36 protein-coding genes (2 of these 36 only partly in view) are annotated in these 57,671 nt (G+C 36.0%); 2 read left to right on the top strand and 34 right to left on the bottom strand.

From position 1 onward, the window contains the following. The 13 genes from KF816_03480 to KF816_03420 all read right to left on the bottom strand — a co-directional run. On the bottom strand, positions 1-3,306 hold the 5' portion of the coding sequence (locus tag KF816_03480; GenBank protein MBX3007070.1) for a PAS domain S-box protein. 2,319 nt of this gene lie to the left of the window's left edge; only the first 3,306 of its 5,625 coding nucleotides appear in the window; it begins with the start codon at positions 3,304-3,306; the stop codon falls past the left edge of the window. A gap of 492 nt (positions 3,307-3,798) precedes the next feature. Beyond that, positions 3,799-4,026 carry a hypothetical protein gene (locus KF816_03475; protein MBX3007069.1) on the bottom strand — a complete coding sequence of 76 codons (228 nt, stop codon included), beginning with the start codon at positions 4,024-4,026 and terminating at the stop codon, positions 3,799-3,801. A gap of 583 nt (positions 4,027-4,609) precedes the next feature. Beyond that, positions 4,610-5,839 (bottom strand): hypothetical protein, encoded by a 1,230-nt coding sequence (locus tag KF816_03470; GenBank protein MBX3007068.1) that lies wholly within the window; start codon positions 5,837-5,839, stop codon positions 4,610-4,612. A 57-nt stretch (positions 5,840-5,896) separates the two neighbouring features. Beyond that, complete coding sequence (locus tag KF816_03465; GenBank protein MBX3007067.1) at positions 5,897-8,626, bottom strand: beta galactosidase jelly roll domain-containing protein; 2,730 nt, start codon at positions 8,624-8,626, stop codon at positions 5,897-5,899. Positions 8,627-8,670: 44 nt separating this feature from the next. Next, on the bottom strand, positions 8,671-10,692 hold the full coding sequence (locus tag KF816_03460; GenBank protein MBX3007066.1) for an alpha-L-fucosidase: 2,022 nt from the start codon (positions 10,690-10,692) through the stop codon (positions 8,671-8,673). Between the two features lie 112 nt (positions 10,693-10,804). Further along, on the bottom strand, positions 10,805-12,862 hold the full coding sequence (locus tag KF816_03455; GenBank protein ID MBX3007065.1) for an alpha-galactosidase: 2,058 nt from the start codon (positions 12,860-12,862) through the stop codon (positions 10,805-10,807). A gap of 34 nt (positions 12,863-12,896) precedes the next feature. After that, complete coding sequence (locus tag KF816_03450) at positions 12,897-15,026, bottom strand: right-handed parallel beta-helix repeat-containing protein (protein MBX3007064.1); 2,130 nt, start codon at positions 15,024-15,026, stop codon at positions 12,897-12,899. Next, positions 15,023-17,293, bottom strand: a complete 2,271-nt coding sequence (locus KF816_03445) for a GH92 family glycosyl hydrolase (protein ID MBX3007063.1) — start codon at positions 17,291-17,293, stop codon at positions 15,023-15,025. The genes KF816_03450 and KF816_03445 overlap by 4 nt, the downstream gene beginning before the upstream one ends. 33 nt (positions 17,294-17,326) lie before the next feature. Beyond that, positions 17,327-18,934, bottom strand: a complete 1,608-nt coding sequence (locus KF816_03440) for a DUF4038 domain-containing protein (protein ID MBX3007062.1) — start codon at positions 18,932-18,934, stop codon at positions 17,327-17,329. A 7-nt stretch (positions 18,935-18,941) separates the two neighbouring features. Beyond that, the gene (locus tag KF816_03435; protein MBX3007061.1) at positions 18,942-19,853 is read right to left on the bottom strand and encodes a hypothetical protein; all 912 of its coding nucleotides are present in this window, start codon (positions 19,851-19,853) and stop codon (positions 18,942-18,944) included. 31 nt (positions 19,854-19,884) lie between these two features. Beyond that, positions 19,885-21,189 (bottom strand): hypothetical protein, encoded by a 1,305-nt coding sequence (locus KF816_03430; protein MBX3007060.1) that lies wholly within the window; start codon positions 21,187-21,189, stop codon positions 19,885-19,887. Between the two features lie 38 nt (positions 21,190-21,227). Then, positions 21,228-21,545, bottom strand: a complete 318-nt coding sequence (locus KF816_03425; GenBank protein ID MBX3007059.1) for a hypothetical protein — start codon at positions 21,543-21,545, stop codon at positions 21,228-21,230. After that, entirely contained in the window at positions 21,546-22,973 is a 1,428-nt protein-coding gene (locus KF816_03420) for a hypothetical protein (protein MBX3007058.1), read from the bottom strand. A gap of 297 nt (positions 22,974-23,270) precedes the next feature. Here KF816_03420 and KF816_03415 point away from each other — a divergent pair, with 297 nt between their 5' ends. Continuing rightward, positions 23,271-24,293 (top strand): metallophosphoesterase, encoded by a 1,023-nt coding sequence (locus KF816_03415; protein ID MBX3007057.1) that lies wholly within the window; start codon positions 23,271-23,273, stop codon positions 24,291-24,293. Between the two features lie 38 nt (positions 24,294-24,331). On the opposite strand, the gene KF816_03410 is transcribed toward KF816_03415, so the two are convergent. Genes KF816_03410 through KF816_03390 form a run of 5 tightly spaced genes read right to left on the bottom strand, consistent with a single transcriptional unit; the run spans position 24,332 to position 34,058 of the window. Continuing rightward, positions 24,332-26,038, bottom strand: coding sequence for a hypothetical protein (locus KF816_03410; GenBank protein ID MBX3007056.1), 1,707 nt, complete (start codon positions 26,036-26,038; stop codon positions 24,332-24,334). 30 nt (positions 26,039-26,068) lie between these two features. Beyond that, a complete protein-coding gene (locus KF816_03405) occupies positions 26,069-26,260 on the bottom strand; it encodes a hypothetical protein (protein MBX3007055.1) in 192 nt (63 codons plus the stop codon). Between the two features lie 37 nt (positions 26,261-26,297). Continuing rightward, complete coding sequence (locus KF816_03400; protein MBX3007054.1) at positions 26,298-29,408, bottom strand: hypothetical protein; 3,111 nt, start codon at positions 29,406-29,408, stop codon at positions 26,298-26,300. 58 nt (positions 29,409-29,466) lie between these two features. Beyond that, positions 29,467-31,704 (bottom strand): GH92 family glycosyl hydrolase, encoded by a 2,238-nt coding sequence (locus KF816_03395; protein ID MBX3007053.1) that lies wholly within the window; start codon positions 31,702-31,704, stop codon positions 29,467-29,469. Positions 31,705-31,760: 56 nt separating this feature from the next. Continuing rightward, positions 31,761-34,058 (bottom strand): GH92 family glycosyl hydrolase, encoded by a 2,298-nt coding sequence (locus tag KF816_03390; protein ID MBX3007052.1) that lies wholly within the window; start codon positions 34,056-34,058, stop codon positions 31,761-31,763. Positions 34,059-34,288: 230 nt separating this feature from the next. Here KF816_03390 and KF816_03385 point away from each other — a divergent pair, with 230 nt between their 5' ends. Beyond that, positions 34,289-37,039 (top strand): glycoside hydrolase family 78 protein, encoded by a 2,751-nt coding sequence (locus KF816_03385; GenBank protein MBX3007051.1) that lies wholly within the window; start codon positions 34,289-34,291, stop codon positions 37,037-37,039. Positions 37,040-37,320: 281 nt separating this feature from the next. On the opposite strand, the gene KF816_03380 is transcribed toward KF816_03385, so the two are convergent. The 16 genes from KF816_03380 to KF816_03305 all read right to left on the bottom strand — a co-directional run. Beyond that, positions 37,321-38,589: an L-rhamnose isomerase gene (locus KF816_03380; protein ID MBX3007050.1), complete on the bottom strand. Its 1,269-nt coding sequence runs from the start codon at positions 38,587-38,589 to the stop codon at positions 37,321-37,323. Positions 38,590-38,606: 17 nt separating this feature from the next. Then, complete coding sequence (locus KF816_03375) at positions 38,607-39,647, bottom strand: L-rhamnose/proton symporter RhaT (GenBank protein ID MBX3007049.1); 1,041 nt, start codon at positions 39,645-39,647, stop codon at positions 38,607-38,609. Beyond that, complete coding sequence (locus tag KF816_03370) at positions 39,644-41,143, bottom strand: rhamnulokinase (protein MBX3007048.1); 1,500 nt, start codon at positions 41,141-41,143, stop codon at positions 39,644-39,646. Before KF816_03370 ends, KF816_03375 begins: the two co-directional genes overlap by 4 nt. Positions 41,144-41,182: 39 nt before the next feature. Then, on the bottom strand, positions 41,183-41,980 hold the full coding sequence (locus KF816_03365; protein MBX3007047.1) for a class II aldolase/adducin family protein: 798 nt from the start codon (positions 41,978-41,980) through the stop codon (positions 41,183-41,185). A gap of 242 nt (positions 41,981-42,222) precedes the next feature. Continuing rightward, on the bottom strand, positions 42,223-42,465 hold the full coding sequence (locus KF816_03360) for a hypothetical protein (protein MBX3007046.1): 243 nt from the start codon (positions 42,463-42,465) through the stop codon (positions 42,223-42,225). A gap of 1 nt (position 42,466) precedes the next feature. Beyond that, positions 42,467-43,747, bottom strand: a complete 1,281-nt coding sequence (locus KF816_03355; protein MBX3007045.1) for a Gfo/Idh/MocA family oxidoreductase — start codon at positions 43,745-43,747, stop codon at positions 42,467-42,469. Position 43,748: 1 nt separating this feature from the next. After that, positions 43,749-44,039, bottom strand: coding sequence for an FAD:protein FMN transferase (locus tag KF816_03350; protein ID MBX3007044.1), 291 nt, complete (start codon positions 44,037-44,039; stop codon positions 43,749-43,751). 2 nt (positions 44,040-44,041) lie between these two features. After that, positions 44,042-44,383 carry an FAD:protein FMN transferase gene (locus KF816_03345; GenBank protein MBX3007043.1) on the bottom strand — a complete coding sequence of 114 codons (342 nt, stop codon included), beginning with the start codon at positions 44,381-44,383 and terminating at the stop codon, positions 44,042-44,044. Next, a complete protein-coding gene (locus KF816_03340; GenBank protein ID MBX3007042.1) occupies positions 44,323-44,631 on the bottom strand; it encodes a hypothetical protein in 309 nt (102 codons plus the stop codon). Before KF816_03340 ends, KF816_03345 begins: the two co-directional genes overlap by 61 nt. 44 nt (positions 44,632-44,675) lie before the next feature. Further along, the gene (locus tag KF816_03335) at positions 44,676-46,670 is read right to left on the bottom strand and encodes an acetylxylan esterase (GenBank protein MBX3007041.1); all 1,995 of its coding nucleotides are present in this window, start codon (positions 46,668-46,670) and stop codon (positions 44,676-44,678) included. A 27-nt stretch (positions 46,671-46,697) separates the two neighbouring features. After that, complete coding sequence (locus KF816_03330) at positions 46,698-49,463, bottom strand: hypothetical protein (protein ID MBX3007040.1); 2,766 nt, start codon at positions 49,461-49,463, stop codon at positions 46,698-46,700. Continuing rightward, complete coding sequence (locus KF816_03325) at positions 49,460-50,698, bottom strand: hypothetical protein (protein ID MBX3007039.1); 1,239 nt, start codon at positions 50,696-50,698, stop codon at positions 49,460-49,462. The genes KF816_03330 and KF816_03325 overlap by 4 nt, the downstream gene beginning before the upstream one ends. Positions 50,699-51,158: 460 nt before the next feature. Beyond that, positions 51,159-53,954 carry a hypothetical protein gene (locus tag KF816_03320; GenBank protein MBX3007038.1) on the bottom strand — a complete coding sequence of 932 codons (2,796 nt, stop codon included), beginning with the start codon at positions 53,952-53,954 and terminating at the stop codon, positions 51,159-51,161. Between the two features lie 49 nt (positions 53,955-54,003). Next, the gene (locus KF816_03315; GenBank protein ID MBX3007037.1) at positions 54,004-55,257 is read right to left on the bottom strand and encodes a sugar MFS transporter; all 1,254 of its coding nucleotides are present in this window, start codon (positions 55,255-55,257) and stop codon (positions 54,004-54,006) included. Positions 55,258-55,482: 225 nt separating this feature from the next. Beyond that, the gene (locus tag KF816_03310; GenBank protein MBX3007036.1) at positions 55,483-57,495 is read right to left on the bottom strand and encodes a glycosyl hydrolase family 2; all 2,013 of its coding nucleotides are present in this window, start codon (positions 57,493-57,495) and stop codon (positions 55,483-55,485) included. Positions 57,496-57,506: 11 nt separating this feature from the next. Beyond that, on the bottom strand, positions 57,507-57,671 hold the 3' portion of the coding sequence (locus KF816_03305; protein MBX3007035.1) for a response regulator. The gene runs 4,005 nt beyond the window's last position; the window shows 165 of its 4,170 coding nt (coding positions 4,006-4,170); its start codon lies off the right edge, out of view; it ends in the stop codon at positions 57,507-57,509.

Raw genomic sequence — 57,671 nt, 5'->3', positions numbered from 1 at the left:
GCTAAAACGTTCTTCACTCTTTTTAAGATTTTCTTCGGCTAATTTCCTTTCAGAAATATCAGTAGTAATACTAAGAATGGCGGGTTTACTAGCCCAATCAATCTTTTTGGCATAAACTTGAACAGGGTAAATTGAACCATCTTTTCTGCGGTGTCCCCCTTCAAAGTTTATTTCCCCATTTAATTCTAACTCTGTCATCCGAGTCCGAATTAAGTCGGCAGTTTCGGGTACGTCAATATCAAGTAGAGATAAATTTATAAATTCTTCATTTGTGCAGCCATGCATCTGGGCGGCTCGGTCATTTGCATATAAAATTTGCCCTTCGAAATCATGAATAATGATTCCCCCCGGTGCAATATTAACCATTTGAGCTAGCAGCTTAACTCTCTCTTCAACTTTTCTACGCTCAGTAATAACTTCTATATAGATTATTACTCCACCAATTGTTGCATCGGCTTTATACCAGGGCATGCAAGTCCAATTAGCCCAATCCATGGAACCATCTTTATGCATTAGAATATCATTTTCACCACTTAGAGTCTCTCCATTAAGAGCGCGTTTGTGTACATCGCGTAATTGTTGTGGGAGATCGGGGAAAATATCATAGTGATTACGCCCTATTATATTTTTATCGGTGAGATGAAAATCATCAAAATACCGATCGCTAACGTAGATATAATTCATTTCAGTATTAAATACAGATACTGAGCTTTTTGTATTGGATATAACAAACTTCATCAGCTCATTAAAATGAGCTTTTTCTCTCTCAGCATTAATTCGATCGGTTATATCATTGGATAGTATTAATTCGGATTTTCTTCCCTCGAACTCAAGAACGTAAGAAGTAATTTCAACAAATATTATGCTACCATCTTTTTTACAATGTCTCCACACACCAGAATTATAAATACCTGAAGTAACTGAACTGACATTATTAAGGAGTCTTGAGATATCTTCAGACGGACGGATATCCTTAATAGTCATTTGTAGAAATTCATCTCTAGAATAACCGTATTTAAAAACAGCGGCATCATTTACAGCAAGGAAAGAAAGTGTTTCCAAATCGTAAACCCACATTGGTTGAGGGTTATTTTCAAATAAAAGCCGGTATTTCCTTTCACTTTCTTTTATTATTTTTTCATTTTTTTTCCGCTCGGAAATATCGTGAATTGAGCCCACCAAATATTTATTACCTGATTCGTCAATGAAACGGACTTTGCTAGTAATAATTGTTTTTGTTTCATTGTTAATGGTTAATTCTTCTTCACGTACATCGGGAATTCCAGTATCAAGAACCTGTCGGTCTATGTTTAAAAAACTATCCATTTCTTCTTCAGGAATGTCGTCAGCAAGAGTCCTCCCTATAACATTTAGTTTATTCAGTCCAGTCATTTCATAGAATGCTCTATTTGCTAACGTAAATTGATGATTGTTATCTTTAACAAAAATTGGATCACCAACCAGATCAAGTATAGTTCCTATTCTTTCTTTCTCATTCTTTATTTCTATTTCAAACATCTTGCGCTCAGTAATATCCTGAATCATACCACTGAGGCCAATTAAATTACTATCCTTATATATAGGATTTCCAACAACTCTTACCCAAATATTATTTTTCTTCGCAGTAATCAATCTCGCTTCAAAATCAAAATTTGTTCCCTTTTCAGTTGCGTGTTGTATTTTCTCGGAAACTAATAGTTGATCGTCCGGGTGATAGAATTGTTTAGCCTCAGCTAAAGTAGGAACCTGTTTTGTTTCCAATTCATGAATTTTGAATGTCTCCTCCGCCCAATTCAGAGATTCATTTTGAAGATCAATCTCCCATCCTCCAACTTTAGCGAGTTGTGCAGTAAGCCTTAATCTTTCTTCGCTGACTTGAATCGCTTTTCGAGAATTATAGGCTTCGGTTACGTCGGAAAAGACTAATACGACTCCATGAATATTGTTATCTTTATCAAGAATCGGCGCAGCACTGTCGGAAATATTTCGCTCTTTACCCTCCTTAGAAATAAGTAAAGTATGATTTGAAAGCTCTACTACTTTGCCTGTTTTAATTACTTTTTCTACTGGGTTACTCAGTTTAACTTTTGAAGAAGCTTCGACAATAACAAAAACTTGATCTAGCGGTTTACCAACTGCATCCTCAAGTTTCCAGCCGCACAGTGTTTCGGCAACGGGATTCATATTTGTTATGCACCCAACTTTATCAGTTGAGATAACGCCATCACCAATTGAATTTAAGGTTATCGCTAAATATTCTTGGCTTTCCTTCAATGTTTGTTCCCTCTGGATTCTCTCAGTAATCTCGAGAAAACGAGCAACCATTTGATTTTCGGAAATTCGAAATGCAAAAACTTCAAAGGCTCCAATCACTTTATCATCTTTATAGTTTATCTGTTCTGTTTTCCAAACAGAATTGCTCTTAATTACTTCTTTATACTTAGATGGGACTTCAGTTTCAACTAAAGATGGAAACGCTTCCTCAATTGTTAAACCTATTTTTGACTTATGCTCAAACCCTAGAATTTTATCTGCGGCTGGATTAGCACCTATAAATAAAAGCTTATCATCCGCTTGTAATTCATAGATATGCATTCCATATGGGGAGTTTTCTACGATATTTCTATACCTCCCTTCAATTTCCAACAACTTTTCCTCGGTTTCTTTTGTTACAAGTGCATTTGCTGCAATTCCAGCAAATGCCAGTATGATTTCTTTCTCTGGATAGCTCTGAGTCTTATCTCCAGCAAGAATTATTGTTCCGGCTAGTTTCTCATTATGAACTAAAGCAAGGGCGGCAAACCAATCTATACCAAAAAGTTTTTCAACTGATTTGCCAATTATATCGGGAATTGCTCCAAAAGTTAGATCATTTATAGATGCTATCTTTTCATAAATATTACTTAAAATTCTTTCATGTTCTTTTTTACTAACATGTATGCGCTTATTTAATAATTTTCCGCCGAGCAGTTTTGTTAGATTGCTATTTTCTTCATCTGATAAGGTTGTGTATTGTAAAATGAGTTCTGATGTGGCTTCATCGTAAGTATTGATTAATGCCGCTTTAACATCAAAAATCGATTTAATTTGTGAAGCAATGAAAGGGAATAATTCATTGTGGGGCAGGTTTGCAAGTTTGAGTGAGAAATCATTAATCTGCAGGAGAGTCGCTCTCTCCTTTGTTATAGTTTCATCAGTTCTTTCATATCTTACATTTTGAGATTGAAGCAAAGACTTTAATTCAGAATTCTCTTTTTTCAAGTTCTCCAGTTCAATCAAACGCTCGTCAACTTTTCTTTTAGCCATATTGCACTCAAATTTGCGTAAAGTTATTACTTAATTATCGAATTTTTTCACCTACTTTTTACCTTTATAAATTTCTATATCTAAACTACTTTTTTTTCCAAAAAATACAAGTGTTATTATTATTTGCAGCCAACTTAATTCTATCAATATAGCTAAGGTAAATGAATTGCTTTTTCGGGCGAATGATTGACTGGATTATATTTTGGTTGGTGATAGTCTATTTGCAGAATTTAAGAGGCAATGTCTGGTATCAAACTTTTATTTAATTTTTAAATAAAGTTTTACTATTCATTAGGTTATTTGAAAAGAATAAGAAAACCCCTCGCAAAACAAGAAACCCCGGAAACAGCATTCATTTGCTATAATCGAGGTTTTATTTTTATTGGCGGAGAGTCATCAATGTCCAAAATGTTAAGCTTTTATCTCAGACACGCAACTTTTCAAAATGTTGTGATTAAAAAGTGACCGAGACGCTTTTACATACAGCTAACTTTACCAACCGAAGAGTATCACTTCTCTCCTGCCAATGAATTTATTTGGCTGTTTGCAGATTACTTTTGATTCGATATGAGTTCCTATTGCATGGAGGGAATCCAAATATTGTCCTGATTTAGATGACGAAGGAGCGATTCCAAAAGTTTTTTCATACTGGCTCTGAGAGAAAGCAGCAAAATTAAGCATCAGAAGTACGAATGAACTCATTCTAAAATTCTTAATCATTGTAAAGACCCAATTATTTTCCAAAATATTTCAGTAATTAATTTTTCTTTTAGTTGGCGGTCTTGAAGGCAAATTCAGCTATGCCAAACCAATATCCCACTCTAATGAGTTATTATATCAATTGATTTTCAAAAGTCAGATCTACCATTATAAAATATTGCTAATCGTTTCCTGACCCGAACAACTGCTCTATCTTCCGGATTCCATTTATTAAATCTTTAGACCAGCACACTCAGACCGCATCTATATATTCCCTGTTGCCATTAATCCAACATGATTTGTAAAAAGGAAATAAGTTTTGATTTCGTTTGCAAAACAGATCGAAGAATTTTAAAATTTTCAAACGAGGATATCACGTGCGCACAGATAATTATAGCTATCCTGCCCACTTGTATGCATAAACACTATTCCAGCAACTTCAGCGTTCTACCTGAGTTATGCCGTTGGTCTGTTTCCAGAATATTTCGTTAGAATTTCCGCTAGAATTACTTTTGAACCATTTACCAGATTCTTTAAAGGGATTAATGAGTTAATTACACTTAATCATAAAAGTATTTTTGCATTATATCCTGATAGACTCATGTTAATTCATATTAAATGGATTCTCGTATTTGTCAATACAATCCGTTGCCTGAATAATCGCTTTTGGATTTTCAATCGTAAAGGGATTTTCAGATAAATAGGAATTCATTCGGCAGCCATATAACGATACTGTTAGCTTTTCATTTCCTTTTACTAACAAGAAATCCTGTGAATTTTTAAATGATGTTAAGGCGCCATTGCTGCCGGAAAACGCCTCAACATTAATAAGTGAAGTATGCCCTTTCCCTTCAATGATAATTGGATGTACATTTTTCTGTTCATCGCCTGTGTTCGCGATTATTGATCCCTGAGCTATCTGCCAATTACGGTTTTTCGAATTATTACCCAGCTTATGAATTCCAACTGTGACGCAGTCAAAATTGAAATTAGTCATTTGTCCGTAAGTTGCCTCACCAAGATAAATACCGCCGTATGCGCCGAAAGTAAATACATCCATCACCTGAGCATTATCGGTTCTCTCAATTGAGTATGTAAAAGTTTTCTTTGCAACAACCGCGTCAATTATTTTTTTTGAATATTGCCCTTCAATATATCTTCTATTTGCAGGGTTAACATGGCAGTGCAGAATCCGGGGAATATCATAACATAAATCAATCTTGATAAACTCGCCGCTTAGCGGATAACCGTAGCAATGCTCAAAAAGTATCTGTTCGCAGGCGTAATTTTTATTTGAAACAAAATCCATTGCGGTATACTCACCGTAAAAAGTGAGCGATGATAGTGTAACCCCATTCACATGTTTACTCTTTGATACCTGAATTGTAGGTGGATAATTAATAATTTTCTCCGGGTCAGATATTGTTTGGTTTGCGTACCAAAATTGAATTCCCTTAATCTGCGTTGAACCTTCAACAGTTATAAATACATTTTTTTCATCCACAATTTTAAAAACGCTTCCCACCGGCTGCACTTTTTGGGGATGCCTCGTTCCCCGCCCAACCGGGCCATGAACACCAATTAAGGAAACATTTTGTTTAAGAATTATTCCCCCATCAATATTATATGGTTCTTCCGATGGTTCAACAAATAATGCGGCACCTCGAAGAGCCGCCCAATCAATTGCCTTCTGCAAATTATCCTTATTAGTAGCAGCATTGTTTTCGGGGAGAACCCCAAACTCTTGAATGGATTTTATTAATATGTTTTCTTGGGATTGAGCAATGACAGTGAAAGTGAATAGAAGTAACAGCCAAATAATTTTTAATTTCATCGAGCGATTCCTTATTTATAAAATAGGTATTGCGATGCGGACATCGCTTGTTATTTTTTATTTATGAATAAAAATATTTTTTTGAATTTTACTAACATTCCAGCCGCTTAATGAAAGCAGAATTTCGTCTCCATTTAAGTAGTCTTTACTTACCTCGATAACAACTTGCTTTTTTTCATTAGGCAGCAGAGAAAAAAAGTTGTCTGAATAATAAACCGGTTTAATTGATTCACCTGTACTGTTTACAATATGCAATCGGGTAAAAAACACTAATGAACTCGAATTGTTAACAACTTCTGAATCTATAAAAATTTTGTCCGCCTCCCTTCTGATGGAAAAAATTAAATCAAGCTTAGCTTCCGGTAGTTTATTGATATCCTGGAAACCTGATACTGCCGGACCTGTCATAGTCCAGGCACCTTCATAAATATCCTTAGAACGCCAGTAGAATGCATCCGAAACAATTTTCCCTTTCGGATCTTTCAGATATAGCTTTATAAAGTGTACTTGTGTTATATCAGATGGAAATTCAATTTTCAACGCATCGTTAGCAACACCATCGGCAGGGATATCAACCATTGAGTCAATTGATGACACCAGTTTTGAATTTAGATCATACACCATGGCTGAAACAGAATAATTCTTAAATGAGACTCTATAATCATTATAAACTGATACTGTATTCTTCAGATAATCAAATTGGGGATGAAGAGGTGCCAATCCATTCTGAGAATAATATAATGCCGCTGTGGGCTCGAGTGAGTGATCGTACATTCGTGAAGCAACTTGAGGTAAAGGACTATTGTGATACCAGAACAAAAATCCGGAAGCGAACCGGTCTCCGTAATTAAATTTATTGTAATTCCATACTTCCCATATTACGCGGTAATTCATTGCGCCTACAAATTGTGCTTTCACTGCAAATTCTTCAATAGAAGATGATTCTCCGAATTGATTAACCGCATCCTTATATTTTGTTGTTACCTGATGAAAACCACCGCCGTCGAGATAATTCCATAAACTATCATTGATAGGCCACAAATCTTTTTCATCCATCATTTCTTTTAATGATTCATAAACAGGCAAAATTGGTGTTCCATATTCTGGATTGAATCCATCCACCCTGCTGCCCCTTCTTGATGCTGTATTTTCAAAGTACTGCATCGGGTTTTCATATTTATACGGACTCCCGTCATGAACTCCGCAGCATTCGGACTGCATCTGATATCCTCTTGTGCTGTCAAGTTGACGGAACACTTCCGGTGCCCCCGGCATTTCGGTAGATTCATTTGATGAAACATAATATGCTAATGATGGATGATTCCGGATTCTTTTAACGGTATTCTCAACATTTTTGAAATACAATAAAGTATCAACCGGATATTTTGTATCTCCGGTCATCCAGAATTCAGCCCACACAAGTATCCCATATTGATCGCACAATTCATAAAAATAATCCGATTCTGCGATTCCGCCTCCCCACAATCTTATCAAATTTAAACCCGATTGATTTGTGTATCTTAATTCCGAAAGTGTTCTTTCTTCTGAATTGCGCAGCATCGCCTCGGGAATCCAATTGGTACCTCTTATAAAAACGGGATGACCATTTACGATAAATCTTCTCGATTGATCCGGTGTATTTTGATCTGAGGATATTTCTCTAATCCCAAATCTTGTTGATACTCGATGACTTGTTTTTCCAGCCGAAGGGATAAATTCCATATTGAGTGTATAAAGATTTTGTTCCCCTTTATTTTTAGGCCACCACAATTTTGGATTCTTAAACAGAAGCTGTTTGTATTCAGCTGGAGAAAATATTATTTCCTTTCTCTCATTTGGAGAAAGAGTAATTTTCTTTTCGAACGTTATTTTATTTTCTTCTATGATTCCCTTTAGAATACCCGATTGTTCTTTGTCTGTACAATTAACTACTTCAACCGAAACTGTTTGAAGCGATGATGTTGTATCGGGCAAAGGAAGTTTTGTTTGAACGAACAGATTTTCCATTACCACATCGCCTGTAGCATACAACTCAACATCGCGCCAAATACCTGTATTCCTATCCCTAATCCCGTCTGTGGCGGTGAAATCCCACCCAACGCTCATTAACATTGTTACATCTTTTCCAATCATTCCGTCACCGCCATTATGATTTTCTCCAACAGCTCCCGGCCGTTTATCTTTTAACATTGTTGTTCCGGGGTTATCGACAGGCTGCATATTTACGGCAATAGCATTCTCATTATTTAAATCAGCAATTGAAGTAATATCAAACGATTGTGAGTTGAACATCCCCTCCATCTTTCCAAGAAATTTTCCATTCACCCAAATTTCACACCTATAGTTAATACCATGAAATTTCAGCCAGACGCGTTTTCCCTTAAATGATTGTGGAATTCTAAAATCGGTACGGAACCAATAATGATAGAACTCTCTACCAACGTCCGATATATCCGGTATTAACTTTTTACTTTTTCTATTGTTATCAGAATAATAGGGTTCGGGATATATTTTATTAGCAACGAGAGAGTTTAATACCGTTCCCGGAATAATTGCCGGAAGCCAAGAATCAGATTTGTAACCCGGTCGAGAAATAATGGAGCCATCCTCTTTGGTATCACTAAACTTTTTTATTGTCCATTCCGAATTGCCATTGTAATTCTTTTTTGATCGAAGAAATAATGATTGCTCACTTGATGGATTGTTTAAGTAACTAATCGATTGAGAGTAACTCGAATTCACTAATCCCAGAAACAAAAACTGCAGCAGAATATATCTCAGTCTCAAATTGGTTCTCCTTCTTTTTGCATCATTATTTAGTAAAGGCTCAACTATTCAACTACAATAATTGAATGAACATCAACACGTTCAACTCTTGTTTTTAATTCTCCATCCATAAACGAATAGTCCAAGGAAACATTTTCCGGTTGAAGCATAACTTTAACGGGTTTCTTAGGAACTCGAATTTTCACCTCTATCGGACCAATAGCCGGAATGCTGTCATATCTTGCTACCTTTGTATTAGCGTGAGGTCCAGACATATTTATCAAATTAACCAGCAGTCTATTATTAAGTGTGTTTACAGTAACTGTTAAATTTTCAGATCCATGCAGTTGAACTTTTGGATTTGCAAAAAGTTTTTTAACAATGCCATTAACAAAATTCCTATAAACAGGGTTATTCATTCTCAGGTAATATGTTCCTATGTCGAAATACACTCCGGCAATTTTACCTTTTCCATATGTTGTGATAGTGGCCGCTGGTGTTGATTGAAATCTAAAATCCGGTTCATCGAATAACCGCCCTATAATTTCTGTTGCACTATTTGGAGAGAAGGGTTGAAATAAGCCACGCACCCCAGCCATCTCACCATTCCATTCAATGTTTTTGTTAGTTAATAATGCTTTCTCATTCATCTCAACATTCAATTGATCCGCGAACATGGAGGTTGCTTCAGCACCGACTATCAATAAATTACCGCCATCTTTAACATATCTTAACAATATTTTCTTGAAATCTTCTGTCAAGTATTGTGTCTCCGGAATTACAATAAGCGGATACTCATTAATTCTTTTTTCGAGATGATGTTCCATTAATATTTCCACTGCGTTTTGACTATCAAGGAGTAAGTTTAAGATTCCCCTTAGCGGATCATGAATTTTCCCTGAACTTGAGTAGAGAGGTTCTGAATTCTTTTCAAAATTGGCCGTTGAATAAAGCAATGCAATTTGTGGAACCGGTTTTACATTTTGAGTAAATGGTTGTCTGTCGCGACAAAAATCAGATACACTTTTTAATGTACCGAAAAGCCATGGTTTAATTGAGGCATCGCGGTTTTGTGTTGAATATATTTGAAATCCGCCCCCCATCGAAATAACAGTTGCAGCAGCTTGTTGAAGTTGAACCGGAGATTTGTGAACATATGCTCCTTCATTATCATGCGCAAAACTCCAAACCATTAAATCCCACGGCTTGCCTTGCGGGGCAATACAGCGCGATTCAAACAATCCGCTATATAAACTGTTGTTCGGTTCAAAATCACCCGAAATAAAATCTACATTTATATCAACAGGACGAGGCATAAAAGAGGAGAATGCCCAATTGCTTGTTATTTGAAATGATGGACTATACTTATGAAGTTCGTCCACATAGTGCGCAATATATTTTCTGAAGGCGTTTCTATTAAATGTTCTGAATTCAGGCATATGCTTATCATTCATATAATATGGAACGCTTGTAATTCCGGTCTCCTTCTTAAACGCGTCAAGCATATTTTTGCTATAATCTAATTTCAACGCCCAACTTTCACCATCAACCCAAGCCCCATCAATCTGGTAATTATCAATTAGCTCCTTTATCTGAGGAATGAGAAGTTGATCAACATAAGGACCCATAACAGAATTATTAGTTACGCTGATTTTTCCATCCCTATCTACAGATGCCCATTCGGGATGTCTCTTAACAGCTTCATTATCAATTACACCGGAGTAGTGAACAAACAGTCCAACTCCATGTTTGGCAGTCACATCACGCCATATTTTATAAACATCCTTTTCAAAACCGGGGGCGGGGTTTCCAACTTTTGTGGGATAACTTGAAATTCCCGGATGCCCTTTGCAATCAACCTGAATGTAATCCGGTTTTATTAATGCCAGCATACTGTCGATTGTTGCGGCATTAAAAGTTTTTCCTATTTCTTTATCGTTGTTTGTTGCATGAAAATCAAAGTGAAGTCCAAAAAAACTCTCTGCCCTGCGCAAAGTATTCTTATTTGATTCAACAAAGTTTTGAGCATGAACTAAATTCAAAAATAAGCTAAGTATTATTAAAATGAATCCGGCTTTCTTTAACATAAATTTTCCCGTTAAAAGGTGATGGAATAAAATGTGAAGGCAATCTATAATTCAAGCAAATCGTAATCAGTTTTTATTTTGCATACTTTCGAAAAGAATCGTTACTAATAGATTATTTCACGATTTCTTTATAACTAATAAGTAACGATCCCGGTTTGTCCAATATTTTTATTTCAATTCCCTCTTTTAATTCTTTGCCCGATTTTATTGTTCGAGCTCCACTATCTTCATATAACAATTCATATTGAGCATCCGCAGCTAATCCACTCAATTTAATTATCATTGAATCATCGGTAAATCGGTCACGGCGAAACGCTAATACTATTCCATCCTTCTGTTCAGGCCTGTTTAACTGATAAGCTAACCAGGAATTGTTATTCATATAACGTTTATGGGCAACTGTTAAAGGATAGAAATCACCATAATAGTATGCTCTTAATCGTTTAAAATCAGATATATATTGTTGATAAGTCTGTATTGTTTCATTGTTGCTGCCGTCAACACTCCAGGTTATAACCGCTAAGCTGCCCAGGCTCGATCTGACATAATAATTTCCTGTTTTAAATAAAGCAGTACCATGAAGAGGCAAATATAAATTCAATCCGAATGTATGATTTTGATGACCGGTTGAATTATGTTCCAGATCAGTGCGCCAAAAAGGTGTGCTTCGTGAAGTGGTTTCTAAATCAATTCTTCTTCCGCCTGAAGCGCAATTATCAATTATCATATTTGGAAAGCGTACAAGCAAGCTATCCCAGAAAGCGTATAAACCTTCAATATATTTGGCTTCTGAAATACCGACTCTGTCCGGCGTATCATTTCTCTTCCAATAAGGCATAGGGTCAAAATTGAAATCCTGCCTGTAATAATCTATACCTTCCTTCTTAAAGAAATCCGTAAAATAATTCGTTAACCATAATCGGGCGTCGGGATTGCCAAGATCATACAAATAAGAATCGTTATTTGGTAAACTTTGCAGCCATTCCGGATGCTCATTGTAAATTTGTGTTCCTTTTTGAACGCGTTCCGGTTCAAACCACACCATTAATTTCGCACCAGCGGCATGAGCCGCTTCGGAAACCGGTTTAAATCCGTTTGGAAAACGTTCTTTATCAATTGTTAAATTACCAACATTCTGCGGCCACTCACCGTTTTCTTTATCCCATCCGCAGCCCGAATACCAGCCGGCATCAATCCAAAATAGTTCGGGAGTAAATTTGAATTGTTGATACCGTTTTATATGCGCCAGCGCTGATGCTTCTGTTATACAAGTATGAACTGTACAAGGAAAAGGCGCGCCATCCAATTCAAATGCTCCCGATAACGGCAATTGAGGTAATTCACCATTTATTTTTCTTGTATGATGTGCAAGGATAAATCTTCTGAATTGATTATGACCGGTCATTCTATCTTCGCCATCCCAAAAGAGAAGACAAATTTTCGGAGTGCGGATTTCTTCTTTCGGATACAAAGAGAGATGCATATTCTCCATTCCCGATTTCAGAGAAACGGATTTCTCATCCTTCTGAACAACATCAGCGAACCATTTCCCCGTCCAGCCTACTGCAACAACAATTCCCTGATTTGCAGGACCTTCAATGTTGAAGAAAGGAAACGCCGTGTTATCTGAAGAACGTCCGCCGGCCGGAGTCATATAAATATTTTTTCCTATTTGCATGACTGCATCAAACGGTTGGAAATCATTTACTACAGCATTGCTTCCTAACGAATGATGAAGCACAAAAATTCCTTCCTTGTTATATGAAAATTCATTGTCAACTACATTTGCTCTTTCAATAATTGGAGTGTTCATTGCAGAGGAGTTTATAAATTTTAGAACATACTCTACCGCGTTAAAATCAATAAATAATTTTACAGAGCACTTTACTGTCAATCCTGTTTGTCCATCGGAATAAGAAAAAACAAATTGTTCAACTCCCGCATCAGTGGATTTCAATTTTTCTGATTTATAATTCCAGTTGGCAATAAATGAATTCGAAGACTTTCCATCATATATAAATGAGAATGGGGGTACAATTCCTTTGGCAAATTTTTCATTTACCCATTCACTTGCCTTTATTTCATCTGCGAAACTTCTTCCGGTAACTATCAGACAAAAGATTAAACACAAAGCTAAACATGAACTATTAAGTCTTCTGAGATTTTTCATACATGATTCCTATAAATTAATTTTTTCATTGAGATTATTTTTGTCTTCCCATTTTTTCAAAAGGCACATTCTCAAAATCAGGCAGTGAACTAAATACTTTTGAGTCATTCCGTAGCTTGAAATTCATCTTGGCATAACTTTCAAAACCGGGATCTGTTTTAGTGAAACAATTCTTACCCAACTTTAACCATTCGAGTGAACCGTTTTGAAGCTGCCCTATATTCACAAATAAATTATTCTCGATTATGTTTCTCTTCGGCACTCCAAGATTATCATTCCAATAATTCGCGAGATTAGGATACTTTTTAGAGTAAGGGAGTTTATCTATTGCGACTTCACTTAGCCTTTTATTATACACACCATTATTTTTTATAAATTCTTCTCCACCCCAGTTTTGAAGACGATTATCAATATGGAAAGCGAGGGGTGTTTCAATAAAAATATTGTTTCGGTAAACAATATCGTTACCGCCTCCGATCATCACCGCAACATTACCCGGTTTATAAAAAACATTTCCATAAACTTGCATTCCGCAGGCGCCGTCATCGTGATAAACCGACATTATCACTCCATCTTTATTTCCATTGTGATGAAAATAATTATAACGCACAATGTTGCCCTGCTCGCTTGGATTTCTTCCATAATAAATCGCGCCCATGTCGTGACCATCTGTAACAGCGTCATGGATAATATTATATTCAATTAAATGCTCATTGCCATTTAAATGAATTGCCGTACCAGGGCAGTTAAATATTTCATTATGATCAATTACGTTTCCAACTCCGTCAACATTAATTCCTCCGCGGTATGTTTTTTCGTACCGATTGAAATCATGAATTGAACAGTTTGTAACCCGGTTGTTTCCTCTGGTAAGTGTTTTTCTATCGCCGCCGCCGAGAATGATACCTCCTGCGCCGGTATTAAAGATTTCGCAATTCTCAATTACATGATCGGTTCCGCAGTTTCTATCCCAAGTTTGGTTGACGTATAAATACTCTTTAAACTTCCCGAGTTTTCTCGAAGCAGGCACACCATTTTCATCAACTCCTTTTCCAATACAAACGGCTACGGTTCCAATATTTCTAAAAGTGCAGGAAGTAAAGCGGTTATCATTTCCTCCCTCAATATAAACTCCCATTCCGCGTGTGCATTCAAATATTATATTTTCAAAACAAACTTTGGCGGAGTTCTCAAGTGCAATCAACGGCTCATTGATTAAAGATAAAGTTAAGTCTGAAAAATCCTCGTTGTCATAAGGGTAGAAGTAAATTTTCTTATTTTTTTTATCAACGAAATATTCACCCGGGATATCAATATCTTCAAGAATATTGAATCCGTAAAACGCGTTAAAGGGTTCCCCGGCAGAAAACCCGTAATATGTTGGGTCAGATGTGATTTCTTTTTTTTCGGGATCAATTTTTCTGATGCGAACCGCATCATCAGCAAAGCCATAACGGAAATAACCGGCTATCCATGGTTCTTCCGAATTTTTCCACCTGCCTACCCTTTCCGCCTCATACTCAAATACGGCTAATTTTTCTGATGTATCCCCGTCGCTAATGCTCGATCCTTTTTCTATAATATTTTTAATTCGAGTATATCCCTTATTTGGCCATCTCGCTAAAAAATAGGCATTCTGCATTCCAAATAATTCCATCTGTGTGTTTGTATAAGGCCTTCCGAAACCATGCGGTTGAATTGTCCCTTCATCATCAATTAATCCGGAATAGTCGATCTGTAGAATATTATCAGTAACCCTTGTTATTAGTCTTCTGGAGATTGTAGAGTCGGCAATTTTACGAACTCTATTCTCGGGAATTTTTATTCCTCCCGAAATTCTAACTACTTCATTTTTATATGAACGAATAATTAATTGTTCATCATTTTTGTAGGTATCCCGTTGGTCAAACTCAATTGTTTTTGAAATTTGATAAGTACCTCCCCGAAGAAAAACTGTATATGATGTTTTGGGAAATTTTAATTTATCAGCTCTTACAGCATCACGTGCTCTTTCAATTGTTGCGAACGGAGCTTTGATGCTGCCGTTGTTTTTATCCGAACCAGAAGGGGAAATAAAATATTCTTTATGATTATCATTTCCGGCAAAAAGGTTAATTGAAAGAAATAAAAGGAAAAATAGTTTTACAGCTTGGTTACATTTCATTGTTTACTTCCCCATTGCTTATTTGGTTCTTTTCCCATAACAAAAACAAGTTCGCCCCCTTTTACAATCTCTTCATGTGAAATCCACGAGCGGTTTAATGGTAGTCCATTAAGTGAAGCCGATTGTATATAATAATTTTCGACGCTGAGATTATCTGTTCTGATTACAAACTTCTTTCCTGAATAAATATCCGGATCAAGTTGAATAGTAACTTTATTAAATATCGGCGAGGATAATTGATATACTGGATCGCCCGGGAAGACTTGATACAAACCCATAGCGCTCATAGCATACCACGCTGACATGCAGCCGTAATCATCATCCATCTCCTCAAGAAATCCATCGGGAGTGTTTTTATATATTCTTCCGAATATCGGTTTTTCGAAAAATCCGTGAGTTTTATATTTCTGAACAATTGGTTCAGTTAATATTTTCCTTGTCCATTTTTGAGTAAGCCATGCTGCATCAGCATAATTAAAAAGAAAAGGTGCGTGGAGATCTATCTGATTTCCGGCTGTGTAAAGATTGTTATCAAAGAAGTAGGTTAATTCTTTTAGAAATGACTCTCTCCCTCCTAAGAATTCAATTAAACCGGGAAGATCGTGCTTAATATTCCATCGCCAATGCCACTTGCTTCCTTCATAGGTATATTTTTCCCTGTTCTCAGCGGGGTCATCCGGAAAGTCAAGCCATGTTCCATCTTCGGCACGTGCCCGGAAATATTTAATGCTCGGGTCCCATGTATTTTTCCAAAAGTTCGAACGCATCATGAAATATTCATAATCCTTTTCATTGCCAATTGCCTTTGCAACTTGTGCAACGCACCAATTATCCCAGCAATATTCTCCTGTTTGATCCGGTCGGGCTGGTATGTATCCAATCTTGTCATATTTTTCTCCCATCTGTAGAAGAGCTTCACGTTTTAAATAAGGATATACATCCTTCACGTTAATATCGAAAAGACCTTTAAAGTATGCGTCTGTCACAACCATAAGCATATGTTCGTTGCGGCAATTAGCGAAAACCGAGAATCCGTTTTTCCCAGTGATATCAAATCCCGATCCTGGTCCGTGCGGTTTATGTGTTCCGTCCGGTTTATCCCAATCCCCCTGTTCATAAATATCGCGTAATGATTTTACAATATCGCGATACACAGAGGGTAAATACAAGCTGTACAAAGGATATTTTGTTCTGAAGGAATCCCAGAAAGCATAATTGCTGTAGTGAACGTATCCATTGGCATTGTGAATCTTTCCATCAAGTCCCGGATATTTCCCCGATACATCTGTTAATGATTGAGGCAAATGGCATGTTCTGTAGAGTGAAGTGTAAAATATAGATTTGTATTCTTCATTACCTTCAATTAATATATTTGAGAGAACATCATTCCATTTATCAAAAGCTTCTTTTTTAACCGCCGCGAAATTTTTCTTTCCAATTTCGGCGGCAAGATTATTTTTGGCTTCATCCACACTTGTTAAAGACACTCCGACTTTTATTTCCAGAGGATGATTTTTCAAGATGCCAAATTCGCAAATTAGTCCCCCGTCTATCGATTCAATAAGTTTATCATTTGATGAAATTTGTTTACCATCCCAGATCGAGGAAGATTTGATCGGATTGTTAAATTTTATAACAAAATGTATTCCGTTGTAAATTGCTTGGGTGCCTTCTATTGTGTATTCATCAACAATTCTGCATGATACGTTATTAGATCTTGCTCTGTTACCTTCGAACAGGAATATTTTTGCATTTTTATTTTTAGGGAATGAATAACTGTGATAACCGGAATGAGATGAGGCGGTTAATTCTACTATAATATTTTCTTTTGATAGTTTGACAGAGTAATAACCTGCTTTTGCCTTTTCGCTTTTTTTATCAAAATCTAAAATGGGATTTTTGAAGAATGAATCTGAAGGCATAACAGAAAATGGAATTATAGAAAGCAAACCGGCCCTATCAATTACTCTTGTTCCGCCGGAACTTCCTTTATGAAAATTACTGAAGCCGCGCAATTGATTGTCGGAATAATCATATCCGCCATGCGCAAAATCGCCGTCGGCAGTGAGACTTCCCGGATAAGTGTCCGGACACAGATTAATTAATCCGAATGGAACATTCGCGGCCGGAAGCCACTGGCCGTGATCTCCCTGCGTAGCCATAAATGGATTAACATAATCGGCCGGCAGTTTCTTTTTTTGATTGTTACCGCCATAAATATTAAACGCAAAAGCAAGAAGTAGAATGAATTTTGTCAAATTGCTCATAGTTTAATTTCCATTTTAAGAGTCATTGTTTATTTAGTTAATCGATGTAAGTATATATATGTAATCTTCCGCCGATGGTTTAACAGGGATATTATATGAAGAAGCCCCGGCCGCGGAAGATTGATCTATATTAATATAAACTCCTTTTCTCGGATCGAACCATTTTGCCTTATAGGTTTTCCTGGCATCAAGGTTCTTTATTGTCACCGGAATATCTTTTTCCGAATACAGATATATCACGTATTCATTATTGGAAATTGTAGAGAGTACAACCTTTTCTTTTTCCTTTTTATCTGATGCATTAATATCAATCCACACAGGATCCTCAAATCGCGGCTCAAGTTTTGTCCATTTAAGCGCATCAAAGAATTTTTTAAGATGACTCATCTGTTCTCCGCCTTTCGCGTTCAGTCCTTCGATCCAGGTCTTTATTCCCCAATCGGTGCAGCAGCCGCATTCATTAACCGTATAACAGTTTTGCCAAATTCCTTGAACACCGTAGCCAAAACCAAAACTTCCGCTGAGAAATGATTTATACGCGGCGTTTCTTATGTCGGTGTCAGAACACTGTTTGTCTTTTCCAAGTCCTTCATAATTCGCTTCCGATTCAAGCATTGGTTTAATAGGAATACTTTCATAATATTTTTTATAGAACTCTTTAGTTTGCGTTCCGCCTCCCCAAATTATATGACCGGCCTGAATCATATGGAAATTGTGCCAGTTATCGGAATTAAAAAACGCGGGGTTTGAGTTATCCCAGAGATGAGCTGAATGCGGATGCTGATAATCATCATACTTATCAATTGTTTTCGCGGCGGTTTTCCATATTTCCAGATACTTATTTTTATCGAGATCAACTTCCTGAGCTGTCATCCAAATTATTGGATAAGCCCCATATCTCGCCACCCAGTATTTGGCTAATCTTTCGGCGCCCGCTATGCCGAGACGAAGAGCGTAATTATGAGCTGATCCGATTGAGCTGTTTATAATAAAACCTTTCTCTATCAAGTAATTAAACTTTCTGTCGATATCCTGAAACGCTTCTACATCAACTGAAGTTACACTGTCTTCCACTAATCTGATTCCATTCGTTTGAATCTGGTAAACAGTAAACTGCTGTTCCGCTCTTTTATCAACCATAAATTTGAATTGAGAATCGCAGCCGGGTACGTTGCACTCATCCCATTTTTCCAACGGTAAAAACCAATGTGTGTCTGCCAGATAAAAAAAGGGCGCGCCGTTATTATAAGTGAGATAACGTCTATTCGGTGAGATTTTCAGAAACCCTTTTTTATATATAGAAAGATCACCCTGATAATTGAACGCTTCAACATAACCTTTTTTAGAGCCGTTGAAATTATTTATCCCTTCTCCGGAAAGCTTATAATTCCATTTTCCAATTTTTGTAGGTGCGAATCGGACTTTCCATATATTGCCTCCATCCCAAAACGCGGGGCGGGAAATAATGTCACCCTCCTCACTAATGAATGTAGCAAATAGATCAACATCAAGAAATGGATTATCATAACAAACGTCACTCTCAAAAACAAACTCAATCTGATTCCACACATCAATTTTATGTTGAGCTTTACTTTCTGAAAGAAATAGCACTAATAAAGTAATTAACAATTTTTTGCTCATATTCAGCCTAGGGATTATTTTTTAATTGATAAACTTTATATCGAATCTCTTCCACAGTACCGATAATTATATAATACTCATATTCATAGATTGAGTTTTTATATAGAGCCTCTTTTTTAATTGGGGCTATATAAGAAGTAGAACCATCTTTTGTTTCTCCGCCAGGTTTGCCCGCCATTCCCGCGAGAAAATCAGTACATTTTGAATTATAAACTCCCATTCCCCATTTGTTATCATCAACAAACGCCATCCAGTTTTCAGAAACCGCCTGATATCTGCCCCAGAAACCGCTTGCAAGAAAAACCACTGTAGGGTTCGAAAGAGTATCATTCGCAAAAGGTTTTTTGCCTAAATATGTATAAAGATTTTTTAAAGAGGAGATTGGATACACAGCGGGCAATTCCTGATCATTTAGAATTCCCTCTCCATAAATTGTATCAGTTCTATTGCACGTTAGCTTGTTATGTACCTTTAATGTGCTACCGGTTAATACTGTAGTTTGCTCAATTACCGCTTCGGCAGGAACATTATTCATATCCCACAGCATCGGGATACATTTTACATAGAGGGTATCGCCACTTTGTTTATAATCCATAATTTGCGCGCGGTTTTTAAATTCATCTCCTACTTGGATTGGATTCCAACTCCATGGCGACCATTTGGGAGATTGGCCTTCCGCTTTTCTATCAATACTTTTTCCGGCATAATATGACTGCTGAATATATCTTCCTTCATCATGAACATTAACAAGGTTTCTATCGCTGCCTGATATAGAAATGTAACTAATAGCTCCCCCGCGTGTTAAATCGAACTTTAATTTTATTACGCCATTATCCGCTTCCAATTCAAACGGCTGCGCTATAGTAATTGTAACAAACAGAAACATACTTGTCATTATTTTATAAAATAATTTCTTCAATCAGTTAGCTCTCCAAAAAGAATTTTTATAATTATTCTATATTTAGCCCAATTTGAATTTTCGCTGACGAAGGCGCGTTGTTTGTAATTTTTGTTCCCCCTTGAAAACGGTTGCCAATTATTACCGCGCCCACTGTACCAGAGCCGAGTTCAATCTGCCTCTTTCCTTCTTCACGAAATTCGCATGCGTTAATTATCATTGTCCCGCTTTTTAAATTTATACAAGGCGCGTCTTTTTCACTATCGTCCCATTCTGAAAAATGTACGGCATTAAATGTTACAGTGCCGGTGCCCTCAATTATTGCCTGACTGGTTGTAGATTTGATTGACCAAAAACCGCAATTAGTAAATTTGACCGGACCTTCATTTGTAGATTTAATAATTACTGTTGCCATGAACTGACAATTGACGAATTCCAAACCTGCCTTTTTTTGTGAAGCGTCAACCTGAACAGATATATCTGTCATATCCGCGCCGGACTGGGTGATTAAAACATTTCCTTTTCTTTTAGCGCCGGATATAAAATGAAATCCAATCTTTGGAAAGATTACAAAACAGTTGCTTACATATTGCCAATCGGTTCTAGCGAAAATAAATCCTTCCAGATTTTCCGTTAAGTATTTTATTAGTTTATCCCATTCGGGGCTTCCATCTTTTGGGGAATTGGAATAACCGCATCTGGTCCAAGCATTTGGATTGAAATGAACATTTTCTATTCTTCCAATATCTGTACAGTTATCAACAAAAATTCCAATCTTAAGGGGACAGCCATAGACATTACGGATAAAATGAAGTTCATTTGAATGGGTTCCGAAATCTATGCCTTTATACGGATTCGCGAGAGTGACATCAATTACACTGCAGTTAGTTCCCTTTCCCTGAATTGTCCAGGGATATGATTTCACGTTGTTTATATCTTGATCGGGATAAAAAATGGTTATGCCTTTAACGCAACTATTACTTGTCAGATTAATTAGAGGGGACCCGTTTTCATTTCCTGCTGAACCGGTTGCAAATAGTACGCTTCCTTTTCCAAGAGCAGTATTGTGAGGTGCCTGCCATTCACCCTGAAGAGTAACTCCCTCCGGAATTGTAATTGATCCGGCAATTAAATAAGTGCCTGAAGGAACAGATACAATTCCCCCTTTTATACTTGCCGCGTCGAGCGCTTTTTGGAAAACCGCGGTATCATCACTAATTCCATCAGCTTTCGCTCCATGATTAATTACACTGTTTTTCTCAGATTTAATTGTTGTAATTGTTTCAGCATTCAGTGTAACCACAGTAAGCAGCAACACTGAAACCAAAGCATGTAATATTTTTTTTACTACCGGCATATAAGTTCTCTTTTTTAATAAAACTATTTTGTACCAATTTATTTTTCTGAATAGATCCAGTTGAATCTGGCGCCGGGCGCGGCGTCTCCATTGAGATACCAGTCCAGCGGATCGCTTGAATCCTGCATATTATCCGACCACTTGAATTCAAAATTTAATTCCAGGGAGAAATCACTAATATGTTTTCTTGGAACAGTGATCATCATTCTGTTTTTATTCACTTCGTATTTAACGGAGCATAAGTCTTTCCACTCGCCTCCGGTATATTTTTGAAGTTTGTTTCCAGTGACAATTCTATAATCATAACCATTCCAGCCTGATGAGAATTTTCTATCACTATCAATATAAAGACGCATCTAGTTGCTGCCGGAGTTTCGAGTAATATTATTTACTGTCTCAGCATAGAAATAAACATACTTTGAATCTCTCGAAATTTTTAACTGATGAAAATCATTTCTGCCGGTATTGTTAGTATAAATAACTTTTGGACTTTTTTGCATACCGGAACAATTACGTTCGCCAGTATCGCCGATATAATCTATATAAACTGGCTCCACATTTTTCCAATCATCAAAACTTTTTGTTGATATACTTTTACCCACAGCCGCGCTCGCCTCAACTCCTTTATATCTTCTGATATTATTAACCAACTGCATATAATAGTTATCTTTTAATCCTGCTGTTCTTGTGGGTTCAATATCGCGGCTGTATTCCGGGCTCGCCTGATCGCAGAACCATGAATGCTCGGGATTGCTGTCTTTACTTGGAAATTTTCCGGCTATCCATTCATTCCATCCTGTTACATAAACAAATGGAGGATTTTCCTTAATCGCAAAATCCCATTGTTCCTGCATATTATAACCGTAACGGATATCAACTTCAGGATTTCCATTGTAACCATTTCTATGACTTCTTCCCCAGTTATCTCTGTTACCATAGAATGCAGAACCGCCCATCCCCGCTTTCGGATTGGGATGCTGAGCTACCGCCACATTCACAATTTCCTTTTCTCCTTTCGCGTTAAAATGAACTTGCTGCGGTCTGGTAAATGCTATCCAGGGCCAGCTGTTTGTTTTATATTTTTCGGTAGGCCATTGCGATTCTCTGTAAGTAAAGAAATTTTCATACTCCATTCCTTTTGCTTCAGAGGATATTCCAATAATTAAAGGTTTTCCTTCAAGGTAAAACCAGCATTCCGGATGATAATATTTCGCTCCCTGTTTATAAAAATTATCATAAGCCTGCTGCATTGTGAAACCGGATTCTGTATTAGTATAAAAAACAATTTTAGGGGGATTTTTTCCCTGAGCGCGGACCGCGTCCATCGCTTTCATTAATACATCCGCGTTCCTTCCATATGTTTCCTTATTCGTCGCGTCAATAACAAGAATATCAACGCCGGCATCGGTGAGCAATTGAACACTTCTCAAACTAACCCAATAATCTTCCGCTCTATAATAACCGTAGAGAGGCTGACCCCAATAGTAAGCTGTACCGGGCTGCTGAATACCCCAGTTCGGATTATCAAAATCGTTTAGTACTTCGGGGTGCTCGGCTACAATCTCGCTTAAATCCCATGCATCTCCGGCAATAAGTCCCTCATCATGCCACAAAAAATAAAATATGGCCACATTTTTACTTTTTTGAAGATTTCCTACGGAATCGTTCAGAAGAAGGGTTCTTCCCAATTCATCCGTTCCTGCTAAAGACTGGCCTGAAACAATACCGGTAAACAAAAGATTTATAAAAATCAGTCCGGCAACTACATTATTAGATTTTTTCACATTTTGCCTCAATAGAATTATATTATTCCGTTCACAGAAGAATGCTGAAACGTCATTGTAATGATAAATTTAGTTAAGATAATAGACTGGTTTATTAGTATAAATCTTAGGTTTGCCCGTATTGGTCGAAAATATTATACTAGGGCGCTCAAATAAGTTTATTATCTATTGTGATTTTCTAAATTCTGACTTTTTTCTTATTTGCAAAGAATAAATTTGGATTCGATCGAGTCTTTAATGGGAGCGGATTAAAGCAAAATATAAATATGAAGTTTCTAAAATAATCGGGAGTGTCAAATGAAGAGAAAAATTTTTTTCAGAAATATTGCAGTAGGAACCGCTTCAATTCTTTTACCATGGGAAAAACTTTCACTTGGCCATTCTTTTAATACAACACCTTTAAATTCTGATGAATGGTTAAGCGTTGATCATAATTTTGATAGTTATAATACCGTGATAAAGTGCAAAAGTATTAAAGAAAAGGTAAGTTTCATCCATATTAGTGATTCACATCTCTCAATTTTGAAAAATGGAAAATCGGAATATCCCGAGTTTACATCTAGAATGGATGTTGCATATAAAGACCCAAAGCACTATCTCACCGACATTGCCGGTACAAAGGAACAACATTTTGAAGGAATTCTCGAGGAGGCAAGAAAAAAAAATGTTGATTTAATTTTGCTGACCGGAGATATAATTAATAATCCAACTATAGACAACGTAGCTTATGTAAAAACCCGGCTTGATGAATGTGGGATTGAATATATATACACAGCGGGCAATCATGATTGGCATTTTGAAGGAATGCCTGGGAACTCACATGATCTAAGAGACAAATGGATTTCAGAACGGCTGAGTCCTTTATTTAATGGTGAAAATCCATTGTACACCTCGAAAATTTTTAAGGATGTGAACTTTGTCTCGATCGATAATTCTACATTTCAAATCAGTGCTGAACAGGTTGAATTTTTCAGAGAGCAAGCAAGAAAAAATTATCCTATAATTCTATGTATGCACATCCCAATTTATCAACCGATTGCTCTATCAAGAAATTCTGTTTCTACAATAGGGGATCCAAGATGGGGTTCAGAATATGACAAAAATTATATAACTGAAAAAAGAGAACGTTGGCCAGAAAGTGGGAATTTAAATTCTACTTATCAATTTTTAATTGAATTGTTGTCGTGCAGAAAATTATTGGCGGTATTTGCAGGACATGTACATACAGCGATACAGAGTAGGATTAGTGTATCAGCTTATCAATACATAACTAAAGCGTCGTTAAGTGGAGCGTATAGATTTGCCGAATTGACAAGCTGATTTGGAGAAAGATTAATTAACAATCATATCGCAAGAAATTATCTGATCGATAAATCAATAATTAGTCCTTCCTTTTCAGGCAATAATTTATAGTATCCTCTTTTTTCTGATGTAGAGTAAGACCCATTTTTAATATAAACATTGTACACGTGTTCTTTTAATTTACATTCAATCCTATTTTCATTCATATTTTTGATGGGGAGATCAAATCTTTCGGATACCTCAAACTCGAGAAACCAATCAATCAAAAGTTTACTTTCAAGTTTCATTTTAATTTCTCGTTCATTCATTTCAATTAAGAATACTCCTTCAGCATTCTTAAGAGGCCATAAAATTTTGAGAGTGCCCTCACGAGTATCATTAACGATCGGCATTCCTCCTTCCAGTAGAACTTCTTTACCGTTTAGAATTGATTTAAGATATAATCCAGCATAATGATTTGAATCGCTCCAGCTTTTTCCATCGACAAAAGGAAGAGTATAATAATTGCAGGTTGTCAATTCGTTATTTTTATTCAGATAATCGGATTGAAGTTTTTCATCGAATAGATGAATATCCCTAAATCGGAGACTTCCCTTTTCCCAAATAATGTTGGTTCGATAAAAACGGCTGTTAAACCAAACTGTTTTGCGGTCATCGTTGGCGAATTTGCCAAGTGCCGTTAAAGAGGTTGGAGGGGTTACTTTAAAATTCTTTTTGAACCAAGCGCCGGATTCTGCGAGAGTTTTAACTTTAATTTTTCCTTCACCCCTTAACTTTGCTATTAACGGAATTTGAATTGTAAATCCTTTTTCCATTTTCGCCCAAGTAAATGAATTTTCCTGCCCCGACTGAACATAAGCATAGTTGATACAAGGTCCCTCAACGAACTCATTGAAATACCAATTCACCCATGCTGAATCGCCTCCGCCATTTTTATATACCGGCTCAAGAGTTATGACACCCTGTTTTAACTTACCAATTCCATCATCATATTGACGCACAGGGTCACTGCCAAGCATTCTGAAAATCGGGACAGGTATCTGATTCTCCGAATTCTGAGCTGGCATGTACGAATTTACTTGACTTGGATAATATCCTTGGTTCCAATATCCGCCCCAAATTGTATAACCGTCGGTTCCAATCTGATCGCGGCAATTACACGAAGCGATGATGCCGTATTTTTCATACATATGGTTTAACGTAACTTCATCAATGAACCACGAACCTACCGACTTCGGATAATACCCGAATATTTTTTTGAAATCTTCGAAATAAATATCAACAAGTTTCTCTCTTTCATTGGGTGTATATCCTATTGAAAAACCAACATTGGCGTGCCAATCCCACGAATAACGCCCGCGCCATTTTAGTCCGGCTTTCTCCACAAGCGGTTGAGGAATTTCCCACCACGCGCCTACTTCATATTCCGCTGGCAATTCCTTTAAAAGTTTTTGGTAACGTGAATCCATAAGTGCATCATACTGTAAAAGAAAAGTTCCACCAACTCTATACTTCTTCATTAAGTCCAATTGACTCACAACTGTCTGATACAATATTTCCTCAGTAATTCTGCTATTATATCTCGGTTCAAGCAGACGAATAAAATTAACTATGTTTACTATGCGGGGTTGTTCAACACCGCCGGTATTTTCAATTTTTGGTTGACCATGACAGATAATCGACATAAGAGTTATGGTAACAATTCCAATAATATGATTAATAGTAATTCTACTTTTCCCAGTGTTTTGAAGATTTATGCGCAATTCAATTCTTTTTCAATTTCATATCTGCTTTTATTCTTTCTCAGTTAAAAATAAACTCTGTTTCTCTCGAAATTTTTCCATCAAATCGTAAATAGGAATCAACTTCACATTACCAATCGAGTAAGTATTATCCACTCCAGCTATTATTTTCTCTTGCCCGCTTGAGACCTCAAAAACAAAAAAATGAATTAGAATAAAGCAAAATAGAAATAGCTTAGACACAACAACTCCATTTTAGATATCTCAAGGAATATTAAACTTACTGATTCTGATAAAGATAAAAATCATCCATCAATCCATAGTCAAGCAGCTGATAATCTTTTCCGGCAGTCATTCCATTAACTTTTCGCCAGCTAACAAATCCAACAAATCCGGGAGCTGGATTATTATGGTGCGGTCCAAGTAAGTTTTTCAAACTACCCACTATTTTAACCTCAATTAAATTTTTCCCTTTTTTGATATATTTACTAACATCTAGTCTATCCTTTGCAAGAGCAATAAGACCGGCTGAATTATCATTTACAAAAACTTCCGCTACCGTACCTTTCCAATTTCCAAGACCAATTTCGTAATAAGAAGATTTCTGCTGCACATCGAATTCCTTTTTATAAGAAACATCCCATGAATAAAACGGAAACCCTTGAGCTTTCCAGCTTCCGGTAGTGAAATTATTTTTTGGAGCATAGATTGACCATCCTTTTTCTTCAGGCTGAACGGAGAAATTTCCCAAAATATAAACCGGTTCGATCTCGGCGTGAACGGACATAGGTGAACAATTAATGGTGATATTATTTTCTCCCATTTTCACGAAATCTCCTATCTTGAATACGCCGAAGGAACGATCAAGCCACCATTCCCCTTTTATTGGAGCTATGGTTTTATTATTTATTTGCACAGTCCATAGTTCCGGACGCTCAACAACAGCGGTAAGGCCAGAAAAGTCAAAATCTTCAACAACTTTAAAATTGTATGAAGCTTTAAAACCGCTACTTGCACTAAAATTATTTCTATCGAGAATGTTAGTTTTGTACTGAACCTTCTGATCCCATGGATTTCCATTATTAAATCCATTTTCAATAAAAGCTTTTTGTGAAGCATCATAAACATGCATACTTTGAATTTTGCGGCCATTTACTTCCAGATCGCAAAAATCAATTGGCAGTACATTTTGCTGACTTGGCAATACTTTCAGACTTGAACCGGTATTAACAGGAAGTACTTGCTTCGCAAATTTCTTTTGTAGTCCGTTTTGTTTTTTATTCGAAACATAAAAAAGCATACTTTCAGCGGGATTCATTTCGAAATTTATTTTAATGTTTTTCCCATCAGCATTTTCATCATAATCAATTACTTCGCCTTTAAATGCATCTAACAAAACGGCATCTTTACCTTGAAGCAACAAAGATCCGGAAACAGCTTCATCCAAACTTGAATTGACTAGAAATATAATTTGTCCATCATCCATTATTCTTCTGTGATGGAATAAATTTCCTCCTTTAATATTTTCAAATTTTATTTCTTCATTTAAAAAGTATGATGAAATTATTTTTTGGTCTAGCGAATCAACTTTTACTACAGTTTTATTTTTGAAAAATTTAGCCGTTTCATCATGTATTTCTCCATTAACCCTGTTTGGATTTGAAAACGATATTAGGGATCCGCCGGAATCAACATATTTTTTTAATAGTTCATAAACCTTGTTATCCAATGTTTCTGTAAGAGGAGGAATAACAACAAGAGAATAAGTTCTTTCTCCCACTTTAAAACCCTTCCCACTTACTACCCCATGATTGGAAATTATATCCTCCGAGCCTAAATCATATTCCACCTGGTTCTTTTCAAGTATCGTAACGAATTCTTGAAATGATTCTCCGATTTTAAATATTTGAGAATGGCGCAGATTTCTTATAAAGGAATCATACATCCACCCCGTAGTTGTTGGTTCAATGACTAATATTTTATTAATCTGTTTACCTGAGGAGAGAGCAACCGAAAGCCGATTGAAATATTCATTTAAGTATTTATAATTTTTAAACCAAGGATTGTGATAAGAAAAAGAGGGAGGGTAATCATATTTTCTTGAGCCGGCAATTGAAAAAAAATGCAAATGCTGGTTCATTAGATTTACACCAAGAGCGTACTGCCAATCACCTAATCGTTTTAAATCTTTAAATGTAATTTCCCAACCTGCGCCGCCGTAAGTTTCGCTTAAAGTTCTCTTTCTGCCAAATTGATTTGCTACACTTGAAAGTTCTTTTACTGCGCGAACATTGCCGAATTGTGCGTTTGGGGATTCCTCATTGAATTGATTAAAAAGCATATCTATCCCTGGAACGTCGTGATAAGCGTACATCGCCATGTTATCGGGACCCATTCTTATTGCAGGCCAACCATGTTCCCAGTAATGGCCCGTATACTTTAGTCCTAACTTTTTATAATATTCACTGGTTGGAACGGACCATCTCTCAATAAATAGAGAAAGTAAAGTTCGAGTATAATTATGTCGTATCTTTTTCCAATCCCCAACTTCTTTATATAATGAAGGTAAGTTTGGTTGTAAATCATATCCCCAATGTTTGGTAAATATTTTAAACAAATCGGGAGTCCACCTAATTCCCCCGGGAGTATTCATCTCAGGTTCATCGGTAAAAACACCTTGAACAATTTTACCAAACTGATCAGAGGCAGTTTTCACATAACCGGTAAGAGTCACATCAAGAAATTTTTGTGTTACTCCTTCGTGAAGAATATCAACATAGGGAAATCCGCCATGCCAATCTTTCTTTTGATAGTATGTTTTTTTGAACATGATATACTCGCCATGCTTACCAATTTCCTTTCCGGCGGAGTATGTTACATCAATATATTTGTCCCCATCTTTTTTTAGTATTATAAAATAATCCAAATAATCATGAGGAATAGTAGTAGTGTCTTTTGGCTGTAATCCTTGACCATGATTGTAAGATTCAGGCATCTCGGCGGGAACATGCCCTCCCGCAAAACCGCTTGGATAAGAGTTCTCGTCATAAATCCATACATTCATTCCTATTTTATTTCCAACTTCTACGGCATGCCTGAATAACTCAAACCAATTCTCTGATAAATATTCGATGATTAATCCCGGACGAGGATGGAATATAATACCGCCACAGCCAGAATTTTTCAATTCAATCATGTTTGCTTCAACTTCTTCTTTCGATACATCATTATTCAAAACAAAAAACGGTACACTTCCAAATTCTTTTGAAGGATTCAAAAACTCAGTTTTGAGAGTTTGGAAATTATTTATTGCTTCCTGAGCAATAAAAACTATTGGATTAAAGATGATTATCAGCCAAGTTACCAATAGGAAAGTATTTTTTAATTTCATCGAGCACCTATTTAACCAATTGAAAAAAATATAACTTATTTTAAAAGTCATCCTCAAATTAATTAGCACCCCAGGATTTATTCGGTCTATCACCCATAATGAATTTTAAAGTCCCTCCATTATTGATATCAGCATGTTTTAAAAAAGCATGATTAAGTTCTATACCGTTTAATTCAGCGGATTGTATATACTTATTTTTTCTTGAATGATTTAACGCCTCAATTTTAAACACGCTTCCTGTCGGCAGCTGAATTGAAATTTTTTCAAAGAATGGAGTCCCGATTGCATACTCACCACTCCCGGGAGTAACCGGATAAAATCCCATAGCTGAAAAAACATACCACGAGCATAATCCACCGCCATCCTCATCACCCGGAATTCCAAGAGGGCGGTCATCAAACCACATATTCATCACTTCTCTAATGCGGCGCTGAGTTTTCCATGCTTCTCCGGCGTAGTTATACAGATATGGAATATGCATCGATGGTTCATTGCCAGCTACGAACATTCCATTTAATCCGGTCGCGTCCGGTGACTGCCCCATAAACTTCCATTTTGAGCGGGGAGCTTCATTAAAAATCGCGTCAACTTTTTGTATGAATTTTTCTCTACCTCCGAGCAACTCTATTAAAGCGGGAATATCATGCTGAACGCTAAAATTCCAGGTCCATGCGTTATTCTCTGTAAAATACATTCTGTTTCCAATTCCACCGGAGAGTTGAGGATCGAAAGGTTCAATCCATTTTCCATCTGCGGATTTAGGCGCAAAAAATCCGTTAGCCGGATTAAATAAATTCCGGTAATTCTGTGAACGTTTTATAAAATATTCATAATCGGAATTTTTGCCGAGAGCTTTTGCCAATTGCGCTAGACACCAGTCATCATAACTATGTTCAAGTGTAACAGCAACCGATTGACGTTTTTCAAAATCATCAACCAATAACTCTGTTTCTTTTTCATTTTCAGCCAATGCAGGATAGAATCCATTCTCAACATAAAAACTGTCGAGCGAGCACATTTCTCCGCTTCTCCAGGGAACCATTGTTGCTTTAGTAGCATTTTTCTTTAATCCTTCATAAGCTTTTTCAACATCAAAATTTCTTACACCTTTTTGATAAGTATCCCAGACCAGTGCCGCTGAATGAAACCCGATCATTGCGGAGAACTCACCATAGAATTGCGGGAATCCCGGCACCCAGCCGCTTTGTTCATACATTCGTATATACGATTGAATCATATCCGCTTGCTGAGACGGATTAATAATAAGCATTAACGGATGAAGACTTCTATAGGTATCCCAAAGCCAGTCATCAACATAAAATGGTCTTCCATCATCTTTGTGAATTTTTTTATCGTAGCCGCTGTAGTATCTTCCGTACTCGCTAATGTTAACCATTCGTTCCATGGAACGGTACAAGGAAGTATAAAAAATTCTTTTTTCCCTTTCGGTTCCCCCTTCAATTTTAATTTTGCCGAGGGCATCCTTCCAAATTAAATAACTATTCTTTTTTACATCCTCAAAACTTTTATTTGAAGTTTCCTTTATTAAATTTTCTTCCGCTTGTTTTTCATCAATGAAAGAGATTCCAATTCTCACTTCAACTTGTTTCACCTCTTTCCCAAAGTTTAGAAACAATCCAACAGCTTCCCCGGAAATCTCAGAATTAAATCGAATTTCATTTTTAGAATTGAATACACCAGACTTAAAAAATGGAGTGTTAAAACTCGCAAAGAAGTATTGCTTTGTCTTTTCAAACTCTTCCCAGCCGCAAATTGAGTAATCATCTATAATTCTTAGATGAGCATTACGGCTGGATTTAAATAATACTCTATTGGTATCGCTCGAATTGTATTGGAATTTATACAAAACTGTTCGTTCGGTTGTTGTCCACTCTGCGCTGATTTCATAATCCTCCAACAAAACTTTGTGATACCAGGGGTGAACTTCCTCCAAATCGTGATCGTATAAAGAAGCGTATTCATTTTTATTGATGATAAGTTTTCCACTTATCGGCATTAATTCGGTCACGTGTCCCATCCTGTATGCCGGCATGTTTAAAGCAAAACCATAAATTTTATCGCTCAAATAGCGGTCATTTAATCTGGGCTTTGTTACGGGGAAAACTCGAACCATACTATGAGGTCTATGAACAGTGGGAGTTTTAGTTGTTAACAATGGGGCAACTCCGCCAATATTGGGATCAACATATTTTGTTACATCAACATTAGAACAACCGGAAAAATAGAATAACAAAATCATTAACAAATACACTGATTGTAAGTTATACGGCTTCATCAATATCATTCCTTCCGAAAATTTGCATCAACCTAAAATATTACTACAACAGCTATTTACTTTTTCTGATTTGAAAACGAGTATGGGAAATCAGCTAGATTGATTCCCCTTTTATAATTTGGAATATCACTCATTTCAAAATTTAATGTGCCCCCATTCATTATATCATCTTGACGAATAAAATTCTTTGTATAATTTTTTCCGTTAAGAGAAGCGTTTTTTATATAAACATTTTCCGCTGAATTATTTTTTCCATTTACTACAAAAGTTTTTCCATTCTCAAGATGAAAAGTAATTTTATTAAATAGAGGTGACCCTAAAACATATTGATCAGTTCCCGGACAAACCGGATAAAATCCGGCGGCCGACATCACATACCAAGCGGATGTTTGTCCATTATCCTCATCACCACATAATCCATCCGGATTTGGTGTGTATAATATATCCATAGTTTCTCTAACCCATTTTTGAGATTTCCATGGTTCGCCAGCATAATTGTATAAATAAATTGCGTGTTGAATTGGTTGATTGCCATGCGCGTATTGCCCCATACCAGCAATTAGCATTTCAGTAATTTCATGGATCTGTCTTTTGTAATAGGAAAAATCGAATGTCGGCGGAGTTGTAAAAACAGAATCAAGTTTACTTATAAACTTTTCTCTCCCTCCCATTAAATTTATTAATCCCTGCGGATCGTGAAAGACCGACCATGTATAATGCCACGCCGATCCTTCTGTAAAAGCATCACCCCATTTATCTGCTCTAAATGGTGCTTGCCAGCTTCCATCCTGATTTTTTCCGCGCATAAAATTGGTTGATTGATCGAAGACATTTTTATAATTCATTGCTCGTTTAGCAAATAAATCAATTTCACTTTGAGGTCTTTTTAGTGCTTGTGCAAGCTTCATTATTGTAAAATCGGCATAGGCATACTCTAATGTTATTGCGGTATTTTCATTAACGCCAACATCATACGGAATGTATCCCAGCGAATTATAGTATTTAACCCCCTGTCGCCCAACAGATTTTATCGGTCCTTCGTTTTCGGAATTTTTAAGGATAGCTTCATATAGAGTGTTAATATCATAACCTCTAATTCCCTTTAAATATGAATCGGCTATTATTGATGCCGAATTTGAACCGATCATGCTTCGCCGATGCCCTGGACTTGCCCATTCAGGAAGCCATCCGCTCTCCTTATACGTATTAACGAGTCCTTCCATTATTTTTGAATTCATATCTTGATACATAATCGTAAAAAATGGGAATACTGCTCGGAAGGTATCCCAAAACCCATTATCGGTAAACATATAACCTGGCAGTACTTTTCCATTATAAGGGCTATAATGAATAATATTGTTGTCCTTATCAAACTCATAAAATTTTCTGGGAAACAATAATGTTCTATACAATGCGGTATAAAAAGTGATAAGCTGAGATTCCGTTCCCCCTTCTATTTCAATTCTGCTAAGTTCCTTATTCCAGGTCTCTATTGCCTTATTCATCGTCTCATCAAACGAATCGTTCCAAATTTCTCTTTGCAGATTTAATTCCGCTTGCTCATAACTTATAAACGAAGATGCTATTTTCAGATTGACAATTTCATTTTGCTTAGTTTTAAATTTGAGAACAGCACCAACATGATTCCCCTTTTCTTCTAGCTTTTCCGGGTAAATATCTTTTTCGTTCCAGGTAAAAGTTGAATCGATATCTTTATCAAAATAGATAACAAAATAATTATGAAAATTTTCTGGTACGCCCCCCTCATTATTTCTGGAATACCCAATTATCTTTTTTTCTTTTGGAAAGATTTTTACATACGACCCTTTAAAGAATGCGTCAATTAGAAGATATGAGCTTTCAGATTTAGGATATTTTATTCGAAACTGTGCTGATCGGTCAGTAGGAGTTATTTCAACCCACACATTATGATCACCGAGGTAAGTCTGATAATAATATGGTTTTGCAATTTCTCTTTTATGACTAAAGTAGGCGGCCCTTTCCTCCTCATTTATTTTTAATGTTCCAGTTAAGGGCATTATCGAAAAAGCCCCATAATCGCCTATCCAGGGGGATGGTTGTCTCGTTTGTTTGAATCCGCAAATTTTATTAGCATCATAAGTATACTGCCAACCGTTCCCCATTTTCCCGGTCTGTGGAGTCCAGAAGTTCATTCCCCATGGTAGTGCTATTGCCGGGTAGGTATTACCATTTGAGAGGAGTCGTTCCGAATCGGTACCTACAAGCGGATTAACGAACTCCACAAGATTTTTAGATTTATTTTTATTTGAACTTTCATTGTACGCATTAAGAAGAGTACAAAAAGCGATCATAAATAACAGTATTTTTTTCATAGATGAGGTCCATTTTATTGAATTATATTATTCCGCGAATACTAATTTAATTAATAATATCGTTCAATAATTGTCCCCTTAACCATTACACTTAAGATATGTACACTCAACCAAATTTTATCAAATTAATTGGGCTATTATTACTTTTCAAAGTTCCTTTTAATAGTATTTTTTCTTGCTTAATTCACTATTTCTAAAATTACATATTTAATATTTTAATGGACTCTCTCATGAAAACTAATCTGTCGATTTATAAGAACACCTGTTTTTTTGTCATTATCACGATTGCGTTGTTTTTCAGTGATTTGAGTGGAGCCGATTCTGAAAAAATTACCAATTTGCGGACAGAGTATAAAACGAATCCTATTGGAATTGAAACACAGAGCCCCCGACTTAGTTGGGAAATTATTTCGAATAAAAGAAATTTTATGCAAAAGGCTTATCACATTAAAGCCGCGAAATCAGCCGCTGATCTAAAGTCAAATAAAAACCTAATTTGGGATACTGATAAGATTATCTCGGATCAATCAAATCAACTCGAATATGCCGGTAGAAAATTATTTTCCGAAGAAAGAATTTACTGGCAGGTTAAAATTTGGGGAAATGATGGAAGTCAAACAAAATGGAGCGAACCCGCCTTTTGGGAAATGGGACTTTTAAATTCAGCTGATTGGAAAGCAAAATGGATTGAGCCAAAATTAATCGAAAATGAGAATGGCTATAACCCTTGCCCAATGCTGCGAAAGGAGTTTTCCTTAAACAAAAAGATTAAGAATGCCCGTGCCTATGTAACAAGTCATGGTCTTTATGAATTTCACTTAAATGGGAAGAAAGTCAGCGATCAATTGTTCACACCTGGCTGGACAAGCTACAACAAACGGCTTCAGTATCAGGTTTATGATATAACCTCAAATTTAACTTCCGGGAAAAACGCCGCTGGAGTAATTCTTGGCGACGGCTGGTACAGAGGACCATTAAAGTGGGATTACGCTAAAAACAATTATGGGGATAAACTTGCGCTTTTATTACAGATAGTCGTTGAATTTGCTGATGGCTCTTCCGAAACAATTATATCAGATGATTCTTGGAAATCTTCTACTGGAGCTATTTTAATGTCTGGCATTTATGATGGTGAATTTTATGATGCGCGTCTAGAAAAGAATGATTGGGACAAACCAAATTATGATGATAAAAGCTGGAGTGGCGTTGAAATAAAATATTTCGATAATAAAAACCTTGTTTCATCAGAGGGAGAAGAGGTTAAAATAACCGAAACAATTAAACCTATTAAAAAATTTATAACACCAAACGGAGAAACAGTATTTGATTTTGGGCAGAATATGGTCGGCTGGGTACAATTCAAATTAAAGGGTAATTCTGGAGATAAAATTACTTTAAAGCACGCCGAAGTCCTTGATCAAAAAGGGAATATGTATTTTGACAATCTCCGCAAGGCGAAACAAAAAATTGAATATATTTTTAAAGGCGAAGGGGTTGAGACCTATGAACCACGCTTTACTTTTCAAGGATTCAGATACGTTTCAATTAGTGATTATAAAGGGGAAATAGATTTAGCTGATTTGTCAGGTAAAGTAATTCATTCTGATATGAAGCAGACCGGATATTTTACATGTTCCGATTCATTAGTAAATCAGCTTCAGAAAAATATTTATTGGGGTTTGCGTGGCAACTTTTTAGATGTACCAACCGACTGCCCTCAGCGCGACGAAAGATTAGGTTGGACCGGCGACGCGCAGGTCTTTGCGCCAACAGCATGTTTTAATGTTGACGCGGCAAGTTTCTTTACAAAATGGATGAAAGATTTTATTGCCGATCAATTTAGTGACGGCAGAATTCCTCATGTAATTCCAAATATTCTACCCAACGAAGGGGGCGCCGCCGGATGGGCTGATGCCGGAATAGTGATTCCATGGACTATTTATCAAAACTATGGCGATAAAAGAATTTTGGAAGTTCAATATGAATCAATGAAGAGCTGGATTAATTACCTAAAAAAACAAGCTGGTGAATCCTTCATCTGGAGTAAGGGAGTAGGTTACGGAGACTGGCTGGCCTTCGCGACAACAAAATCGGATTACCCGGGAGCTACTACCGACAAGGATTTAATTGGAACAGCCTATTATTATTACTCAACAAGTTTGATACGGAAAATTGCAATCATTCTTGAAAAAAATAATGATGCTGAGGAATTTTTCGTTTTAATGAAAAATATTAAGAATGCTTTTCAAAAAGAATTTATAACAGAGAAAGGAAGAATAGGCTCAAATACACAAACAGCGTACTTGCTGGCTCTTGCGTTTGATTTAGTTCCGGACAATTATAAATCTATTGCCGCTGAAAGATTAGCTGAAGATGTAAAAAGATTTGGACATATAACAAGCGGATTCTTAGGTTCATCTCATACATCAAAAATTCTTTCAGATTTTGGCTATCAGGATTTGGCATTCGAGCTATTATTTAGAAAACAATATCCGTCATGGCTCTATCCTGTTACTAAGGGGGCAACTACTATTTGGGAACGCTGGGATGGAATTAAACCAAACGGAACATTTCAAAGCGAGGGAATGAATTCCTTTAATCATTACGCTTATGGCGCCGTTGGGAAATGGTTGTACAGTGACGTTGCGGGAATTGGGTTTGATCCAGAAAAACCTGGCTATAAAAATATAATTTTTAAACCCCTAATTAATACTAAATTGACTTTCGCTGAAGCAGAGTACAATTCAATTTATGGCGTAATAAAATCCTCATGGAAACTGCAGAATGGAATTATTATGCTTGATATTGAAATACCTGCAAACACAACTGCCAGCGTTTACTTGCCAACGGCTATAAAAGAAAATATAACTGAAAGCGGTAAGTCTATAGACACTGTTTCTGAATTCCAGTTTGTAAAAGTTGAAGCCGGAAGAACATTATTAAATCTTGGCTCAGGTAAATATCACTTTGAAGTCAAATAAACAGAGCGGTGAATGAGAGGTAAAATAGTATCGACAAAACTTTTATTGATTGTATTTGGTATTAATTCAATTGCCGCTCAAGAAAAAACCTGAACTTCAGAAGAAGCAAAGAATTGGTATTTTAATTAAAAGTAGTTACTAACCTCTTTAAAGCTTGGTTCAAAATAAAATGCGGATCAAGCTTTTTTATTCAAACCAATACTGCGATAACGAATCTATTCTGTTAAGAGAACCATACCCTAGTTGGGCGACAATTTCGTATCCGAAAAAATTAAAGTGAATTATCTTTTACTGATGACTTCATTCTCATACTTTTGAATCTCGGTAATATAATCCTCCCCTACAGGGACGTTATTTTTTAAACAGTAATAATCAAAAACAGCGGAGTAGGGTTTGGTCTTGAGTAATTCTAAGTAAGCCAGTCTTTCAAAGTTTTTACCCGATTCTTCAAATTGTTTGAGTTTGGAAATTGGTTCAAGTAATGCATAAAGAAATGCTAGCTGCGCGGCTCTTGTTCCTATAACGTAAGCCCCAACACGATTAATGCTGCCATCGAAATAATCGAGTCCTATATTCACTCTACCCAAAGCATTGCATCTTATAATTTCTTGAGCGATTAATTGCAGCTCATCATTAAAAATAACAACATGGTCGCTATCCCAGCGGACACCGCGGCTGACATGTAATAGCAACCCATCAACGAATTGCAATACCGAAGATATTTTATCACCAATTTGTTCGGTTGGATGAAAATGTCCGGTATCTAAACAGAGTAGTTTATTATTCTTAACCGCATAGCCCAAATAAAATTCGTGAGAACCAACAACCATAGATTCAGAACCAATCCCGAACAATTTGCTTTCAACCGAATCGAGCAGATATTCTTTTGGATATTCTACAGCAAATATTTCATCTAAAGATTTTTTTAGTATTGATCTATGAGTGTTTCTATCTACAGGAATATCTTTGGACCCGTCCGGTATCCAGATATTATTTACTGTCGGTATACCTAATTGTCTTCCCATTTCTGCCGCAATTTTGCGGGTGCGTTTTACATGTTCAATCCAAAATTTTCTATGTGATTCATTTTTACTTGAAAGTGTAAAACCATCATCGGCAAAAGGATGAGAAAAACAGGTTGGATTAAAATCGAGACCTATGCCGAGATTTTTAGCCCAATCGATCCAGCTTTGAAAATGTTTAATCTCAATTTCATTTCTATCAACTTTTTCACCATTAAAATCTCCGTAAATCGCATGTAGATTTAATCTCTGTTTTCCGGGAAGCAATCTCATCACCTTTTCAATATCATTTCTCAGCTGCAGAATTGTTCTTGCTTTTCCGGGATAATTGCCGGTAACCTGAATACCGCCGCCGCCAAGTTCGGCGTCCGGAGCTTCGAACCCTCCTACATCATCGGCCTGCCAGCAATGTAAACTAATTTTCACCTGTTCCATTTTTTGAATGGCTTCATCGGTACAAACGCCTAATTCAGCGTACTGTGCTTTTGCAAGTTGATAAGTCTTTTCAATCGTCTTAACATCTTTCATGAGAAACTCCTGTGCTATTAAAATTTTATCACAAAGGTTGAAAAAATTAGAACCAACAATCCCAACACCAAAACTGAAATTGTTTTTGCATCGGCTCCCTTCCATTCATTAAGAATTATTCCCCAAACATTACTGAACAGAATATTCATTGCCATAAGGATACTCCAACCGAATACAATCATGGCTTGGGGTAACATGCTTTGCCCCATTCCAAAAAAGAAAAACTGCAAATACCAGAGCGTTCCTCCAATAAGGCAAAACAAAACATTGGTTGCGAGGACTGATGGAATTGTATTGGTATAATCTGTAAATGTTTTATTTATAAAGTTGAGATAAATACAGTACACAAAGTTTGTGAGGAATCCACCAAACATTACAAGAATGTAAATTGGATTAGAAACAAATAATGGATCGGTTCCATAGAATTGGGCAGCCTCTTTCACTTTGTTCCCAGCGTCAATTACACCCGAAATTCCCGTAAGACCTAAACTAAAACACGCGCTCATTACTCCGGCTAAAATTGCGATCAGCAATCCTTTCTTTAGCGCAAATTCTTTGATTGCATTTTTCTTATCCTTTTCCGACATACCGTTTGAACGTAAGGCTCCCGCATAACCAACTATTGCAATTCCCACAATGCAAATTGAAACCCCGATCAATATCATAATACCTTCATGAGTTTTGAATAAATTGCCCCCTTCAATAATTGGAGCGGCAAGTGTACCGAAAGCTGCACAAAACCCAAGCGCAATTGATTGCCCCATAGCAACACCCAGAAAGCGCATGCTCAATCCAAATGTTAATCCGCCTACACCCCATAACGCGCCAAAGAATATTGTATTCAAAATTGAATTAACTGGGGCACCACTCAAAACATCACCCAAATTTGGTACGGTGAAGTATGCAAAAATCCAGGGAGCTAAAACCCAGGAAAAAGCTCCTTGTACGATCCAGTAAGATTCCCACGACCAGTTTCTCACTTTTTTAATTGGCACATAAAAACTTGCCGCACACGCACTTCCTATTGCCATTAACAATAAACCGAATAATGAATTCATAGAATATTTTCTCCACCCTTTAGAATAGCTCCATATGTATTTTTATTCTGATGAAAATAATTTGAATTAGCAGGCTCAAACTTTTTCATTTCGAAAGAGTTTGCGACAATTTTCCGCCACTCGGCAATATTATTAGCGGCTCCCGATGCAATTGCTACAGTCCCAATATTTCCAATTATCGCTCCCTCAATAGGACCCGCAATTACTGGTCTGCCGATTGCATCTGCGGTTAACTGTGTTAATAATTCGTTTTGAATTCCACCGCCGACCGCATGAAGTAAATCAATCCTTTTACCGGTTATTTTTTCGATTTGAGTAATTGTGGATTTATAACTAAAAGCCAGACTTTCAAGTATAACTCGAATTATAAATCCAACATCGTCCTTAACCGTTTGATTTGTTTCTTTCAGATAATTCATTACTTTATTTGGCATATCACCGGGTTTTAAAAAGCTTGAGTCACTCAAATCAATCCACGCATTTGAATTATTTACTTCTAATGCTAAATCAGTAAGTTGCTGATATGAATACTCGATTCCCTTTTCCAGCCAAAATCTCCTACACTCTTGAAGTGGCCATAAACCAATTATATTTTTCAAGAACCGTATAGTATTTTCAGCACCACCCTCGTTCGTAAAATTGCATAACATAGCTTCCTTTGTTAGAATAGGATTTTTAAGTTCAATCCCCATCAGTGACCAGGTTCCTGAACTGATGAATGCCCACTCATTTCCTGTTGACGGAATAGAAACGACCGCCGAAGCAGTGTCATGGCTCGAGCTGCAGTATACTGGAATATCACTATCCAGTCCAACCTTTTCGGAAATTGATTCTAGCAAGGGAGAAAGAAAGGTTCCAGGTTCAACCACCTCAGGAAAGATATCACGGGGAAGTTCAAATGCATCAATTAAGCCCCAATGCCAGTTTTTCGTATTTGGATCGATTAGATTTGTTGTTGAGGCAATTGTATACTCAGCTTTCTTTTTACCTGTTAAAAGAAAACTTAAAAAATCGGGCATAAGCAGCATTTTATCTGTATGATTAAGCAGGTTCAGTTTGTTCTTCTTTTCAGCAAGCAACTGAAAAAGAGTATTAAATTGAGCGAATTGGATTCCAGTACTGTTGTATATTTTTTCTTTAGGAATAATTTTAAACGATTCTTCCATAATCATGTCGGTCCGATTATCTCTGTAATGATGAGGGTAACCGAGAATTCTTTCGTCCGAGTCAATCAAAACATAATCAACACCCCAAGTATCAATACCTATTCCATCAAAATGAGAGCCGAATGCTTTTTTTGCTCTTCGTAATCCTTCAATCATCTCTTGAAATATTGCGAGGATATCCCAATAAAATCCATTCTGATATTGTATGTTATGGGTTGTAAAGCGGTATACCTCATTTAGCGTAAGCTTTTGGTTAGTTAACACACCAACAACACAGCGGCCGCTTTCTGCACCGAGATCAAAACCAATAAATTTTCTTTCTTTTTCCATTAATCATTCCCGTTGAATTTTGAGATGATAATTAGATTTTCATTTCGAATTTTTTAACTGCTCTAGAATTCTTTCGGAAACTTTTTTAACAAGCTCATCAATGATTTCATTTTTGGATAGATCAAATTTTTCTTCAGATTTTACTTTATTTATCAACATTGGGGTAGAGTCACCCAGTGTAATTTTCCCACCTATATTAAATTTTTCCCTCAGTGTCATCAATCGATCGCGTTCATATTCTGAAAGTACATTTAAATTTCCTAATTGAATTGCTTTCCAGACAATATTAGCAGTGTGTTCAAGAGTTTCCATTTTATGATATGCGCTTAGTAGATCTATTCCCATAGTTAATGCCCCGTGGTTTTCCAGTAGTATAGCGTCCGAGTTTTCTAAATACGGTTTAATCTTGTCCGGTAATTCCATTGTTGATGGAAGTCCATATGGAGCTATTGGAACAGCTCCAATTACAATAATCGCTTCTGGAAGAACACATTTATTTAGCGGAATACCCGCCACAGCAAAACTTGTCGCGAAAGGGGGATGAGCATGAACAACGGAATAAATATCAGGGCGCGCTTTATAAACTTCGAGATGCATTTTGACTTCGCTTGAAGGACGATATCTTTTATCCCCCGAAATCACATTTCCATCGAGGTCACATTTGATGATCATTTCTTCGGTCATAAATCCTTTGCTTATTCCGGTAGGCGTGGTAAGTAATTCATCATTGTTTAGCTTAACAGTTATGTTGCCATCATTAGAGGCCACATAATTACGCATCCAAATCCTTTTTCCTATCTCAACTATCAACTGTTTTAACTCGACTTCAGTACTCATTTCTGTTTCCCAAGAATTAACTTTTAATTTGTTTCATTTATTCATTTTCAGATAAATTTAATTTACATAGGGAATATCGGTGAGACTGGATATCACATTCTGGTTTGTACGTCCAAAACTTGGGGGTAATAGTTAAAAGCATCTAATAATTAACTTTATGCTACATTTATTCAATCAAAAGTCGAGTAAATTCTAAAATAAATTACTGATTATTTAATTACTAGATACTCCGAGCAGAGAGACTATTTTCCTCTACTTTTACGAAGACTCATCAAAAATGAAAGGACAATTCTGATTATTCCGAATACAAAAAAATTAAAAAGGGAGAGAATTAAAACAACATGAAATTGAGTAAAGAGTTCTATCCATTGGGTATCATACTTAAAGATTGCATAAAAGTTAATTATGAATGCTATTCCAAAACAGCACAACCAGATGGTCAGTTCTCTTTTAATTTGCTTCTTTGTAATAACTATATCTCTCATCCTATATCCGGTATTTATCATCTAAAGTGATTAGTTGTTTTGTTTTTGCGGCTTCTTCGGCAAGCAACGACCATATACTTGAATAATATCCTTGAACAGCAAGTTCTTCTGGGGCTTCTCCTTTACGTATATACCTTACAAAGGCTTCAAGCTGTAGTTTTGTTTCATCCATTTTATAATTATTAGTAATGAATTCCCCTTTATAATTCATGGCAGTTTCTGGAATCCAGCTAGCTCCTCCAATCGGAATTACCTCGAATATGTCTTTTTCAATATCATTTATCAACTTAAGAATAGCTGGGGGAGATGGAGGTGTTTCTGAATAAACTTTATTGAGTTCAAGTTCCATAGTACCTTTATCTCCAAATATTTGTTCTTCGCAACCATAATGTCGGTTTGTATTAATTGAATCATAAAGAAATTGCGATTCATCAGGATAAGTAAAGATGCAAGAGATATGGTCATAAACTTCGCGATTATTCTTCCAATAGGTTAAATTTCCGGCAGATACAACTGATGTTGGAAATGAATCCTTAACCCAATTTGCGATTTGTAGTTGGTGTGACATTAGCTCAGTATATAATCCGGCAGAATATTCATCATACAAACGCCAGTTAATTATTCTTTCTAGTTCTGGCTTACCTTGAGGAACTGATCTGCGCCATTCCCCATTTCGATGCCAATATGCGCGCATGTGTGTTACTTTACCAATTACTCCGTCTCTTATTTTACTAATTGCCTCGAGATAAACGGGACTGAATACACGCTGATGCCCAATTTGTAATATTCTTTTAGAACGAATGTGTTCATCATACATTTTTTTGGTATCGTCTAGAGTACGTGCCATTGCTTTTTCACAGAATACATGAATGCCTGCATTCAATGATTCGATTGTAATATTAGCATGTTCATGAAGTGGGGTTGCTAATATTACTCCATCAATATCTTTCATGTTAATCAAGTCGCGGTAATCATAAAATGCTTTTGCTTTTCCATTTGTCATTTTTATAGCGCGTTGATAGTTTGGCTCATAATTATCACAAATCGCGGCAATCTCAACATTTAACAATTCCGCAAACACCTGAACATTTTGAAGTAAAGCACTCCCCCGATCCCCAATACCAATAAAACCCAACCGCACCCTATCACTAGCAGATTTAGCATAAACATTATCACCAAATATTTTCAACCAGGGAATTGATGCGAGGGCAATTGAAGAGCCTCCAAACAATGATATTTTTTTAAGAAATTCTCTCCGGTTAATCGAGAATAAATCTTCCATTTTAAATCCTATTAAATACAGTGTGAATGGGTATTTTTTCGTGATATTCGATTTTCACAACTTCATTATGTTTAATCTTTTTCACAGCTTTAGCTATTTCATTGATGCTCAAAACAAGGAAATCGGTTGAGAGTATTTCTGCCTGAAACGGTGAATTAGAAATAACGCTTACTAACGCCATTTCACTAACCGTCTGGCATGTAAATGGAATATAACATTGATATTTTTTTATTAATACTCCAGTATCATCCACATAATAATTGCTGGATGTGGAGATCGAATTATTAAACAAATTTATTTAGTGTACTGGTTTTTGATGATTAAAAAATCTTTAATGGCAATTTGCCAATTGGTGCCTAAAGGATGCTTTCCCTTTACGGTAATCGAACTTTCCTCAAAACTAACAAATGCGTTTTTTATAGGAGAGATTCCCAAAATATTATTAATCTTTTCAAGTGCATACCCTTTTCCAAAACAGCCGAAATCAGCTTTTACATTTTCACTTGAAAACACAATTGTGCTTAACTCTTCATTTAACTCCATATTATTTACTTGCGAATATACAGTATTGTGCTTTATAGCTTCAATATTTTCAAAAATCGGGCGCGTTTTGATATCGAATGCTCCGGAAGTAATTTCATGTTAATGAAGGGCTGTTTAAATATTTTAAATAATTCTAAATCAACCTTAAGACTATCATTCTTCCTATTATTTATTTTAGAAATGTCACTACTTTGGTTAAAATAGCTGAGCTTTAATACAGTTCTATAAACTTCTATTTTGATCGAGTTAAATAAGCGCTCACAAATTTCATCATCATCGTAAGGAAAAACTAAATTCAACCTGCTTCCCTTTGCATAAAACGAATTATGATATACTTTCATTTTAGAATCATAACCTTATATTACTGATAGATAATACTCAATTCTTATTCAACAATATCAAATTTGGTAACCGGTGCAAACTTAATTAAATCTGGAAGATCATAAAAATTTAATACTCCCGGGACTATATTCCCAATCTGATTAGATGAATAATCTAAGGAAGCGACATTTTGCCAACTCTTTATCGAGTCAGAAATCTTAACCGAGCTAAAACTTCCATCAATAGCTGCTGCATGCAGCGCGGCTGGTCCGGTCAATCCAAACGAACTCAAATTTACATTGATGCTCTTATTGTTAAAATACAATTCAATGAACCTTTTTGCCGTCAATATATCTTCAACTCTATAGCCTAATAATGTTTTACCTTCATACAGCGGCAGTTTAGCAATCCAAAATTCTTTGTTATCGTAATGTGGTTTTCGTTCATCCTTCAATTCTCCCGTATTTGAAATATCCAGCAAAAGCACAGCATTTCCATTCTGAAGTTCAGCGATAACATATGGATCCAATTTATTATCCAACTTACCCTCTTCACTCACAAAGATTGTTATTGTATGATAATTTTCATTATCCGGCATAACTAAAATTGCCGGGATTGAAAATCTCAGATTCTTATCTCGTTCAATTAAATACTTTTTCGCTCTATAATTATTTACTTTAATATTATCAACGAAAATAGATTTAGGTTCAGCTTCAAATTCGTTAAACCCTATTAATTCCTTTACTTTTGATATTACTTCATTTTTAGTACTGTTCGATAAAAACTTATTTCTGTTATAATCACATTTAACTAATCTCTCACGGATAATTTCGGAGACTGATTTCTCATCTTCGAAACTTGTTAAAACTTGACCGGTGGGTGTTACAAATAAATCATTTACATCTTCAAAGAATCCAATATCCTCAGGTTCAAATACAGGTGAGTCATCATTCAGCAGCCACTTTTTACACCATCTTACTGCTTCCTCACGCAATGGTTTTTGCCAACCATGTTTTCCATCTGCAAACACGTGTTCTACTCTCCCCGGAATGCCAAGTGTTGTGAAAGCTCTCTTTAATTCATCAAAAGCAATTTTTGCCCCCTCTTTATCAAAAAAATCTTCAGTGGCCGATAATATTGCAATAGGAATTGGAGCAGAGAGCAATAAAAAGTCTTGTTCTTCAATACCTATCTTTCCTTCACCCCATAGCTGCTGGCATCCATCCTGAGAACCAATTGTATTTAATTTATTTTCCGAAGTTGAGAGATAGCATGATATTACAGCTGTTTTAATTCTACTATCGTATCCGCTTAAATATAGAGCTTGTGTTCCTCCACCGGAATTACCTGCAACAGCCAATTTATTTTTATCTACTTGTGGATGCTGTTCAAGAAAATCAAGTGCGCGTATATTATCCCATAGTTCATGAATTAATGTATTAGAACCGGTTAACATTAAATGCTGCCCAAGAATTTCATGCATCAACATTCTTTCGGCTGTAATTGGTTTTCCATCTTTATCCAGGTATTGCAATCGTTCGCCTTGACTAAAAGGATCGGCCTGCAAAACTGCAAATCCGTTCATTGCAAACAATCGTGCTGCCCGCTGATAAGCATCACTTCCCTTCCCTAAATATGAATGTCCGCTAGGAATATATACTGCCGGATATGGAGGGGTACCATTCTTCGGGAGATAAAATAATCCGGTTACATGATGATTTGGTTGGCTTTCAAATGCAATCCACTCTACCGAATAGTTTTTATAATCTTTCTTCTTTGTTGTTTTAATATTTAGGTCTGTCTTTCTCGGTAATATCCCTACTGTATTTTTATACCAATCTCGCAACTTCTGAATTCTTTCATGAAAGGATTTTTCGCTACTTAAGCTTTTATCAAATAATTCTCTTCTTGAATCGAATTGTTGTGAAAGTCGCTTGAGAAGATATGAATACTGAAGTGTATCAGATTTATAATTATAAACATTATAATCAGCATTATTTTGGGCAGTTATAGTTACTACCAAAAATACAACCGCCATTAAGCAAATCTTAATGTTCATTCTTAGCTCCGGAAATTATATTACTAGTTAAAATTTGATTATTTCGGTGGGGATTAATCTTATCGGTCCAAGTAATCCGGAATCTACTAAATCCCAATCAGAGGCATCAAATTTTTTGTAATGAATGTTTACAAAATTTATATCGTAAAACTTTTTCCAATTTACCCCTCTGGTATCCAAATCCTTAATTCTATTTGCAGAAAGATTTGTGACTTCAATTATTAGCTCGTTCTCACCTTTCTTTAAAATATTATTTAAAGGAATGCTCATTGGAAAAGACCACAGAATCCCTACATCAATATTATTAATTTTTATTCTCGCGCTCTCACACACTTTACCTAAATCTAATATCCAATTCTTAATACTCGAATCCGGGTTATCAAACTTTATTTTGTATCTGGCTGTTCCGGCAAATCTTTTAAGTTCTGGGTCATCAAAATTTGTCCACGACTCAAGCTTATTTATGATCATGCTATTCAGTAAAACGGGTCCCCCTTTTATAAACTCAACATTCCAATGACCAGTTATATTGAAGTATTCTTTTGAGGTTTGTAAATAATTCCAATTTGGATATTGAGAGGTATCATCACTCATTTTTAGAATTAATGATTTCCCCGGTTCTAATTGAAGATAAACAGAAATAGTACTGTCATTATTAATTTTTGTTTTTGCAATTCCGGAATTACCGGTTAAAGGATCAGTAATCAATGTATTTTTAGAAATATGATTGAAATTTATCCAATCATTGATTGGCATTGATTGCTGATTCACTATAAAGTAATATTTAGTGCTTCCATTCTTTCTTCGTATATAATTAATGCTGTAATCAGAAAGATGTTCTCTATTGACGCCATAAATATTCAGCCGGGCAGATAAGTCTTTTTTCTCTACAATACTTATTTTTTTTACATTAATGTTTTCTAGAATTCTTTCCTTCACTTTTAATAACTGTATTGTGCGCTTCCGATATTCAAATAAGCCGGGAATCTCTTCCGGAATTCCATCTAGAAAAATTACTGACCCACCTGCGTTAATAAATTCATCTAGTTTTTCCATTGTTTCCAAAGGCATAAATCTGCAAGGAGGGATAATAATCGTTTTATATGAGTTACTGTTAGAATAAATCAGATCATCCTTAATCTTTAAGCCTTCAATTTGCTTGTCCGAGATGTAATCAAATGAGAAACCTTTTTCAAAGAGTATTTTTGCAATATCATAAAAACTGGTTTTATACAACCAATCTTCGGGCTCGTGAATTTGCAAATGGATTAATTTACCAATCGGAGAATGCCACAAATCCCAAATAGGAAAATATAAAAGTATATCATTATCGGGTTGACCGGCGCGAAGAATTGACTGACATCTTTCTATATATTTTGTTAATGATGGAAGATCATTCCACAACGAATTAAAAGGACCATAATCTGTTGTAGCGTAAAATTTCCAACCAGGCCAATCTATATTTTTGGGTGAGTATGGAATGCCGTGAAAAAAAATGTGATTTACTCCAGAATAAAAAAGAAGATCTATTTCTGGTTTTATATGAGAAAGTTTTTCTCGAAAGTGCTCGGCAATCCAAGTACCGGTCTCCGATGAGATAAGATTTTTTCCTGATACATTGGCTGCCGATGAGGAAAATTTAAGAATTAATGGATCAACAAACTCTTCACGTGAAAATTTTGGGTCATGCGTTAATCCTGGGATAGTTAATTTTGGAGCGCCAAATATTTCACATTCGGGAATATCAGCGGCGGAATATGTATCTAAAAGATTTGTAGGTGAACCGTGAGCTTGATTTCTAAACATTGCACCTTTTGCATTAGACCATTTTGAAGCTTCACTAATAAAGTTTTCGTGTAGTTCAGAGAAAGTATGCCGATAATCGGTTTTTACTCTCGATACTATTTCTTCTTCAGCATAACCTAAAAATTCGGGGAGAACTTCGATGAAGTTATATCCTCTTCTATTTTTAAATTCTTGTAGAAAATTATTGGTCCAATCCGCCCCATAATATTCGTACGAATCATGATAGAAGGATCTAACCATTTTCCCATTATAATGTGTAAAAGCTTCATCAAAATATGATAGGTAATTATTGAGAGCATCAACCGAGAATGGATCTACTACATTTCCCTTCGCCCCCGGCGCAGCTCTTTTAACTTGTTGTATCGATGATACAGAAATTAATGCTATTATTTTGCATTTATCATTGTCTGATTTCCAATTAAGGATTCCTTCTCTACTCACATAATTTTTAAGATCAACGACCTTTCCGTTCATAAAAGAATTAACCGCAATTAAGGAAAATTCCCCTTTCTTTCCATATTTAGTACTAGCTTCATTGAAAAGATCGATATACAATTCACCATTACTAACATTAAATGATAGATCGATTAATTGTGATGATGAATGCTGTGAAGAAACTTGGGCTCCACCAAATGGCCATCCGGTGCCAATAGTCATATCCAAGCCAATTCCAATTCTTTCACATTCATTAGCGGTATGTGATAACATTTCCATCCACTGCGGTGAAAGAAAATTGATAAATTTTTCTTCGAATCCTTTTACACCGTAAATGGGAATTATATGAACACCCCCAATCCCAGCTTTTTTAAAGTTTTCCAAACTATAGGTAATATTTGCAGAATCAACCGCGCTTCCTAACCACCACCAGTAAGTCCAAGGCTTGTTGCCAAATTGGGACGAAACATTTCTGTGGGCATTAATATCGGCAATGGAAAAAGAAACGATGAAAATTATAAGACCTAGAGTAATTAAATGTTTTTTTGTCATCTCGATTCATAATTATAAGTCACAATAACATTTCTTTTTTCAGTTTTATCATCAAGAATAATAATATCATATTTATCACCATTTGAATAAACCCGAATCACGATATGGCCCGAAGTAGCCTTGTAATTATCATCAACCATTCCACCAAAATAGGATTTTGTTGCCGGTAACATAAAATTAGTAAATAAATCACGATCACCGGGATATACGAAAGTACTCATAATTCTTCTCAATACTTCTTCTCCCGGATGACGCGCAGTCCAGCTTTGTCCAATCCATACACGCGGTTGTATTGTACGAACAAAATATTCGTTTTGTGAATCCCGGTTTCCGTGATGGTTAAGTGTAGCTATGTCAACCATACCGATTACAGGCGCGGCCTGAGCTTCCATACTAAAGAAATCGGCATTACCTGTATGACCAATACCATTTATATCGCCTCCAGTGTAAAAATCAAACTTACCGTATTTTATTTTTATTCCGCATGATAGATTATTTTCACCTGGGTATTCTCCTTCCTTAAATTTACGCATCGCAACAGTTGTGTCATACACGCTTGCTATGTCACCGTTTGCAAAAAGATTTTTAATAGTAAACTTTTTAAAATTTGTTCGATCATTTTTTAGATTGAATTGACTTAAAGAACCTACTCTAAATTTTTCATATTGCAATTTATTCTTATCTTTTTGATACTCTATAAACTTCCAATATTCATTAAATTGTTGCAAACCCTTCATTTCCCCAATATTCGTTTCCGATTTTGGTTCACGAAAATTTACAGGATAATCATATCCTCGGTCAATCAGTTTTTTTATTGGGATAATAGAACCTAATTCTGTAATACCAAATAATTTGTAATTTCCATCAACATGCGTGTTTGACGAACTACTGGGTCTACCCATGTGGTCATCATGATAATGTGTAATAAGCGCATAATCAAGGAAAGCTTTTTGTCCATCAGGATGAAATTGATATATGTAATCGGCGACCCATTCTGATGGAGATTTACTATTATTAGGAATAGCGGGAGCTCTTCTTTCATCATCGGTGGATGATAATTCACCCATATCAATCAGAAGACTTGTACCGTCTGGCATTAAATAAAAAGCGACGTTACCTTTTCCGGTGCTGATAAAATGAATATCAAGAAATCCCTTTTCCCATTTGGGTAATTCTTGTGCAGTTGATGCAATTGTAAATATTAAAACGAAAAGATATAATGTTTTTTTTCTCATTTAAGCCTCTTCTGTAATACATAATGAACTTAACTTTAATGAACACAAAAAATAATAACCACACCGAATTAATTTATGCAAATGCCATTGTCATTTATTTCATGTATCATTCGTATAAGCAAAGAACCAGTTCATCCATATCGTATTTTTCCAGAACTAAAGATTTATATGTGAATCTAGATACTACATAAGATGTTTGGTTCATGATAAGATTTACAATACATTTTGTTTTATTATCTACAGTAATTGTTGTTCGATAATTGTGTGCAAATGAACGAGTAATCACCAGCGAAGAAATTATAATTCCAAATAAAAGAAATAATGTTTTAAGTTAACCATTAGAAAATATCTATTACCCTCAATGAATAATAAGAATAATTAGTAGAATTTCTTACAAAAGCAGCTTTATTTTAGAAGATATAATGAAATTACGATATAATGATTCGGTTTTAATTAAGTACTACTTTTTCTGTATCTCAAGTTTTCCTTTTGTAACATTCTTTATTGGAATATCAATACTCAAAGTTCCTTGCGCAACCGATTTATAATTAATGACTTTTTCATTCCACTTTACAACATATTCAAAATCGGAATTCATACATGCAACCACTGATGTAGTGTTATTTGTATTGTCAAAGAAGGTCAAGTCAATTGAAAGTCCACTATTGTTCTCATTAAATCTTTTGTTTTCAATCCAAACGTTAAACCCCGCATTAAAATTACCGGGGCGATAGTAGGCTGAGAACCAATTAATTACTGGGGCGGATAATCCTCCGAATTCATGCCATCCTGCACCTCTTCCAGTTTTGATTAAAAAATGTTCCATGCAATTATAAGATGCTTCAACTTCATTCTTCCAAAGATCAAGTGCGGTCTTTGCTATCTTAAATGCAAACTCAGATTCTCCATAATCGAGCATAGTTTTCCAGAAAAACCATTGATGCGGCATCCACACAGTTCCGTTCCAGTATCCATCAACTCGGTAGTAAGGAGCTGATTGATCTACTGCCGATAAACCAATATCCGACCATATTTTATCTTTGGACTTCAATGAATTTAATATCCTTTCTTTTTGAACTTCTGTTGTAATACCGGCAACAAGTGGGTACGCACCATCCAATCCCATATTAAAATTAACATTGTCTTTGTATTTTAAAATATTTGTTGGCTGCCCGCTCTTATCGTGAACTACGTATCCAAAATAGCCCGATTCTTCATCCCAAGAATATTTTTGAATTGCATCACTAAACATTCTAATATCATTGTCATACTCTTTTACATCATTTACTTTACCAAGATGGGTTGCGGCCATCTTCAAAATTTTAGCTGTTCTAATTGCTTGTGAGGTATTAATTACTGGTGCAACATTTGATTGCAGTGAATTTAAATGGGTATACTTTTGTGGAGGATAATCGTCCCACCCTCCTGAATTATAAAAGTAATCCCATGTTTTGAGAAGATTAGATTTTAATACTCTTGTTGTTGAACTGCCAAGCCGACCCGCTAAAAATTCATGAAATTGTTTTAGGCGCGGGTAAAAATATTCGAGTAATTCATTTGACTGAGTTTCATTCCATAATTCAAAAAATAGATAATGCTGAACAGGAACAGGAGATCCGTGATGAATAAATGCCGACTGAGCCCCCGGCTCTTGCACATATGCATTTAAATTTTCAACTGCTCTCCATATATCTGTTTTCAATAACCCTAATCCAATAAATCCCGAATCCCACGTATAAAGACAATCCCACCATCTACCCGGCGCGCTGTGGCGAATATATTCCCTTTGAGTGTAAACCGGATACACAACATTGCATGCTAGAGTCGCATTCATTTTTTCGATACTAAATTTATATTTTTCGCCATCGGGATTTGGTTTTAAATCAACCACATGATTTTTAGCCGTTTCATAAATTGATTCAAATTTATTTTTACTACTATTCATTTCAGAGAGATATTTTTCAACTTCCGATTTAGTACCACTGCATATTACGCTATATAATGTTTTGGTGGAATTTGGTTTGATGTCTATTGGTTTGAGAAAAACATTTGTAAAATGTCCATCTCCTTCACCATTAAAAATCATTCTAACATGTTCATTAACCATTTGTTTAAAATACGAACTTAGGTCCTGGTTGAACCATTGACGTATTTCAAACATATCATAATCCCACAAAAGTCCATAATAAATATCAATGTCATCATATTTTAATAGTATAGAATTTGCGACTGGTCCCTCGGTTATTGTTGGAGCGGGATTCCATTCTTTTCTCTTAATAGTAATACTGTTTATTAAGTTGGATTCTGAAATTGCAAATCCGTCAAACTCAACTTCTGAGCCTCCGTCAGAAATTATGTTAAGCTCGTAATCTCCTTTTTTTAATTGTCCAATCTTTATAATTTCACTGTCAAAATCGTTAATCCCCTTTAGTTTTATTTCGCTATTTACAATACCAGATAATTTTATCCCGAGCTCATTATTTTTTTTAATTTTATATCGAATCAGAAGTGATGCATCGGAATATGATTTATCTAACTTAATTCTGTAGCTAACGTTATCCCCCTTATCAATACCAAAACCATCTCCTATACCTGATCCGTTAACAAATCCATCACTCCTTACTTCTCCTCTCATTTTTCCATCATATACGAGATCATCTTGTGGTCTTTGCTTGCTAAAATTAAGATTCTGGTAATCTAAAGCATCAATCCATATGGCATCTTTAGGCAAGCTAATTATTCCCGGGTAAATTGGTGTAGAAATACTGTATTCTTTAATAGGGGGAAAATTAAAGAACGCCATGAAGTGAAGAGCAATATTTTGATTTTGAATTGTATTATTCACACAATCAATTCTTATTAAGCGTGCTTTATCATTTATTTTTGAATAAGAAATATCTGTATACACCTGATCTTTCCATTCCAACTCATGCCGAAAACTAAAATATTCTAGATTTGGTGAAGCTTGCCAGGGATGGTATTCATTTTCGAATAATACATTTGGTACCGCAACTTTTCTTCTATAGAAACCCGGGAAGATACTGAGGTCAAATCTAATTCCCATATTTTTATCGGGGATGTGGGAAATTCCAATATATCTTTTTGTATATGGGCCCCAGTCGGGAAGACTGAGGTCATGAGTTCCATTTAATTTATGCAATGATTTTGAGTCAATTTTTACTTGAGCATGAATTCTAGATTGCCCAATAAATAACATCAGCATCGCTATCATTAAAACTTTCTTGGTAAAAAACATTATAAGCTTTCTCCCGCTTATTACTGAAAAATCATGTTTTTAATTAGCATCATAAATTCACGGTTTCGCCTTTCGCTGGTTTATATCCGCTAAGTCCGTAATAAAAAATAAATAGGTAGCACAGAAGAGGCAGCACAAAGGAATAATGCAAGCCAATTGCTGGTATGTCCGCTAAAACCCCTTGCAGCAAAGGAAGAATTGCGCCTCCAACCGGAGCCATCACAAGAACACCTGAAGCTTTTATTGTAAGATCACCAAGCCCATTAATTGACAGAGCAAAAATGTTCGACCACATAATTGAATTAAACAAACCGGTAAGTAACATTGCCCACATAGAAATGGGTCCCTCTGTTAAAATTGTAATAGCGATAAATATAAATGCGGCAATAGACGCCAATACCAGCACTTTTTGAGCGCTAAATTTTTGTAGTATGGCAGCACCAATAAACCGGCCTACCATTAAACCACCCCAATACAATGGAATATATTTAGCAGCTGTTTGTTCTGGCAATCCCGCTATATTAGGTTCTCCTAAAAAACTTACTATAAAACTTCCAATTGAAACCTCAGCACCTACATATAGGGCCAACGCGATTACACCTAATCTTACTTGTCGGTATTTTAAAACACTCATCTCTGTTTTTTTTACCGAATTATTGTTACCGGCTATTGAAGGGAGTTTTATGAATGCGAACACAACCGCAATTAATATTGAAAAGATTGCTAATCCAACATAAGGGCCCTGAACAGAAGCAGCATGATCTGCGGAATTTTCAAACTCTCCTAAAATTACATAAGCACCCATCAGTGGAGCAATTGTTGTGGCGAGTGAATTAATTCCCTGGGCAAAATTTAAGCGACTCGACGCTGTTTCCGGCGCACCCAATATTGAGACATAGGGATTGCCAACTACTTGTAAAAAAACATTACCCGTAGCCATAATAAAGAGTCCGAAAAGGAACAATCCGTATGATATTGCATATGCCGCGGGTAAAAAGATAAGACAGCCTATTCCAACTATCGCTAATCCTAGAACAATACCATTCTTGTAACCAATTTTCCCAATCACCATACTTGCCGGAATTGCCATAGTAAAATAGGCCCCGAAATAACAAAATTGGATGAGCATTGTTTCGGTATAATTCATATTAAAAAGACTTTTAAGATGAGGAATTAAAATATCATTAAGGGAAACAATTGCTCCCCAGATAAAGAAGAGGGAGGTCATCAATAAAAAAGCAGTTTTATAATTTTTAATTTGCGAGGTCTTGATTTCTGAATTCGCATTTGGTGTTAAATTCATAACAATTATCTTGAATAGTTAATAATTAGATTACAGTAATAAAAATAGAATTGAGTGATTGTCAATGCTGGTTTAGGGGTTTAATTCTTAGGTTTGTGGGTAAAAACGATTAATATTTCTCAAAAAAGCTAAATTGGTGGTTTTCTAAAGATCTTATTGGTTCAAATAATTCTTGCATTCTCAACATGTTTTAATAATTAATTGATAGTTTGCCACTATCAATTTCTACCAACTGTCCGTTCTAAATGAAGAAGCGGGGAGCCCCTCAAAATTAAAAAGTGTTGGTATTACAATATTTTCCCAGGCGTATCTTACCGCTTCTGGAGTTGGTATTTCATCGGACCAAACAATCAGCTTGTCTCCTTCAATTAGAACTTGAGCCGGTTTAAATATTTTATCTTCCCCTGAAATTAGGAATTGATTCCCTATTACATTTTCTCTTAGTACTATCCCACAGCCGACATGGTCAAATGAAATTTCAATTTTATTAAAGTTCTTTTGAAAAGATTTGTAAAGTGGACCTGAGTAGACAATATTTCTTCCATATTGATTAGCAAGCGCCCACAGAGCTAGTCTATCAGCGACACCAGTTTTGTTAGCCGGGTGAACATTCAACGAATCACCGATATCCAGAGTTACAGCCATTCCAGTATTTTTCATATTCAATGTTTTTCGTTGGGCATCTCTCAAGTATTGAGATCCCAACTCCCCACCATGCTTATAAGGGGCAATCTGAACAAAATAAAACGGGAATTCATATCCCCAGTTTTCTCGCCAGTTATTAATTAGTGAAGGAAATAGCATTTCGTACAAATATGGATTTGGTGTGTTAGATTCCCCTTGATACCAAATCACTCCCTTTATTCCATATGGAATAATTGGTGCAATCATTCCATTAAACAGAGCTGTTGGAGTCCTTTGAGAAAGAGGAAAAGTAATTGTGGGTCTGTTAATCAACTCTTCAATATTATTTAGAAAAATATAATACTTCATTTCAGACAATTCTGCGGTTGGTAGATATTTCCATTCTCCATCAATAGGTATTTCCTCTTCAGAATTATTGAGAATTAATCTCATTCTAAATCCACCACCATAAATTCCACCACCAACACCACCTGAATCATGAACACGAACTGCAATTGTTAGGATATCAGAATCATTAATATCTTTTGAAATTGTATAAACACGATTATTCTTCCAGCTTCGGAGTGAATTTACTTCACCAATTTTTTTACCATTAACATAAGAAACGTCATAGTCGTCAATCGCCCCAAGTTCAATTGTTAAATCCTTTCCGACCCAATTTTTGGGTAATTCAATTTTTTTTCTAAACCAAACAAAACCGTTATACTCTCTAAAATCTGTCTTCTCCCAGTTTATTGGGAGCACCATTTTTCTCCAATATGAATCATCTATATCTGGTAAACTTAAATGAGCATCATTAAAATCTATTTTGTTCCATAAATCATTACGATTATAATTTTTAACTTCAATTGAAGGGAACTGCTTTAACCAATCAAACAATTGATTCCGAGTAGCGACTGTTGCTTCAATGTTCTGCAATACATCGTCAAACTCTTTGAATTGTAACAATGACTTTTTTTCAATCCACACTTCGGCAGCGGTGCCACCCCAGCTTGAATGAATAAGTCCTATTGGAACATTTAATTCTTCAAACAATTTTTTCCCGAATAAATAGGCAACTGCGCTAAAATTCTTTACATTTTCCGAATTACATTCATTCCATTCTCCGATACAATCAGATTTAGGAGTTAGTGAAGCAATTTTTGTGACAGTAAATAAACGGATATTTGGATTATTAGCGTTCAAGATTTCATATTTAGAATTTAAGACCGAATCTTTAGCCGATAAGCCTTCCAGCGGCATTTCCATATTTGATTGCCCTGAGCAGAGCCACACTTCACCAATTAAAATATTGGTTAATACTATTTTATTATTCTTGCTGATAATTTCAATTTTATATGGTCCTCCAGCGGAAGGAGTTAATAATTCAGTTTTCCAAGTAGAATCTTTCGTGGTAACCGTATTTGTAGTATAACTCCAACTGCACTTAATTTCAATTTCTGAACCGGGCTCACCTTTGCCCCAAATGGGTGCACTCGATTTTTGCTGAAGCACCATATTGCTGCCAATGATAGCGGGAAGTTGCAGTTTATTTTGTGCATTTATCAAGGAGAAAGCGAAAGCGAATAAATAGAACAATTTTTTCACTATCATGCCGGTGGAATTCATAATTGTTGATTAGCCGATTTACTTTGCTCAGTATTACCACCTACATAAGATTTTGGTGAAACACCAAATTGTTTCTTGAATAATTTGCTAAAGTGTGATGGATCTTTAAATCCTACATTATAGGCAATCTCTGTAACACTCATACCTGATTCACGAAGTAA

This window comes from Melioribacteraceae bacterium, assembly GCA_019638015.1.
Lineage (GTDB): Bacteria > Bacteroidota > Ignavibacteria > Ignavibacteriales > Melioribacteraceae > JAHBUP01.
The sequence above is the reverse complement of the archived record's forward strand: the minus strand, read 5'-3'. Positions and strand labels throughout refer to the sequence as shown.

Coding starts and splice junctions, on each gene's coding strand:
- KF816_03475 (MBX3007069.1), bottom strand. CDS start 4,026: ATGATTAAGAATTTTAGAATGAGTTCATTCGTACTTCTGATGCTTAAT.
- KF816_03430 (MBX3007060.1), bottom strand. CDS start 21,189: ATGCCGGTAGTAAAAAAAATATTACATGCTTTGGTTTCAGTGTTGCTG.
- KF816_03450 (MBX3007064.1), bottom strand. CDS start 15,026: ATGAAATGTAACCAAGCTGTAAAACTATTTTTCCTTTTATTTCTTTCA.
- KF816_03375 (MBX3007049.1), bottom strand. CDS start 39,647: ATGAATTCATTATTCGGTTTATTGTTAATGGCAATAGGAAGTGCGTGT.
- KF816_03440 (MBX3007062.1), bottom strand. CDS start 18,934: ATGAGCAAAAAATTGTTAATTACTTTATTAGTGCTATTTCTTTCAGAA.
- KF816_03380 (MBX3007050.1), bottom strand. CDS start 38,589: ATGAAAGATGTTAAGACGATTGAAAAGACTTATCAACTTGCAAAAGCA.
- KF816_03365 (MBX3007047.1), bottom strand. CDS start 41,980: ATGAGTACTGAAGTCGAGTTAAAACAGTTGATAGTTGAGATAGGAAAA.
- KF816_03395 (MBX3007053.1), bottom strand. CDS start 31,704: ATGAAGCCGTATAACTTACAATCAGTGTATTTGTTAATGATTTTGTTA.
- KF816_03325 (MBX3007039.1), bottom strand. CDS start 50,698: ATGAGAAAAAAAACATTATATCTTTTCGTTTTAATATTTACAATTGCA.
- KF816_03330 (MBX3007040.1), bottom strand. CDS start 49,463: ATGACAAAAAAACATTTAATTACTCTAGGTCTTATAATTTTCATCGTT.
- KF816_03390 (MBX3007052.1), bottom strand. CDS start 34,058: ATGAAAAAAATACTGTTATTTATGATCGCTTTTTGTACTCTTCTTAAT.
- KF816_03400 (MBX3007054.1), bottom strand. CDS start 29,408: ATGAAATTAAAAAATACTTTCCTATTGGTAACTTGGCTGATAATCATC.
- KF816_03315 (MBX3007037.1), bottom strand. CDS start 55,257: ATGAATTTAACACCAAATGCGAATTCAGAAATCAAGACCTCGCAAATT.
- KF816_03445 (MBX3007063.1), bottom strand. CDS start 17,293: ATGAGCAATTTGACAAAATTCATTCTACTTCTTGCTTTTGCGTTTAAT.
- KF816_03460 (MBX3007066.1), bottom strand. CDS start 10,692: ATGTTAAAGAAAGCCGGATTCATTTTAATAATACTTAGCTTATTTTTG.
- KF816_03470 (MBX3007068.1), bottom strand. CDS start 5,839: ATGAAATTAAAAATTATTTGGCTGTTACTTCTATTCACTTTCACTGTC.
- KF816_03340 (MBX3007042.1), bottom strand. CDS start 44,631: ATGAAAGTATATCATAATTCGTTTTATGCAAAGGGAAGCAGGTTGAAT.
- KF816_03425 (MBX3007059.1), bottom strand. CDS start 21,545: ATGCGTCTTTATATTGATAGTGATAGAAAATTCTCATCAGGCTGGAAT.
- KF816_03455 (MBX3007065.1), bottom strand. CDS start 12,862: ATGAAAAATCTCAGAAGACTTAATAGTTCATGTTTAGCTTTGTGTTTA.
- KF816_03310 (MBX3007036.1), bottom strand. CDS start 57,495: ATGATAGTGAAAAAATTGTTCTATTTATTCGCTTTCGCTTTCTCCTTG.
- KF816_03385 (MBX3007051.1), top strand. CDS start 34,289: ATGAAAACTAATCTGTCGATTTATAAGAACACCTGTTTTTTTGTCATT.
- KF816_03355 (MBX3007045.1), bottom strand. CDS start 43,747: ATGGAAGATTTATTCTCGATTAACCGGAGAGAATTTCTTAAAAAAATA.
- KF816_03370 (MBX3007048.1), bottom strand. CDS start 41,143: ATGGAAAAAGAAAGAAAATTTATTGGTTTTGATCTCGGTGCAGAAAGC.
- KF816_03415 (MBX3007057.1), top strand. CDS start 23,271: ATGAAGAGAAAAATTTTTTTCAGAAATATTGCAGTAGGAACCGCTTCA.
- KF816_03320 (MBX3007038.1), bottom strand. CDS start 53,954: ATGTTTTTTACCAAGAAAGTTTTAATGATAGCGATGCTGATGTTATTT.
- KF816_03335 (MBX3007041.1), bottom strand. CDS start 46,670: ATGAACATTAAGATTTGCTTAATGGCGGTTGTATTTTTGGTAGTAACT.
- KF816_03360 (MBX3007046.1), bottom strand. CDS start 42,465: ATGAGAGATATAGTTATTACAAAGAAGCAAATTAAAAGAGAACTGACC.